General features: G+C 37.9%; 52 protein-coding genes and 3 pseudogenes (1 of these 55 cut by a window edge). 30 read left to right on the forward strand and 25 right to left on the reverse strand.

What is annotated here, in order from left to right:
- Positions 1-364: 364 nt before the first annotated feature.
- Positions 365-1,504 (reverse strand): IS110 family RNA-guided transposase, encoded by a 1,140-nt coding sequence (locus AAG747_RS18880; protein ID WP_346822775.1) that lies wholly within the window; start codon positions 1,502-1,504, stop codon positions 365-367.
- Between the two features lie 444 nt (positions 1,505-1,948).
- On the opposite strand from AAG747_RS18880, the gene AAG747_RS18885 reads away from it, so the two are divergent.
- The 3 genes from AAG747_RS18885 to AAG747_RS18895 all read left to right on the forward strand — a co-directional run bounded on the left by AAG747_RS18885 (position 1,949) and on the right by AAG747_RS18895 (position 4,363).
- The gene (locus tag AAG747_RS18885) at positions 1,949-3,046 is read left to right on the forward strand and encodes an RHS repeat domain-containing protein (protein WP_346822776.1); all 1,098 of its coding nucleotides are present in this window, start codon (positions 1,949-1,951) and stop codon (positions 3,044-3,046) included.
- 8 nt (positions 3,047-3,054) lie between these two features.
- On the forward strand, positions 3,055-3,546 hold the full coding sequence (locus tag AAG747_RS18890) for a hypothetical protein (RefSeq protein ID WP_346822777.1): 492 nt from the start codon (positions 3,055-3,057) through the stop codon (positions 3,544-3,546).
- 277 nt (positions 3,547-3,823) lie between these two features.
- Complete coding sequence (locus AAG747_RS18895) at positions 3,824-4,363, forward strand: hypothetical protein (RefSeq protein ID WP_346822778.1); 540 nt, start codon at positions 3,824-3,826, stop codon at positions 4,361-4,363.
- A 352-nt stretch (positions 4,364-4,715) separates the two neighbouring features.
- Here the strand turns inward: AAG747_RS18895 and AAG747_RS18900 are convergent.
- From AAG747_RS18900 to AAG747_RS18960, 13 genes and pseudogenes are all read right to left on the reverse strand, one after another.
- Positions 4,716-4,982: pseudogene (locus tag AAG747_RS18900) on the reverse strand (transposase); the annotation flags it as partial.
- A gap of 216 nt (positions 4,983-5,198) precedes the next feature.
- Positions 5,199-6,233: an OmpA family protein gene (locus AAG747_RS18905; RefSeq protein ID WP_346822780.1), complete on the reverse strand. Its 1,035-nt coding sequence runs from the start codon at positions 6,231-6,233 to the stop codon at positions 5,199-5,201.
- A gap of 895 nt (positions 6,234-7,128) precedes the next feature.
- Positions 7,129-7,695, reverse strand: coding sequence for a cysteine hydrolase family protein (locus AAG747_RS18910; protein ID WP_346822781.1), 567 nt, complete (start codon positions 7,693-7,695; stop codon positions 7,129-7,131).
- Positions 7,696-8,153: 458 nt separating this feature from the next.
- Positions 8,154-8,354: a winged helix-turn-helix transcriptional regulator gene (locus tag AAG747_RS18915; RefSeq protein WP_346822782.1), complete on the reverse strand. Its 201-nt coding sequence runs from the start codon at positions 8,352-8,354 to the stop codon at positions 8,154-8,156.
- Positions 8,355-8,502: 148 nt separating this feature from the next.
- Positions 8,503-9,264, reverse strand: coding sequence for an MBL fold metallo-hydrolase (locus AAG747_RS18920; protein ID WP_346822783.1), 762 nt, complete (start codon positions 9,262-9,264; stop codon positions 8,503-8,505).
- Between the two features lie 184 nt (positions 9,265-9,448).
- Positions 9,449-9,991: an Imm19 family immunity protein gene (locus tag AAG747_RS18925; protein WP_346822784.1), complete on the reverse strand. Its 543-nt coding sequence runs from the start codon at positions 9,989-9,991 to the stop codon at positions 9,449-9,451.
- 79 nt (positions 9,992-10,070) lie between these two features.
- Positions 10,071-10,253: a hypothetical protein gene (locus AAG747_RS18930; protein ID WP_346822785.1), complete on the reverse strand. Its 183-nt coding sequence runs from the start codon at positions 10,251-10,253 to the stop codon at positions 10,071-10,073.
- Between the two features lie 70 nt (positions 10,254-10,323).
- On the reverse strand, positions 10,324-10,968 hold the full coding sequence (locus tag AAG747_RS18935; protein ID WP_346822786.1) for a class I SAM-dependent methyltransferase: 645 nt from the start codon (positions 10,966-10,968) through the stop codon (positions 10,324-10,326).
- A gap of 217 nt (positions 10,969-11,185) precedes the next feature.
- Positions 11,186-12,586, reverse strand: coding sequence for an AraC family transcriptional regulator (locus AAG747_RS18940; RefSeq protein WP_346822787.1), 1,401 nt, complete (start codon positions 12,584-12,586; stop codon positions 11,186-11,188).
- Positions 12,587-12,749: 163 nt separating this feature from the next.
- Positions 12,750-13,202 carry an NAD(+)--rifampin ADP-ribosyltransferase gene (gene arr, locus AAG747_RS18945; protein ID WP_346822788.1) on the reverse strand — a complete coding sequence of 151 codons (453 nt, stop codon included), beginning with the start codon at positions 13,200-13,202 and terminating at the stop codon, positions 12,750-12,752.
- Between the two features lie 581 nt (positions 13,203-13,783).
- Complete coding sequence (locus AAG747_RS18950; RefSeq protein WP_346822855.1) at positions 13,784-14,227, reverse strand: zinc-binding dehydrogenase; 444 nt, start codon at positions 14,225-14,227, stop codon at positions 13,784-13,786.
- Between the two features lie 87 nt (positions 14,228-14,314).
- Positions 14,315-14,530: pseudogene (locus tag AAG747_RS18955) on the reverse strand (alcohol dehydrogenase catalytic domain-containing protein); the annotation flags it as partial.
- Between the two features lie 150 nt (positions 14,531-14,680).
- The gene (locus tag AAG747_RS18960) at positions 14,681-14,986 is read right to left on the reverse strand and encodes an ArsR/SmtB family transcription factor (protein WP_346822789.1); all 306 of its coding nucleotides are present in this window, start codon (positions 14,984-14,986) and stop codon (positions 14,681-14,683) included.
- A 373-nt stretch (positions 14,987-15,359) separates the two neighbouring features.
- On the opposite strand from AAG747_RS18960, the gene AAG747_RS18965 reads away from it, so the two are divergent.
- From AAG747_RS18965 to AAG747_RS18975, 3 genes are all read left to right on the forward strand, one after another.
- Positions 15,360-15,992: a hypothetical protein gene (locus tag AAG747_RS18965; protein WP_346822790.1), complete on the forward strand. Its 633-nt coding sequence runs from the start codon at positions 15,360-15,362 to the stop codon at positions 15,990-15,992.
- 95 nt (positions 15,993-16,087) lie between these two features.
- Positions 16,088-16,567 carry a VOC family protein gene (locus AAG747_RS18970; protein WP_346822791.1) on the forward strand — a complete coding sequence of 160 codons (480 nt, stop codon included), beginning with the start codon at positions 16,088-16,090 and terminating at the stop codon, positions 16,565-16,567.
- A 253-nt stretch (positions 16,568-16,820) separates the two neighbouring features.
- Complete coding sequence (locus tag AAG747_RS18975) at positions 16,821-19,628, forward strand: bifunctional aconitate hydratase 2/2-methylisocitrate dehydratase (protein WP_346822792.1); 2,808 nt, start codon at positions 16,821-16,823, stop codon at positions 19,626-19,628.
- A gap of 197 nt (positions 19,629-19,825) precedes the next feature.
- Here the strand turns inward: AAG747_RS18975 and AAG747_RS18980 are convergent, their stop codons facing one another.
- From AAG747_RS18980 to AAG747_RS19015, 8 genes are all read right to left on the reverse strand, one after another.
- Positions 19,826-20,158: a DUF2149 domain-containing protein gene (locus AAG747_RS18980; RefSeq protein ID WP_346822793.1), complete on the reverse strand. Its 333-nt coding sequence runs from the start codon at positions 20,156-20,158 to the stop codon at positions 19,826-19,828.
- Positions 20,139-20,738, reverse strand: coding sequence for a MotA/TolQ/ExbB proton channel family protein (locus AAG747_RS18985; protein WP_346822794.1), 600 nt, complete (start codon positions 20,736-20,738; stop codon positions 20,139-20,141). Before AAG747_RS18985 ends, AAG747_RS18980 begins: the two co-directional genes overlap by 20 nt.
- Positions 20,726-21,421, reverse strand: coding sequence for a hypothetical protein (locus AAG747_RS18990; RefSeq protein ID WP_346822795.1), 696 nt, complete (start codon positions 21,419-21,421; stop codon positions 20,726-20,728). The genes AAG747_RS18985 and AAG747_RS18990 overlap by 13 nt, the downstream gene beginning before the upstream one ends.
- Before the next feature lies 1 nt (position 21,422).
- Positions 21,423-26,144: a cobaltochelatase subunit CobN gene (locus AAG747_RS18995; protein WP_346822796.1), complete on the reverse strand. Its 4,722-nt coding sequence runs from the start codon at positions 26,142-26,144 to the stop codon at positions 21,423-21,425.
- Positions 26,145-26,207: 63 nt separating this feature from the next.
- A complete protein-coding gene (locus AAG747_RS19000; protein WP_346822797.1) occupies positions 26,208-27,278 on the reverse strand; it encodes an HmuY family protein in 1,071 nt (356 codons plus the stop codon).
- A gap of 10 nt (positions 27,279-27,288) precedes the next feature.
- Positions 27,289-29,628 carry a TonB-dependent receptor gene (locus AAG747_RS19005; RefSeq protein WP_346822798.1) on the reverse strand — a complete coding sequence of 780 codons (2,340 nt, stop codon included), beginning with the start codon at positions 29,626-29,628 and terminating at the stop codon, positions 27,289-27,291.
- Positions 29,629-30,080: 452 nt separating this feature from the next.
- On the reverse strand, positions 30,081-30,890 hold the full coding sequence (locus tag AAG747_RS19010; protein ID WP_346822799.1) for a hypothetical protein: 810 nt from the start codon (positions 30,888-30,890) through the stop codon (positions 30,081-30,083).
- Between the two features lie 335 nt (positions 30,891-31,225).
- Positions 31,226-31,465: a hypothetical protein gene (locus AAG747_RS19015; protein WP_346822800.1), complete on the reverse strand. Its 240-nt coding sequence runs from the start codon at positions 31,463-31,465 to the stop codon at positions 31,226-31,228.
- Positions 31,466-31,700: 235 nt separating this feature from the next.
- Here AAG747_RS19015 and AAG747_RS19020 point away from each other — a divergent pair, with 235 nt between their 5' ends.
- Entirely contained in the window at positions 31,701-32,747 is a 1,047-nt protein-coding gene (locus AAG747_RS19020) for a serine hydrolase domain-containing protein (RefSeq protein ID WP_346822801.1), read from the forward strand.
- A 337-nt stretch (positions 32,748-33,084) separates the two neighbouring features.
- Here the strand turns inward: AAG747_RS19020 and AAG747_RS19025 are convergent, their stop codons facing one another.
- Entirely contained in the window at positions 33,085-33,762 is a 678-nt protein-coding gene (locus tag AAG747_RS19025; protein ID WP_346822802.1) for a hypothetical protein, read from the reverse strand.
- 611 nt (positions 33,763-34,373) lie between these two features.
- On the opposite strand from AAG747_RS19025, the gene AAG747_RS19030 reads away from it, so the two are divergent.
- Positions 34,374-35,273: an NmrA family NAD(P)-binding protein gene (locus tag AAG747_RS19030; protein ID WP_346822803.1), complete on the forward strand. Its 900-nt coding sequence runs from the start codon at positions 34,374-34,376 to the stop codon at positions 35,271-35,273.
- A gap of 163 nt (positions 35,274-35,436) precedes the next feature.
- A complete protein-coding gene (locus AAG747_RS19035) occupies positions 35,437-36,357 on the forward strand; it encodes a helix-turn-helix domain-containing protein (protein ID WP_346822804.1) in 921 nt (306 codons plus the stop codon).
- A 951-nt stretch (positions 36,358-37,308) separates the two neighbouring features.
- Here the strand turns inward: AAG747_RS19035 and AAG747_RS19040 are convergent.
- Both AAG747_RS19040 and AAG747_RS19045 read right to left on the reverse strand, forming a co-directional pair.
- The gene (locus tag AAG747_RS19040) at positions 37,309-38,676 is read right to left on the reverse strand and encodes a S41 family peptidase (protein WP_346822805.1); all 1,368 of its coding nucleotides are present in this window, start codon (positions 38,674-38,676) and stop codon (positions 37,309-37,311) included.
- Positions 38,677-39,016: 340 nt separating this feature from the next.
- Positions 39,017-39,244, reverse strand: a pseudogene (locus AAG747_RS19045) (hypothetical protein); the annotation flags it as partial.
- A 708-nt stretch (positions 39,245-39,952) separates the two neighbouring features.
- Between AAG747_RS19045 and AAG747_RS19050 the strand changes: the two are divergent.
- From AAG747_RS19050 to AAG747_RS29280, 21 genes are all read left to right on the forward strand, one after another.
- Entirely contained in the window at positions 39,953-40,636 is a 684-nt protein-coding gene (locus AAG747_RS19050) for a hypothetical protein (protein ID WP_346822806.1), read from the forward strand.
- Positions 40,637-40,889: 253 nt separating this feature from the next.
- Positions 40,890-41,588, forward strand: coding sequence for a helix-turn-helix transcriptional regulator (locus AAG747_RS19055; protein WP_346822807.1), 699 nt, complete (start codon positions 40,890-40,892; stop codon positions 41,586-41,588).
- Positions 41,589-41,655: 67 nt separating this feature from the next.
- Positions 41,656-42,120: a GyrI-like domain-containing protein gene (locus tag AAG747_RS19060; protein ID WP_346822808.1), complete on the forward strand. Its 465-nt coding sequence runs from the start codon at positions 41,656-41,658 to the stop codon at positions 42,118-42,120.
- Entirely contained in the window at positions 42,121-42,549 is a 429-nt protein-coding gene (locus AAG747_RS19065) for a DUF1801 domain-containing protein (RefSeq protein WP_346822809.1), read from the forward strand. It begins immediately after the preceding gene.
- 172 nt (positions 42,550-42,721) lie between these two features.
- Complete coding sequence (locus AAG747_RS19070) at positions 42,722-43,507, forward strand: hypothetical protein (protein WP_346822810.1); 786 nt, start codon at positions 42,722-42,724, stop codon at positions 43,505-43,507.
- A gap of 162 nt (positions 43,508-43,669) precedes the next feature.
- On the forward strand, positions 43,670-44,275 hold the full coding sequence (locus AAG747_RS19075) for a hypothetical protein (RefSeq protein WP_346822811.1): 606 nt from the start codon (positions 43,670-43,672) through the stop codon (positions 44,273-44,275).
- A 341-nt stretch (positions 44,276-44,616) separates the two neighbouring features.
- Entirely contained in the window at positions 44,617-45,159 is a 543-nt protein-coding gene (locus tag AAG747_RS19080) for a sigma-70 family RNA polymerase sigma factor (protein WP_346822812.1), read from the forward strand.
- A gap of 77 nt (positions 45,160-45,236) precedes the next feature.
- Complete coding sequence (locus AAG747_RS19085; protein ID WP_346822813.1) at positions 45,237-45,704, forward strand: DUF2703 domain-containing protein; 468 nt, start codon at positions 45,237-45,239, stop codon at positions 45,702-45,704.
- 158 nt (positions 45,705-45,862) lie between these two features.
- Positions 45,863-46,609, forward strand: a complete 747-nt coding sequence (locus AAG747_RS19090) for a hypothetical protein (protein WP_346822814.1) — start codon at positions 45,863-45,865, stop codon at positions 46,607-46,609.
- Positions 46,610-46,897: 288 nt separating this feature from the next.
- Positions 46,898-47,389: a helix-turn-helix transcriptional regulator gene (locus tag AAG747_RS19095; RefSeq protein ID WP_346822856.1), complete on the forward strand. Its 492-nt coding sequence runs from the start codon at positions 46,898-46,900 to the stop codon at positions 47,387-47,389.
- Between the two features lie 82 nt (positions 47,390-47,471).
- Positions 47,472-47,885, forward strand: coding sequence for a DUF1761 domain-containing protein (locus AAG747_RS19100; protein ID WP_346822815.1), 414 nt, complete (start codon positions 47,472-47,474; stop codon positions 47,883-47,885).
- 356 nt (positions 47,886-48,241) lie between these two features.
- Complete coding sequence (locus AAG747_RS19105) at positions 48,242-48,931, forward strand: helix-turn-helix transcriptional regulator (RefSeq protein WP_346822816.1); 690 nt, start codon at positions 48,242-48,244, stop codon at positions 48,929-48,931.
- A 134-nt stretch (positions 48,932-49,065) separates the two neighbouring features.
- Positions 49,066-49,965, forward strand: a complete 900-nt coding sequence (locus AAG747_RS19110) for an alpha/beta fold hydrolase (RefSeq protein ID WP_346822857.1) — start codon at positions 49,066-49,068, stop codon at positions 49,963-49,965.
- 1 nt (position 49,966) lies between these two features.
- Positions 49,967-50,548: a YdeI/OmpD-associated family protein gene (locus AAG747_RS19115; RefSeq protein WP_346822817.1), complete on the forward strand. Its 582-nt coding sequence runs from the start codon at positions 49,967-49,969 to the stop codon at positions 50,546-50,548.
- Between the two features lie 377 nt (positions 50,549-50,925).
- The gene (locus AAG747_RS19120; RefSeq protein WP_346822818.1) at positions 50,926-51,357 is read left to right on the forward strand and encodes a MarR family winged helix-turn-helix transcriptional regulator; all 432 of its coding nucleotides are present in this window, start codon (positions 50,926-50,928) and stop codon (positions 51,355-51,357) included.
- 61 nt (positions 51,358-51,418) lie between these two features.
- Positions 51,419-52,729: a TolC family protein gene (locus AAG747_RS19125; protein WP_346822819.1), complete on the forward strand. Its 1,311-nt coding sequence runs from the start codon at positions 51,419-51,421 to the stop codon at positions 52,727-52,729.
- A gap of 17 nt (positions 52,730-52,746) precedes the next feature.
- Positions 52,747-53,778, forward strand: a complete 1,032-nt coding sequence (locus AAG747_RS19130; protein WP_346822820.1) for an HlyD family secretion protein — start codon at positions 52,747-52,749, stop codon at positions 53,776-53,778.
- 11 nt (positions 53,779-53,789) lie between these two features.
- Complete coding sequence (locus tag AAG747_RS19135; protein WP_346822821.1) at positions 53,790-55,403, forward strand: DHA2 family efflux MFS transporter permease subunit; 1,614 nt, start codon at positions 53,790-53,792, stop codon at positions 55,401-55,403.
- Positions 55,400-55,588, forward strand: a complete 189-nt coding sequence (locus AAG747_RS19140; RefSeq protein WP_346822822.1) for a hypothetical protein — start codon at positions 55,400-55,402, stop codon at positions 55,586-55,588. The genes AAG747_RS19135 and AAG747_RS19140 overlap by 4 nt, the downstream gene beginning before the upstream one ends.
- A complete protein-coding gene (locus AAG747_RS19145; RefSeq protein ID WP_346822858.1) occupies positions 55,588-56,658 on the forward strand; it encodes an adenylate/guanylate cyclase domain-containing protein in 1,071 nt (356 codons plus the stop codon). Before AAG747_RS19140 ends, AAG747_RS19145 begins: the two co-directional genes overlap by 1 nt.
- Before the next feature lie 882 nt (positions 56,659-57,540).
- Positions 57,541-57,671: the 5' portion of a hypothetical protein gene (locus tag AAG747_RS29280; RefSeq protein WP_488168893.1), read on the forward strand. Its footprint extends 94 nt past the window's final position; 131 of the gene's 225 nt are visible here — the first part of the coding sequence; the start codon lies at positions 57,541-57,543; the stop codon falls past the right edge of the window.

The following is a 57,671-nucleotide window of genomic DNA, read 5'->3' on the forward strand; positions in this document are numbered from 1 at the left end:
CTATAAGTAGCGGATAATCTATACTTCTTTTCATACCTTTACAACATACTTTTTGCTTGTAAAGAAAAAGGGGGGCGAATAATTTCATCCCCCTTTGTGATGAAGCTCATCATGTGGGTTTTTTTTCTGAAATAGAGTCAGGGTTTTAGGCGGCTTTTTTCAGGGAGTCGCATAGGATTTTTCTCAGTAAGGCTACTACTGTTGTTTTAGAGTTCCACGAAGTAAGAGAGTCTGCGGTAAGTTTACCTTATAATTTTTTCTACGTGCTCTTTGGGCAACATTCCTTTGTGCATACCGCATAGATCAGTTTTTATGTCAGCTTCTTTCGGTCAGTAAAACGATCGACCATTCCTCTCTTGTAGGCTTATATTTGCATAGGCTGATAGGGTTTACCGGTTTGCAAAACTTTATAGGCGACTATCAACAGTTTATGGGCTATGGCAAAAAGTGCTTTTTTGGCACCCATCCGAGGGCTCATCTTGTAATACTTTGTTCTGAACCAAGAGTCTTTGGTAGCCGTGGCTGCCCAGGCCGCTTCCATCAGAGTGGTTTTGAGGGCTTTGTTGCCCGGTCGAGCCCGACTGTGGTAATTTTTACCGGCACTCATATGGTTGCCGGGGCATACCCCCGCCCAGGAGGACAGGTGGTGCTGATCGGGAAAGACCGACATGTCCGGGCCGATTTCGGCAAGCAGGGCTTTGGCTGTGGGGTGGGAGATCCCGGGAATCGATTCCAAGAGTTGGCATTCCGGCTGATAGTCTTGCAACAAATCCTCCATCCGTTGGTCGATTTTTTCCAACAGGCGCTCGTAGTCACGGATATTTTCCAGGTGGACAGTGAGCATGAAGCGGTGGTGTTCTTCGATACAGCCATCAAGGGCCTCGATGAGTTCCTGCCGGCTGGCTCTCAGGCGTTTGCTGGCGTAGGCGGCCAGTGTTTGCGGACAGGTTTCCCCCCGGACCATGGCCTCAAGGATCTTGAGTCCACTGGCCCCAAACAAGTCGCTGATCACACTGGAAAGTTTGATGTTGGCATCCTGTAGTTGCTTGTGGATACGGTTCTTCTCGGAAGACTGCTGGCCCTTGATTTTCTTACGGTACCGGCTCAGGTCCCGCAGGTTGCGAATCAGGCGGGGTGGCACAAAACTGTTCTCCAGCAATCCACTTACCAGCAGTTGGGCTATCCACTCGCTGTCTTTCTTGTCGGTCTTCTTGCCGGGCACGTTCTTGATGTAACGGGCATTGACCAACAAGACTTCAAAATAGGCTTCCAGAATATTGAAGACCGGTTTCCAGTACACCCCGGTACTCTCCATGGCCACATGGGTTATTTCCAGCGAGAGGAGCCAGTCCCGTAGTTCAATCAGGTCCTTGGTGAAACAGGAAAAGCTGCGGGTTTGCAGAGGAATCCCTATCCCGATGACGGTCGCCACAATGGTCGATTTGTGAACATCCAGTCCACATCCGCGTTCTATAAGTAGCGGATAATCTATACTTCTTTTCATACCTTTACAACATACTTTTTGCTTGTAAAGAAAAAGGGGGGCGAATAATTTCATCCCCCTTTGTGATGAAGCTCATCATGTGGGTTTTTATATGGATTCATAGTGCTGTTCCTTTAGAATTAAAGTCTAAATTGTGGTTTGGTTGTATCATCCTAATAGTTTACAACATTAGTATAATGATTAGTTTTTTATTTTATAGTAAAAAATGTATCAAAATGTTGCAAACATCACTAAAGTTGCAAAGCAATTAGAGTCTGTTTAAAGTTCGTTGTGAAGGGCTCCTTTGGTAGTGAAATTTTTTAGTTTAGGCAAAGTGGCCTAGGGGGTGAAAGTAGGCACTACCACCAAAATGACCCACTATGTACGGGATGCTTCGGATGAACCTCGGGTGAAAGCTCGGGTGAAAGCTCGGGTGAAAGCTCGGGTGAAAGCTCGGGCAATGTAATGGCGACTATCACCGACCTGGTGAAATGCAAAGACAACCGCCGGGCCTCCGAAGTGTTAAGTGCTTCGGACTATTTCGACAAGCTGTCCGCGACTGTCCATCCGCCCTTTGGCAAACAAATGGCCGGTCGGAACTACTCGGATGAGAACTACCGCTATGGGTTCAACGGGAAGGAAAACGACAAGGACTTCGGCAACCAGCACCTGATTCAGGATTACGGTTTCCGCCTGTACAACCCGGAGATTGGGAAGTTTTTGTCCGTGGATCCGTTGGCTGCTGGCTATCCATTTTATACTCCGTATCAATTTACTGGAAATAATCCAATTGCATTTATTGATTTAGATGGGTTGGAGCCTGTAAAACCACAACTATTCTGGAATAATAATCCAAAGATAGAGCTTGCACTTTATGGAAAGGACATAGAAAAAACAGTGATTTATCAAACTGTAGGTATTCATAGTAACGATAAATTCTTTCAAAATGCTCATAAAATGTATGTTGCTCAGAAGTATGGTAAGTCTTCAGAAAATTTTTACTATTATGATAATGGGCTCAAAAGTTGGGTAGAGTTTAATCCAAATAGTATTGGGCTAAATGCTGAAGAAGCAACTAATTTTGCAGTGTATTCTATTGGGTCTGCAGGGGTTGTTGTTGGAGGGTTGGTACTACTTGAGAGTGGCGCAGTAGTAAAAGCTTCTGAACAGTTGTTTATTACCAAAGGTAAAGATATTGCGGCAAAAATGTCAATGGATGCTTTGAACCAATATATAATGAAAGGAGGAGACTATGAAAAGATTGATTGGGCAAACGTTGCAGCTTCTGGCTTGATAAAGGAGAAACACCTGAAAAATTTAATAGTATCAGCTCTTGATCTTACAATAGAAAAAGGTTATCACACCAAAAATATTAAAGGAACAACAGTAGAGTTTGTGATTAGAACGGCTGCTGATGCATTGTTTGATAAATATAAACGGCCAAATTCAGAAGCCTGGAATGAGAAGATGGGTACTGATTTATTGAAAAAAGCTATACGAAAGATGGTAAAAGATATTTTAGAAGAGCATTTGGGGAAATCTGAAACAACTCCGGAGAATTGAGAGCTAAAATGAAAATAATTAATAAAAATAGCACTGTAATAGGTTTACTACTAATATCCTTGATAAGTTGTTTGTATGGATATTATATAAAAAATCCTCTTGAGAAAAATGAGTTAAAAACAATAATAGGTACTCTCCGGGAAAAGCCATTTCTTGGAGAGTCCGGCGGTGATATGCCGAGCCAGTTTATTAGGGTTAGGATTCAAGAAGATGATAAGAATTATGATCTTATAGACTGCTCATTTGATGCATGCAAGGCCGCGGAAGTTTTAAAATTGAATCCGGGAAAACAGATAATTATTAGCATAAAACATAGTGATGTTCATAGAAGAACCGTTGATGTTTTTGCCTTGTCCACAAATCACAATTTCTTATTAAAATTAGAAGATTATAATAAATGTAATGCCAATAGATGGAGAATGTTTGTTCCATTTATTATTATAACAGCATTGATATTATTGTATCGAATACTTAGGCCTTGGATTAAGGGGCTTAGGTAAAATAGATGTAGATAAACAAATGATTGAAGCAATAGTACTCGAGGAAAAAGTAAAAGAGTATTTGTTTCTGGGTGTCTTCCTAATTTAGTTTTTAGTGAAGGAAAAGGAAATACAGATGGAGAACTATACATTTTAGGTGAAAATGAAATAGTATTCCCAGGAGAAGTATGCAAAGTTAGATTTAAGTTACTCCGCCCTAATGCTGTATCTGAGTTTTTACGTATTGGCAATGAATTTATAGGAAGAGAAGGTAGTAAAGTAATATTAAAAGGCAGGGTTGATAGAGTTATCTTATGAAGATCAAGTTGTGTATAGTACTGTTTATAGGATGAATGATACTTTTAAAGAGGTTTTGTTGTATAGGTTTGGTTATGAAGGGAGTAGGTTAATGATAGTATTGATTCCTGTAAGTTTTATTACTTATGGTCTTTTATATGAGACTCTTGACTTGTCAATGCCTATTAGTATAGTAATTGGTTTGGTATTAATCTATATAGCACTTTGCTTTACTTATTCTAATATTTATTTGTACCCGGATAAGATAGAAGAAATCTATTTATTCAGACCCTATAACCGGAAAATAGTCCATGAGAATATCGAATATATTTCAGTACGTTATTCTCCGGCAAAATCTAAAAGTTCTCCATATCTTGTAGTGCGTTATAATTATATGAGTAAACATAAGACAAAGTATTGTTATTTCTCTTTGGAGGTTTTAGAAGAAGAGATTTTTCAAGTTTTAAGAAAATTTAAGGCTATAGGAATTTCTGTAAAAGACGGTCGGTATGTAGGTGCTCCTGAATGGGAGGATGACTAATAATGTAATTGTTGAATGACTATTGAATATAAGGAGTAAAGCATGAGTTTACCCGAATTTTAGGGTACTTCTTTCCAGAGGAAATGGAAGATATTTTGGGTTTGTTAAAGTGGTATGGAGACCTCTCTGTACTGCTTTTTCGTTCTGTTAGAGCATTTAGCTGGCCAAAAAAGCCCCAGATCCCCTTTGAGAGCTGGCTTTGGGTCACCGCTAGTACGAACGTAAAAACTCTTCAAGGTTTCTTAATGAAGTGCTGTTTAGTTTTAACACAGGCTTGGTTCTCTAAACCTTGAAGAGTTGAAATAGGCAATGTGCCGTCCGCCCTTCGGAAAACAAATGGCCGGGCGGAGCTACTTGGCTCAAAACTGCCGTCCCTGTCTCTGGGAACTTTGATATATGACTCCCCAAAGGTGTTCTTTATCTTTTTGGTAGTGTGCCCGTTGCGTGAATTGGGGTTTTCCGACTGTTCATTTTTACGGTAACCCATATGGGCGTCCAGCTCGCCTTCGAGCATTTTTTCTACAGCCCGTTTTTGGAGTTCGTTTAAAAAGCGGCTCAGCTCATCGCCGTTCTTGAACTGCTTGAAGAAATCGTCGTTGAAAAGATCTTCTTTTTTCATTATCTATCAATATGTGTCTAAAGTTAAGTAATTATTCACACACTGACCGGTTTAGCGCCTGCCGCGGGCTCCTCAAAATATCAGTGCGATTCTAACTAATCACACTGATATTTTCGAGGTTTATCCTTTCCCGTTATGCGGACTTACACAGTTTATGAGATACTCCCAAACACCCCTTAATCAATCATTCGTAATAAGGTTTATTATATGGTGCATTTAAATTTTTACTAATTCAACCCTTCTGTTCTTCGCTTTTCCATCTTCGGAGGTATTGTCGGCAATCGGGTTGTTTGGTCCAAAGCCGTCGGCCGTTAATCGCTCTGTATCAACTCCTGCTTTTACAATTTCGTTTTTTACGGTTTCGGCTCTTTGTTGGGATAGTTGTAGGTTATGCGCTTCATTCCCCGTGTTATCCGTGTAGCCGTTGATGGCAATTTTCAAGCTATTGTCCGTTTGTAAAACTTTGATGATTTCAGCCACAGCTTTAGTGCCCTCCGGTTTTAAAGTAGCTTTATCCGTATCGAAAGTAATATACAAAACGGCTTTCCCTTTTTCTGTTAAGTCCTTTTGAATCTGATCGGCTTCCAAATAAGTAATGGTTTGTATAAATTGTTCTTGTTGCAAAATATTGATTTTTCCCCCGGTACTTTCGCTGCTAAGTTGAATATAAACGTTGCTATTATCTGCCTTTCGAATTATATACACCTTTATATTTTCTCCGATATAACCAATCGACCCGCTTTCACCCATGTAGGTTGCTTGTTCTTTGAAATGTTCGTACTCATCATAGTATGCCATTTTTCCATCAAACACTTTAACACCGCCTAGTGCCTTTATGGCTTCATCGTAGCTTTTCTCAAAATAAGCCAATGACCAATCTTCATAATTGCCCGATTTGGCCCTTAGGTCAGCCTTCCATACCCTTCCCTCTAAGGGTGTCATAACTCCATCAATCAGAAAGTATAATTTGTCAAATTTTCTTTCAATAGGTTTGTCCAATATTGCTATATCTTCCGGAAGCGAGAAGAATGGAAACTGACCTAATTCTCGATCTGATACGGGAAGGGTGCCGATGTCAAAGGATGTGGCTTTCTTTTCGTGTTGTTCCTCTTTAGGATTAACTTGAGAGGGTGTTTCGCTTACTTCCTCTTGTTTTTCCTCTTGTTGTTCTTGTTGCTTTCCGCTGTTGCAGGAGAACAAAAGGGTAATGTTGATGAGTATCAACAGTAATTTTAAGGATGTTTTTTTCATAATTGTTATGATTTAGACTAATGGATTGGTGATATGCCATGTATGGCTCTTTGGAGACGTGTACGGGTAGCCTGGTAAAGTGTCAAATCCCTTCGTTTGTCCAAATAGGTTCTTAACTGTTTTCTTAATTAACTTCAAAAAATATATTCTTTTCTTGATGGTATTTGTATAAGTTGTTGCCTTCGTTGTTTTTGGGGACTTATGTATCTGTTCAAAGATATGCTTGAAATATTAAATATATTATCATTTTTACAAAACATATCAGCATAATTCATTGAGTGGGTATAAGTTATATTGAAAATAACAAAGTGGGGGAATTCGGATAGGACTTCCGGAATGAAAAACACACTATTCTTCTCCAGTAATCTAAACAATTCGATGGAAGCAGGGTATTTGTTACCACAAGGGTATTTTTCATTTAGGCTTGGAATGTTCATGTATATTGCTAGTGTATTGGTGTATTATAGGAATGGTTCATGTTATATACGCCTAATCCGCAATGGCTGTTTCCACAATAGCAATTATTTTTTCATCCGTTATACGGCTTTAAATATAGATAACCGGATCGGTAAATTATCCAAAAGACTACTTGTTTTTTATAGTGACCCTCTCCCTGTATTATCAATTTTACCGAAGAAGCGGTGATTGTGGTAGGAATTCTGGTTGACCTACTGATGCTGCCATAATGCCTCGAGGTATGGAAAATTTATGTGGTATAGAGTCTATGAAAAAAGATAACGGTGTAGTCTCGTATGTATCGGTAAATCTGGCTAGATAGGTGAGGGGGGAGTGTCTGGGCTTTTGGTTCGGATATCGGGCTACAATAAGCCCATCACGATTGAATCTCTAACCGGAGTTTTCGTAATGGGCTGTGCGTAGTATCGTGTCGCGTTACTTATATTTCAGTCATTAATTTTTCATGAGTCCATACGGTCGCAAATTCCTCATTTAAATTAGCAAGCGTGGTAAGGTGTATTGTTTCAGAATCGTATTTTTCTCCGTTAATTCCTATTCGATCGAATGCTGCGGTTGCGTCAGCAATTAAATAAGTTTCGTAGCCAAGGTTACCTGCCATTCGAGTGGTTGTAGACACACAATGATTCGTAGTAATCCCAACGATGACCAAGGTTTCAATTTTTAACTCATCTAACTGTCTTTTTAAATCGGTGCCAATAAAAGCACTGTTTACGTTTTTTGTAATGATTGGCTCATTTTCAATTGGATTGACGTGTTTATTAAACGCAAACCCTTGGTTAGTTTGATGTAATTTGGAATTCACATTATCCGAACTATGTCTGATATGAAAAATAGGAAGGTTTAATTCTCTCCATTGATTCAAAATTTTACCACAAATTATTTCCGCATTTTTGTTATTTCTGTTGCCTCCCCAATACTCCTCATCTAAAAATGCTTTTTGTACATCAATTAACAATAAAGCTGGATTTTTTTCTCGTAATTTCATGTAGCAGTGTTGTGTTTTTCAATTTACCAATCAATATTAGATCTTTTATATGATAATTCGAACGATATTGACACTTAATGCCAAAATCTGTTCCTTAAGAAGCGTTGAGGAAGAATGGAGTTATCATATTGAAGTGAATTAACCTTTTTCTTTTTCCTGAAAAAGGTTTCAAACATGCCTCCTCTGTGTTCCTTTTTTCAACAATAGCTTTGGCTATTCTCTTCAAAAAGTGCCTTGATGAGCCGGTTTTGATTCCATCTTCGGTCAAAAACTATACGTGTAAACCTCTTCATTGCTAAAAATAGAGCAGGCGGTATTGTGAATAATTTTTCGGTGAAGAATTCATTCAGGAAGTCGTCTTGAAAAATTAGAATGGTAAAATTTAATTCACCCGTTTCTTTCTCTGTTGTTAGCCACTGTTTTTTTTTGTGATGATGCCAACACACGAATTTGATCATTCATCTCTGCAGTTTCTTTTCCCCATTGGGCAATGCTTTTAGTAATGGGATAAGTGTTTTTCCGAATTCTGTCAATTCATAATCTACTTTTAAAGGAGGTTTGTCAGTATACACCGTTCTCGAAATCAAACCATCCTCTTCTAATTGTTTTAGTTGCAGGCTCAAGGTTCGCTCAGTTACTACCGGGAGCTCTTTTCGCAATTCGTTATACCTTTTTTTTTCGATTAAATGAATTAAAATTACCGCCTTCCATTTTTCTTATATGTATTTCATTGTCAGGCTAGTAGGCTTATGAAGCCTATGCTTTTATCACTTTCGCCTGCATTACACTTATAGATCGCATGCCCTTTTAGTTTTTGTAAAATTTAAATTCTTCGATGTCGTGGTATCCGAAAATTTCAATTTCCGGGTGGTCCTTCACAAACTTGCGAATTTTGCCAATGGTGGCCACTCTTAAATTGTTGTCGTCTGCACGCATTTTAGCCAACTCGTTTACAGGATGCTGTTCATCTGCAAGTTCTATTTTCATATAATAGGCGTCTGCAACATAAAACAACCATTTGTTAGCTGCTTTTAATGCGACTCCGCAATGTCCGAAAGTATGTCCAAAAAGTGGAACAAGAAAAATCTCGGTTTCAATATCGACAATAACTTTCCTTGCTTCAAAGCCAAACCACTCTAAATCCGACTTTGCGTAAGTTTTAATGGTAGGATTATGTGCCAAAGGAAGTTTCAAATATCTTGGATTGTCCGAATTAAAGTTATCAAGCTCTTCAATGCCTAGGTGAACTGTGGCTTGCGGAAAATCTGGGAGTCCGCCAATATGGTCGTTGTCCAAATGTGAAATGATGCAATCAGTTACCTTTTTAGGGTCAAGTCCCAAATTTTCAATTTGTCGCACAGCGGTTTGATTTTCGTCAAAGCGGTAACCGACAATTTCAATAAGTTGCTGTCCTATTCTTTCCGTTGGGTTTAGAGTGTCCAAAAGCCCAATTCCCGTATCTATTAGGATAAGTCTGTCGTTTTCTTTTAGCAACAAGCAATGTCCGCAAACATTGTCGTTAACTGGCGAAACAATTTTAACACAGTTCAAATGATGTATTTCGGGCATAATTTTTCTTTTATTTAGAATGGTTGTTACCCTATTCAAAATAGGCTTTTAGTCTCCGGCAAAAGTTGCAAGTGCTTTATTGAGTTCAATGACATCCTCTTTATATCGGGGATATTTGATAATATTTCTCACACTATGATTGGTATCACTAACAACCCCAATGTTTTGAATTATATAGAAAGGTCTATCTACCATTAAGCCATTCACAATACATATTGGCAATATAATCGGATTGTTTGGCAAACATAGATATTGATTTCAACTTTTTACTTACCAGGGATTCGGCTAGTTCTCTTTTATTTTCCTCAACTCCAGTCATTGGAAGTAATAACAAAAATAACTTTTCATACTTATCAAAAGAGATCAGTTCTTTAAGGGTTAAAAACCATGCTTCGAAATGTCCGCCCTGATTTCCGATATATTTAGAATTAAGAAAAAAAGTTGTTTCTGAAGAATGAAATTCTATTGCAAAACTGATATCTTCCGTCAATTTTCCAGCAATGACTTTAGGGTTTTCCACTGTTCCTACCTCATCAGAGCAAAACTCATCATACCAATCTTTAAAAAAAGGAATATGTTTTTCAATGTCCACTACTTCGCGGATAGCCTCATCAATATTTAGTTCTTTTTGCTCATCAAATCCCCTAAAACAGTAAGAAATGTAAAAGTGCCAAAAATTCAGATTATCAAACTCAATGTCCTTTTTTGTCAAAAGTTGGTTGTTCATATATTCTATTTTCTAATTCCTTGTCAAAATAATTTATACTTTGTTTCATTTTCGGTTGTCCTGCGGTACTGTCGCTAGCTTAAAGATAGCGGTTTCGGGTAGAAACCGTAGGGCATTTCACAGCTGTGTACTTGTCCACCGAGACAAATAGCAATGACATTCCACCGAATCCGGACGAACTGGGGTTATGGTCGAGGTTAAATGCATCAAACATACTTACCGCAAATCCTGGCATTACGATAAACATGATTATAAATGTCATTGCGAAGTGGTCCACCAACATTGAAGTTAGTCTTAGTCGGAATAAAAGCTCCGGCCTTCCGGTCATTCTTTCAGCCTGCATTGCGTATAGTTGTGGGTAGTTTTTTCTTACAAACTACCATCCAATGCTTTTCATTAGGATTTTCTTCAGGTTCATTAATTTCTTTTGCTTCGATAATGTTATAATCTCCAAACTCTTCTATTATGGACTTTTCATCATAAAAGTACAGGTTAAGTCCGTGAGGCGAATGGAAGGTGTTCTTTTCTAACTCTTCTCCCACACCAAATCGCTTATCGTTTATGGATAATGCTACAAAAACCATAATTCCTGTATGCTTTAATTGTGTATAACAATCATCAATTAATTTTTTTCTGTCCGCTTTATTCAATAAATGAATAAGTGAGTAGCAGTAGATTGATTGATATTGGTTTTTATCAAAAGGCATCTCGGTAACAGAACCATAGTGTATTATTACCTCGCTTCCAAAATGCTTTCTAGCTCTTTTTATGGCTGTTTTCGATATTTCAATTCCAGTTACATCAAATCCTTTATCATAAAACACTTTTGCATTTCTTCCATATCCGAACCCAGGAATTAATATACTTTTAATGTTGTTTTTCTGCATCAATTCAAGCACTGTATGTGCATTGTCAGTGGGTTTCTCACCCCACATTCTATCATTACTATTAAAAGCGGATTCCCAAAATTCTGACATAGCTAGGTATTTGTTTTTTTTTCGAAGGTGTTTAACGTGTTATGTACTTGGATTTCCGTTGTTTTTTAATTGTCCGCAACGGTATCGACTATGAGCAGTTGGGGGGGATGCCTTAACTTTTCAGCATAGCACCGACCTTTGTTTTTATGTTTGTACTTTCGTTTTTATCACTTTCACCCCAATTGCTTATCACCATTGTTGTGTGGTTGTTTTTTTATTATTCGAGTATGTCCTTAATCTCGTTTATGAATTTTAATGAATTCTTTTCAATCTGCTCAGTTAGTTTTCCTTTATTATTAAAATCAGGTTTTTCTACTATGGTTTGGTCAATAATTGATAAACTGTCATTAATTGACTCTGCCAAATGATATTTGTTCCAATCACTACCTTTAAAGATGTTCCAGTACTTCTTACGAGTATCTTTGTTTTGACCCGATAAACATATGGAAAAATACAAATTTTTATGGTTTAGAATGATAACAAATTTGAGTTTTTGTTTTTTCAACTCTTCCGTTGTTAGCGAAAAATAGGAAAAATCAGGGTTGCCTTGGTAAACGCTTCCAAGTTTAAATTGTGAGTCATATTCTTTATGAAAAAACATCCTCAATTCTTTCATATACTGTATCAATTGATGATAATCTAAGCTCTTTTCACATCGGTTGTTTTGTTCCTTTTCATTTGAAAAATTCACCGTGCTTATTTTCCCAAGTTTCATCTTATCTGTTTTTTCAAGCGGAATACAAATGTCTAAAATGAATTTTTGCTCGGGATGAGTTTTATGGTCATTATGATACATTTCAAAATAGTCTCCATCTCTAAATTCATACCCATTCTCTACAACCCAGACACACATACTTTTCCAGGCTTTTGAAATTTCTTCTGCTTTGATTTCAAAATGTCCAATGGCATAAATGCTTTTCTTTAGAATATGTTCTCTGATTTCTCCATCAGAATTGATTCTCTCTGTAATTGTCACACAGGTGCTGAATCTCACTTTTGAGGTTTGAGTAACATTCGGGTTGTCGTGATAAATAGTAAAAGCTTTGAAATTTGAAGTATCCAATACGTTTCTTTGGTGTCCCCATTCCATCAATCTTTGAAACATATTACCTGCTTTATCAAATTCTCCAATGTGCGATATACAGGCAAGCTTCAGTTCTGAAATTTCTTGTATCGTTATTTGTGCATTCATTTTAATCCATTGTTTTAAATTATCAATGGAACAAATGTATTTTTCAGATGAAAAAGGTTCTATACCAATCTTGCTAAGTATTTTTTTTCCTTCCGATTTAAATACACTTGGGCTAACACCGTAGTACTTTTTAAAGGCTCTCGAAAACGAGTTGTCACTATTGAAACCATACTGGTACGCTAAATCTTTTAAAGCGGAATTTGGTTCTACTAACAGAATTGAAGCAATTCGTTCAATCCTTTTTCTAGAGATGAATTCGTTTAACCTTTCGTTAACTACTGTTGAAAATACTCTATGGAAGTGGTAAGGCGAATAATGGACTTTCTCGGATAAATATTCGAGTGATAGGTCGGCATCAAGATTTTTCTCAATAAAATCCAAGACGAAATAGATTCGTTTGAGATACTCTCGTTTTGTTTTGTTCATTACATTTCGTTTTTCTATATGCCATATAACGGTCCAGTGTAAGTGTAGTGCGGGATTTCGGAGCAATTCCCTGTCCGCCCACCCCAAAATTACTTAGGAGCAAAAATGTTCAATTTTAACCTTTTAGCCTGCCTTACGCTTATACAATGTTGGGGGTTCGTTTTTACTCTTCGTCATTTAATGAATTGATTCCTTGTTCTTTAAGTTTTCTAAGGTGTTCTTTCATTGTTTTAACCTGTTCTGTTGGGTGTCCCTGCCAGTTGGAAACTTCTCCAACAACTCGAAATGGTTCAGTAGAACGATAAGATTTTGAGGGGTTACCGGGAAACTTTTTGTCTGTCAAATCAGGATCGTCTTCAATCTGCCCAGTAGGCTCTACTAAGTAAATTCTTTCTTGTCCTTCGCCAAAGGCAAGTTCTGCGCCCCAAACTGCAGCGTCCAATGTCGCAGATAAGAAAATGTATTTTGCATTTTTTCTCTGACCGTAGTTTGAGTTGAAACCAGGTTCAATTAGGTCTCCAATTTTCAAGTCGGCTTTAGTCCCGTGAAAATAAGTTTGAGCAAAGGGAGTTGCTCCTTGTGCATTTGAGTTCTTCTTTTCTTTGCTTTTATCCATTGTCGTTTTGTTGTCTGTTCATATTGGGTTTTGCTATAATGACACTAACAATCGAATAAACACCACTACTGACGTTTATCCGGACTATATTCTACCTCTAATCTAGTATTTTTCTTAATTTTTTTAAGAAAACTTGTTGCAGAATATTTCCACTTTCTTACCAACTGTGGATCATTGGCGGCAGCCGCTGCTGCGACTGCCGCTACTTTTAGGAGGGTAGCCGTAATATTTACAGGCTGGTGTTGGGCATGCGCTCAATAAGTTTCCGGGCTAGCTTAACGGTAGTCAGCCACCGACTTATTTGTAAAAGTCTTGGGCCTCATCCCAAATTTCACCTGTCCATTATGCTAAGCCTTCCCGGTGCATTGGAAAGAGACGTTTCATTTCTGAACCAAAACCAGGGATTGAGCCCGTTTTAAACGATGGACTCAACCGTGTTAAGGAGCTTTTTATATTTCTTTTTCAATCTCTATTCCTATTTTGCCATAAAAATTTTCATCACCTGTTTTGTGTTCCAATAAGCGATGAGCTTTACCGATCTCTGACAATGAAAAGACCTTGTTTAAAATCGGTTTTAGCTTTTAGCTTTCTACCAATTGGGTCAGTTCATCCAATTTTTTTCTATTCTGTCGATTAAAGACAAAATGGTAGGTGGCATTTTTCCCCCAGGCCTCAATAAGGTTCTGAGGTTTCTCAATATCAACCAATGTAACTACCTGCCCCATCTGACTGAGTATTTTCCCACTATCAGCAAGGGTAGTGCCTCCTATGGTGTCAATTATTACATCCACTCCTTTATTGCCTGTCATTTGTTGAATCGCATTGATGTAATTTTCATTTTCGTAGTCAATCACATAATCGGCACCTAATTCCATAAGAAAGTCATGATGGGCTTTTCTTGCTGTAGTAAACACAATTCCTCCCATAGCCTTGGCAATTTGAATGGTTGGTATGCCTACACCACCGGCACCCCCGTGAATCAAAATAGTCTGGTTGATTTTGAGTTGTGCCCTGGTAACTAGCATCTCCCAAGCGGTACCTGCTGCTAAGGGAAGCGTTGCGGCTTCCAGATGGCTAAGACTTTTTGGCTTCAGGCCAATGATAGACTCGTGGGCACAGTGATATTGCGCATAACTTCCTTGCCCCTTAAAAATCTCAGGGGTGTAGTACACTTCATCACCGACTTTAAAGTTTTCTACTCCCGGGCCAAGTTCTACGATCTCACCGGAGACATCATGACCCGTAATGACAGGCAAGTCCAATTCATTTTTATAATCCCCCCGGCGCACTTGGTAGTCCAAAGGATTCACAGAAGTGGCAAAGACCTTGACTAAAACTTCCCTGAACTTAGGTTACGGCATTGGTATGTCTACCATTTCGAAATTTTCAACAGGGCCGAACTCTTTTAACATTACTGCTTTCATGATTAATATATTTAGTAAATTAGGTAAATACCTAAATAGTAAATTAAAAAATTTTTAAAGTCTCTCTTTTATATATATTGCTAACTCTTGGATAGATTTTTCATTTCTTTTATAATATGTCCATTGTCCCTTTCTTGTGGCAATCAAAATATTCGCGGCCGACATAGTTTTTAAATAATCAGAAACGGTAGGCACGGACATGCCGGCCTTTTTGGCAATATCGGATACACATACACCTAATGCTGGCGTGTATTCGCTCAGTTCCTCCTCAGGAAAATGAGCAAAGGGGTCTTTTAACCATTTAAGAATATTTAAACGTGTTTCGTTTGATAAAGACTTAATGATTGCCAATAATTCCATAGCTACAAATTTAGGAAATTCCCTAAATACCTACAAGCTTTCATTGAAAATTCTGTAAAGTCCATTCCTCTGCATTCCGTCTCTCTACACTTCGGGAAAAGGGCTTCACTACAATGTATTAGACGAAACAGCCAAATAAGTCTTAACAGGCTCAATGAAAAGCTTTAAGCATGCTCTTACGCAACTACTCATAGCCAAAGCCGTTATGAGTAATAAAAGTCGACAAATTATTTAGCCTGAAGAGTAACTGAAAATCTTTAGGCGTTAGAAGAATAAAGAATGAACTACGAAAATTTGACCTCTGAATTAACGAATAAATTTCGCAACAAACTCAAAAGAGATGTTTAAACCCGAATTTATCCGAACCACAAACTTGGAAAATGAAATCATAAATAATTATGGTTTTAATGGAGTTAAGCTTGTTTTTGAATCGAGAAATAGCACGAATTATTATCAACTTGGTGAGTTTCCAAAAGGGTGTCCTTGGGTAAGCTTAAATGATAACCCTATATCAAAGTTTATTGCCGGTAAAATTCCGAACCTGATTTCGGCCTTAAAAGGCCGGTGTGAATTTATCTACACAGAGAAGAAAGAAAGCACCTGGTATTTACACGATCTACTCGATATGAAACTTTACGATGATCGAGATTATTTCAAGGTATATACAGGAGGAGTGCCACTTTTAAACCCCGAGCCGAATAAAAATTTGAAAACTTTTAATTGGGATATTCCGACCGATTTAAAGACTTTCTATACAATCCACAATGGCTTTGGAGAAATTTATGATGCAAATTTTGTAAGGGCAAATGAAGATATAAAATTGATGGCTGAAATGATGAACCCGATTTTGATTCCACCTTCGGTCAAAAACTATACGTGTAAACCATTTCATAAAGGCAATAGTAACACTACTGTTGACCGGGACCACGAAGTTTGGGAAATATCCGGAGAGATTGCATCTTTTGAATTCACCTATGAAAGAATGAGTGAAATCGATGAAGAATAAAAAACGTTTGACAACCATGGCTCATCGCTGTTGGCTTAACAAAGGTTTCCAGAAGTGTTAATCAGCATTTAAAAAACGAACTTTCCAAATAGTAAATGAAGATTTCAGGAACCCTATTTTTCTTAAAAATTCTTTTGATAACAACAATTTTTTCTTGCCAAACCAATAAGGCTGATAAGGTTATGAACGAATCAAATATAACATCCTATAACCCAGTGGTATATTTTGAAATACCTGTTAATGACATTGATCGAGCAATAGATTTCTATACAGCAGTATTCGACTTTCACTTTGAAAAGCAGGTTATAGACCATAATGAAATGGCGTTATTTCCGTTCACGGATGGCCAAACAGGAGTTTCGGGCTCCTTGGCGAAAGGGGAAATTTATAAGCCGACAAAAGGTGGAGTTGTTATTTACTTCAAAACTTTAGATATCGACAGTACTTTACAACGTGTTGTTGAAAATGGTGGGCAACTTCTGTATCCGAAGACACCAATCGGCAACCTTGGATTAGTAGCGGAATTTGAAGACTGCGAAGGAAACCGAATCGCCTTGCACCAATCGGCAGAATGAAAAACAATCGCTAACATTGTATAAGAGCATGTTTGAAATCCTAAACGGAGGCGGCCCTTTTGGCAGCGAAAACTCTCCGTTTAGGATTCTTAAAATGCCATGTCGAGATCCCTGAAATGGGAGTTTTTGACCTGAAGGATCAATTTCAGATATGCTCTTAAACTCGAATTGATTAAGCATAAATACATATAGTATTCTAAATTGAGGAGAATTGCTTACTTTTGTCTCAAATTGAGCTAATCGTAAAAAGTATATGAGTAAATACAGTGAATATCTAAAAGAAATTGAAGAAAGGAAAGCACAAAGTCTTCACCCTAAGCCCATTGATAGTGCTGAATTGTTAGCTGAAATCATTGAGCAAATTAAAGATTTAAACAATGAACACAGAAAAGACTCTCTCAATTTCTTTATTTATAATGTATTACCAGGAACTACAAGTGCAGCTGGTGTAAAAGCTGATTTTTTAAAAGAAATTATTCTTGGAGATTCTGTAGTAGAAGAAATTTCACCTGCCTTTGCTTTTGAGCAATTATCACATATGAAAGGAGGGCCATCAATTGATGTATTATTGGATTTAGCCCTAGGTGATAATAAATCAATTGCAACAGAGGCGGCAGAGGTCTTAAAGACACAAGTTTTCCTTTATGAGGCCGATATGGAGCGTTTGGAGGTCGCCTTTAAAAGCGGGAACGAAGTCGCTAAAGAAATCCTTGAAAGCTATGCCCAAGCTGAGTTTTTCACGAAACTACCGGAAGTAGAAGAACAAATTGAGGTAGTTACCTATATTGCCGGAGTGGGAGACATCTCTACCGATTTACTTTCGCCTGGTAGTGATGCTCATTCAAGGTCAGACCGTGAACTGCACGGTAAATCTATGTTTGAACATGACACCAAACGACAAAACGAGCTTTTAGCATTACAAGAAAAGCATCCGGACAAAAGAGTCATGCTAATAGCAGAGAAAGGAACAATGGGGGTGGGGTCATCAAGAATGTCTGGTGTTAACAATGTTGCGTTATGGATAGGTAAGCAAGCAAGCCCATATGTGCCGTTTATTAATATTGCTCCGATTGTAGCCGGTACAAACGGAATTTCACCAATTTTCCTTACCACGGTAGGTGTCACTGGAGGAATAGGTCTCGACCTGCAAAATTGGGTGAAGAAAAAAGACGCTAACGGAAATACAGTGGTCGATGAAGACGGAGAGCCGGTATTAGAACAAACGTATTCGATTGATACCGGGACTGTACTTACAATAAATACCAAAGAAAAAAAGCTTTACCAAGGCGATAAAGTATTAAAAGATATTTCTGCGGCATTTACTCCTCAAAAAATGGAGTTTATGAGAGCCGGTGGATCATATGCAGTTGTGTTTGGTAAAAAACTACAAACATTTGCCGCCAAAACTTTAGGCATTAACCTTCCTCCCGTATTTGCCCCAAATAAAGAAATCTCTCATGAAGGACAAGGGCTCACCGCAGTAGAGAAAATATTTAATAAAAACGCAGTAGGAACCACTCCCGGAAAAGTATTACATGCAGGCTCTGATGTTCGTGTAGAGGTAAATATCGTAGGTTCTCAAGATACTACCGGTTTAATGACTTCGCAAGAGTTAGAAGCAATGGCGGCTACTGTGATTTCTCCGATAGTGGATGGCGGCTATCAATCGGGATGCCATACGGCTTCGGTTTGGGACTTAAAAGCACAAGAAAATATTCCAAAGTTAATGAGATTTATGAACGACTTTGGTCTTATCACTGCACGCGACCCTAAAGGGGTGTATCACTCCATGACCGATGTAATTCATAAAGTACTTAATGACATTACAGTTGATGATTGGGCTATAATTATTGGCGGAGACTCGCATACAAGAATGTCAAAAGGAGTTGCTTTTGGGGCCGATTCGGGAACGGTTGCTCTTGCTTTAGCAACAGGAGAAGCCTCTATGCCAATCCCTGAATCTGTGAAAGTAACTTTTAAAGGAGAAATGAACGATTACATGGACTTTAGAGATGTAGTTCATGCAACACAAGCTCAAATGCTTAAAAAGTTCGGTGGGGAAAATGTTTTTCAAGGGAGAATTATTGAAGTACATATAGGAACCTTACCTTCTGACCAAGCTTTTACCTTTACAGACTGGACAGCAGAGATGAAAGCGAAAGCATCAATTTGTATTTCTCAAGATGATACGCTGATAGAATCTTTAGAGATTGCCAAAGGTAGAATTCAGATTATGATTGATAAGGGGATGGATAATGAAAAACAAGTCCTTCAAGGCCTTATTGATAAAGCGAATAAAAGAATAGATGAGATTAGGTCCGGAGAAAAACCTCCATTAGCCCCAGATGAAAATGCTAAATATTATGCGGAATTTGTGGTTGATTTAGATATTATTGACGAACCAATGATTGCGGACCCGGATGTGCATAATGAAGATGTATCAAAACGCTACACACACGATACCATTAGAGAGCTTTCTTACTATGAAGGGGAAAAGCACGTTGATCTTGGTTTTGTCGGCTCTTGTATGGTGCACAAAGGCGATATCAAAATAGTTTCTAAGATGTTGAGAAACCTTGAGGAGCAACAGGGCAAGGTTGAGTTTAAAGCTCCTTTGGTAGTCACTGCTCCAACCTACAATATCATTGACGAACTGAAATCAGAAGGAGACTGGGAAATACTACAAAAGTATTCTGGGTTTGAATTTGATGATGCTGCTCCTAAAAGTTCCGCCCGTACAGAATACGATAACATCTTGTATCTTGAAAGACCTGGCTGTAATCTTTGTATGGGAAATCAAGAAAAGGCAGAAAAAGGAGATACCGTTATGGCTACTTCTACCCGTTTGTTTCAAGGGCGTGTTGTAAAAGATTCAGACCGTAAAAAGGGAGAGTCATTACTAGCCTCTACACCGGTTGTGGTGCTGTCGGCTATTCTTGGTAGAACTCCTACCATCGAAGAATATAAAACGGCGGTAAAAGGCATTAAACTGACACAATTTGCACCACCTCTTAAGAAAATGACTGCCAGTCCGATGTCTGGCCATCAAATTTCTTATTAGTTTTAAAATGACAATTATCTTGAGGTATGCCTCAAGATAAAATAGGTTTTGCTTGTTTAGAGTCCGATGTTGAAAACGACATAACTGGCTGCTATATATAAATGGCATTGACTTCAAAAGCGGTTTAAGAGAGTAGCTCTTAAACCGCTTTTTCATAAAGTAGAATCCTGCGGTTTCAAGGGCATTAACCTTCTCAATTACTCCGGCACATAGATAATTTCTCCATTATCTAACTCATAAGCAGTGCCTACTCTTTTTCCTTTTTTGCCATCTCCTTTTGCATTGTTATTGGATTTATACCGGATAATCTCTTCGCCTTTCTTCGTGATGATTTCCATATTTTCCTTACCCGGGTTTTTTACAATTGTAAAATCTTCTTGGGTAAACATTTCCGCGATATTGAAACGGGTAACCAGCGCGATCATAAGTGCTACCGCAAATACCATAGCTACATCAAAAAGGTTGGCCACAGCGGAAACCGGATCGTTATCCACAGCCGGGTTGAGAAATTTATTTTTCCTTCTTCGCATGTTCTTCTGAAATTAAGTCTGAGATATAATAGAGTAATGAAAGGTCTTTGGCAAACCATCTTTGTTTTACTTCGGTAAGGGTAAAACCAATAGCACCCACAATGAGCCCGACTACGGTGGTAGAAAAGGCCACTTGCATATTTTCAGCCATAGAGGTTATATCTCCGGAAGCCAAACCCACTAAAGCCGGTCCCATAGGAATAAGCGTTCCCATTAAACCCAGCACAGGGCCTAATTTCGACATATTCTTCGTAGTAGAAAGTTGTTTGCTCATGGCTAGTTCAAAATCGCTGAGTATCTTTTCGCGATTTACCGGGGAATGAACCGCTTGTAATAAGTGTTCCAGTGATGCAAAAATACGGTCTTTCCCCGTAGGAGCTTGTTGGCCTGTGAGGCCACTACTAGCTACTTCTCCCAGAAATGGCGTGACCTTTTTTGCTGCTTTTAATCGGTTGACATACAAACCATAAAAACTACCCAAGGCGGCCAATGCCCTGAGAAATAAAAACAGCAACCCCACCACAACAGGCAACATCAAGCCTGTGGAAATCCAATACAAAATTTTATTCAATACTTCCATTTAAACTTCATTTTTCTTTTAATAATTGACACCACCCAACCCAGCAAAAACATGATAATAAGCAAACCAGACAAATAGGCTAAAGAATTGATATCCAAATGGTTTTGCTGCTGATGGTAAGGGAGTTTCTGGCAAAAAACCGTAATGACCACGCAAGCGAGAATTTGACCAAAACCCAGCATATAGCGCAATTCCATTCTGAGATACCCTTCCGGAATGAGCCGTTTAATGAGCTGAGGAATCAGTAAAAATAACATTCCAATCCCTAATGAAAAGCCAATACCTAGGAGGTTAAAATCAATCAGATGGGATAGCACATAAAAGCAGCGCATCTGAAAATACAGCACGGCAACCAATACCATTATTCCCGGGAAATAACTTGCATACCGAAATCCTTTTTTTGCTGACTGTCCAAAAAATTGCTTCAGGTTGGATAGATCAATCCCGGTAAATACCACTGCTTCTATGATTTGAACGGTGGCCAAATGCTGCATTTTGATGGGGTTAGCCAACCATTGTTTCAATTGATCATTGCTTTGCTCAATTACCCATGGGTAAAACCAATAACTAACAGTTACCAACACAATCACCAAAACCAGCCGAGGAATAAAATTCCACTGGCTTATTTGAAAAAATGTGCTAAGCAAAGCGAAAACCAACAACAATTGAACTACTAACTCCATCTTAATCTTGCCTTCTTCTTTTTATGAAAAGGAATACAAAAAGTGATGCCACCACTCCAACTAAAACATACAGTATTACCGACATATCATCCTCATAATCAACCTTTTGATGTTTTTCTTTTATGGTTTCTTTTTCTAAAACAACCGCTTCATCGGTGCTTTGCGATTCTTGTACAGCTCTAAGGGCAGCTTCATAATCAGCGCGTGTTTGCTCTGTTAAATTTTCGGCAATAAAGGCTTCCAGCTTTTCATTATTGCAAACAAATTCGCTACAACCCGCTTTGTGATCTTTTATCAAGTTGGTATGTAAATTGGCAAGCTCCTGTATTTGCGCTGCTGATGCCTTCCAATAGCCTTTGCGTATTGTCTCCAACATCACAGCCGTCATCTCTTCCAAAGCATAGGGATTTTCTCTTTCAAAAAAATCGTACAATTTGAGGTTGAGCTTATCTTTTATATAAACCTCGTGAAGGTTATTCCACAGCTCATTGTCTATCTCATTGGGTTTCATTACATTCCAGCCATAAGTATTGCGGAAAGTTTCGGCAAATGTCTCTGCCGAAGTGGCCCCACCTTTCATATATTCACTGATGTATTTAGGGTTAAGCAAAGTAGAACGTGCTTCTATCCAAAGGGCTTCTTTTAAACCTTGGACCTTGGCATTATTCGGGTTTCTAAAATCATTGAAATACGCATCGGGGTCCTTACCAGTCACCGACCTTACCGCCATGCTCAATCCGCCCATAAACTCATACACATGGTCTAAGCTCAAACCACCCCAAGTATTACTTTCCCGAGGTTGAACCACCACTTCAGTATTTTGCAAGGCTGCCTCAAAAACCCCTTTTTGAAATGCTCCCCAATACTCTCCTTCGTCATAAATCGCTCCCATATTATTGATGTAGGTATTGGCCACTTCCCGTTCATCTTCCCAGGTATTTCCTTTCTCTACCATGCCCATAATATTGGTTCCGTAGGTACCATTCACCCCGCCAAATACCCGTTGGGTTGCCCATTCTTTGGCTTGTTTTGGAGATAAACCTTTTTCCTTCATAAAAACTTCCGCTGCCATAACGCCTGCTTTTACAAAATTATCCTGAGCATCTTCTGCCAATGCTGCCATTCTCACTGCTTTATTGATCAAAAACATTCTGGAAGCAGCCAGGTCACGAAACTGCCCAGCGGTTTGAACTACCACATCTATTCTTGGCCTAGCCAATTCTTGCTGTGGAATCAATTTGATGTCTACCACTCTGTTAAAAGGATCGCGAACGGGTTCCACTCCCAACAGGTAAAAAATTTGGGCAATCATGGCTCCTTCTGTTCCGATAAAATCGCCCGGCCAAAGGGTAAAGCTTATTTTTTGAGGATACGCTCCATGCTTTTTCTGATGCGTGCTAAGGAGGTTTTTGGCTAAATTTACACCTACAGTCCAAGCTTCGGGTGAAGGTGTTTTTTCCGCATCAATAGCATACAGGTTTCTACCGGTAGGGATCGTTGCCGGATTCGTAATCGGGTCACCACCTGAGGAGGGTGCAATATAACCACCTTCTAAACCGGTAAGTATGGCTTGCACTTCCGATTCAGTACTGGTTTTTAAGTCCTCACGATATTGATTGACCAGACTTACTGCCTTTTCAATGGCCAACACAGATTCGGCAAACTCCTTCTCTATGCTTTCTTTTGCCAAAAGGGTCAGTTCAATGTTTTCTATTGAAGTTTTGAGTGCCATTTCCAAGTCATCATTGGCCAGAAAAGAAGAAAGCTCATCCGGCTTTTTTTCCTTGAGTAATCCTATATTTGCTACAAATGCATTTAAATGCGGAAGGTGCTGTTGAAGTTGCTCCTTTGTCATACGGGTCAGCGCAGTACTTTTTTCAATCAAGTGAATAGATTCCAGATATTCAGGATTGGTTAATGTGGCCATGGTTTGCTGTTCTGCCCGTTTTCTTTCATCCGCTACCTGTGCCGCCAGACTTTTATCTTCTAGCAATTCAAAAGTCAATTGCCTTAAAGATTCTTTTTGCATCATTTTGAGTAGGGCAAATACATCCGGCTGTTGTCCTATTTCCAGTGCTTTGGCCATTGCCGGAATCGCTTTAGCCACCGTTTTTGCCTTTTCTAATGTTTGTGGATCAAGAATACCAGCGCTTTGCTTAAACTGTTTATCAGATTTTAACTTTTCGATAAACGCTACTTTTTCGGGATATGGAGAAATGGCAATCACTAAGCTTTTCAACTCAACAAGCTCTTCTTCTGTTGGCTCTGAGGCATTTCTTGTTTTCTTGTGGCCAGTGCCTTTATCCTTTGGCTGAGCGCTTCCCATACTGATAAACCCCTTAATGATATCTGCATCTGATAAACCTTTGCTTTTCTTTGCCCAGTCATACGCTGCTTCAAGATCTTTTTTGTCAATTAAACTGGTGAGTACCGCTTCCGTTGAGGTTCCTTTTTGTGTGATTTCCTTAATGGCTTTTTTCGACTTGGCCCTGTAATTTTTGTCGAAATATACCTGGTTATCTAATTGCTTTTGCGTCACCTTTCCTTTCAACTTATCGAGTGAAGCCAGGCTGTAAGCGATCGGGTCCATAGCCATGATTTCAGCCGTATGGTCTATTTGTTCCTGGTTATAAAAATTTCCCATGGTGTATAAACCACCTGTCACTTTTGAGTTTCTGACTTCTTCAATATGGTTAGAAATATGCATGATAGTTTCATCATCGTAAATGCCAGTGCTGTCCAAGCCCAAATCCGTATCCAAATTTAGTTTCATCACCAGCTCGCCAATATTTTTGCGATATTGCTCACGAACCGCACCACTTGTGCCTATAAAGGCGGTAAGTTTATCGCTGAGTTGTTTCAGGTCACCTGATACATCAGCCTCCATAAAAGGAGGGGTCAAATAGGTTAAAGTCGTTGCATAACTTCTGCGTTTGGCAATAATCCCTTCACCAACATTGCTGATGGTATAAACATAGAAATGCGGTGTAATGCCAATCAGCGCATCGGCCCAATCGTAGCCAGAAAGGGCAACTTGTTTGCCGAGCGTAAACTCCAAACTTCCATGTGTACCCCAATGGATGATGGCATCAGCCTGGAATTCATGCCTTGTCCATAAATAGGAAGCGATGTAGGGATGTGGTGGGGCTGCTTTTGTACCATGCACAATCTGAAAAGTGTTTTCACCAAGTCCGGCAAGGGGCTGAGGCAGCAAAACAACATTTCCGAATTGTAACCTGGCCACAGCCAAATAATCCTTTCCTTCTTTTACAGTGCTTAAATATTCGCCCGGAGCTTCCCCGAATTCTTTCTTTACAGCTTCATAGCTTTCTTGCGCTAAATCTTTGGCCACCCAGTTTTCATACACTGATTTTTCAACCAGTGCCGGATGGCCATTTTCTAAAAACTCATCAAAAGCACCCTGGGCATAGGGTCCTAACACCGCACCTTGTGCTTTAATCATCTCCCACAGTTCATCAGCCGAAGCAGGTAAGTTTTCCACTTTATACCCTTCATTTTTTAACCTGACCAATGTGTTGTAAATAGAAGGCACTACTTCCATATTGGCTGCCACCATGGCATTGAGTCCGGGGCCTTTAAAATAGTAGATGGCAATTTTTTTGTCTTTGTTGGATTTTGATTTAAGCAATAGCCATTTTTCAACCATATCGCCAAATTTTTGCAAGCGATCGGGAATAGTTTGAAAAGACAAGTAGCCTGTTTCATCTTTATATTGCGCCACCACTGCATAGGGGTTAATCCCGCCATCAATTTCGGGGAGCACCACACTCATCGATAATAAAGCTCCTGCAAAACCTTGCGGATCATCCACCCAATCTTCGTAGGGTTGGAATACGCTAAGTGGCGTGAGAAGTGGAATATTTTTTTCTTTGAGCCAAGAAACCGCTTCTTTTTCCTGGCCCAAGGTAAGCCTGCCATGCGGCATTAAAATAGCCAAGTCGGGGTTGACTTGTTTGAGAAAATCCAGCCGTTTGGTGGCGGCACTGATAGTGTACACATTCAGGTTTCGGCTCTCCAACATACTAATCAAAGAATCTATATGCTCTCTATTCGCATTGAAAGGTCCGGGAACACTAGTAAGCAGCGCTATTTTAGGTTGGTTTGGCTTGTAAAATCCATGTTCTTCCATGTACTTTTGGCAGGCCTCAAAATCTTCAAAAACAGCTTTTTCATCCAGATGAATAAACACATCATTTGGTACTGAAATCGGCTCTTCGGGCTTATTTGCAAACCAAGTTTTTCCTTCTAAATCGTGGCGGACATAAGCGAGCAGATTGCCGTAGTTGGCCGTGCCTCCGAAACGGAAATAATCGGTCACTTTATCCAAGGTTTCACCTTTTAAATTAGTGACATCTACATTGGGGTTAGTGGCGGATTCTACAAAAAGATTTATCCCTGCATACCCTGCATTTTGGAGCGCTGTCATTTGTTCCGGAGACATTTGGAAACCCCGGCCAAAAATGAATACCGCTGAATATTGACGCAGGTTTTCCAGGTCATTTAAATCCAATATTTCCATTTCAATCCAGGTATTGGCATTGGACTTACTGATTCTGGAAAGCTTAAATTCAGAATAATTGATAAAAGCTATTTTGGTGGTGCTTATTTCCTTTTGGTAATACCGGTATCCGGATACGGCCAGAAGGAGAACCAAAAGCATAAGGCCCATGCGTGTAAAGAGGGCTTTTCTGGGTATTTTCATAAAAGACAATGTCAATTTAATCCCTATCTCATCAGACAGGGATTCATTGTAAACTCAATATTCTTATTCTGCTAACAACTCGTATTCAAAAGTAGGGTATCCATTTTCCGCGTTATCTCCGCCCTTATAAGCGAGAAACCTCAGCTTGTAATAATTACCATCCGTATCTTTTACAATGTAGGTGATGAAATCATAGACTTTATATACGCCACTGCTATGAGGTTCCAAAATTTGTAGCCATGTTCTACCGATGGCATCAGCAGAAGAAGAAGCCCCTAATGTATTAAAATCGGAAATACCCAAGTCGTCAAAATTGCTGCTTTCAATGGTCTGTTGGTTTTTTTCAGCTTCCGGATCATCGTCTTTTTTTAGTTCTTCAAAAGGATCGTCTACCGCTACCTGTACCCCTTGGTAGGTGTTGGTCATGGCTGAAGCGCCCAACCGGTAAATATCACAATTTACGCCAGGTTTTGCGCCAGCACCCATTGAAGCACAAGGAGCGCCTGTACGCAGGCTCACTGCTGTGAGTACCAAATCCCAACGGGCAGGTTCAACCACTACTTTTTGAGCATTTATGAGGGAATAGAAAGTAAAATTTCCTTCGTCAAAGTCGATATTAACATTTTGAGATTGGCTTCCGTCTAGCTCAGCAAACTGAATTGCAATGCTTGTGCTGTTTTTAGCCGTGATCCTAAATTTTTTAGTGCCCAGGTTGTTGCCATTTTCATCAATCCCCAGATTGATCACATAAGGTTGATTGGTTTCCCAGCCATTAAGTGCGGTAGTACCTAAATCCCCATCGGAGGAATCATAAGCATAATCCAGACCTTCATCATCTGTTACTTCATCAAAATTAGTAGTTGCTGGAATAGCGATGGCTACTTTTTTCGCTGAGTTTGTTCTGATGGCATTACCCTCCTTTTCGAAAGCTAACTCCCAGGTATTTACGGCAATCGAGGTCATTTTTCCTTCACTGAGATCGATATAAACCTGACGGGCAAGGTCATCTCCCATGGCGGCTGTGAGGGTTGTTCCTGTTTCAAAATTATCTGAAGGGTCTACCTCTTTGTCTTTGCAACCATAGAGAAAAAGCGTACTAAGTAAATAAAGAAATAATGTAATAGGAGTTTTCATTTTAAACAGGTTAGTGTATTGTGTAATTAAATTTGATAAAGAATGTGCGGCCCCAACTTATAGGGTAATAGGATTCCCTGCCGGTTTGTGAGACCAGTCCTTTACTTCCATCGCCAATCAGAGAAATATCAGTGACATCAAAGAGATTTTTGGCGCCAATAGAAGTGAATACTCTTCCTTTCCATAAAGATTTGGAGAGCGTAAAATCCAGTGTGTTGTATGCTTCCAAGGTGAGTACACCGATTGCTCCCTCTTCATTTTTAGCAAATTCAGTTATGCGGCCATTGTACTTGTAGAAGATATTAAATTTAACATCAAAGGGTTTTAGAAAATAGCTTGCATTCAGATTCATTTCGTAGCTGGTGTAAAACGCATAGTCTGATTCGCTTCCTGATCGCGACAACAGGCCAAAGCCGGGGCTTAGCTGAATTCCCCCAGAGGATACAAGCTTCGCATTGAGGTTAAATCCAAAAGATTTAAAATTTTTAATATTGGCATAAGTACGGGCTACGGGTACATTTTTGGGTACATCCTTTGGCAGGCTTGTTCTGTCTGTAATTCGAACCAGTTCAATCTTGTTATCGATAGATGTAAGAAAAACCGAAGGAGTTACCACCACAGAAATACCACTTCCAAAAGTGCTTCTCCAAGAACCGGAAAAGTTAATATTATGGCCAATTTCAGCTTGCAGCTTGGCATTGCCAACGATATAATGGTTTGCATTTATAAACTCATAATATAATTCACGCACGGAGGGGGTTCTATAACCTTGCCCATAGGAAAAACGAAAATCTAAGTGTGGATCAATATGATATTTTAGGTTAAAAGAAGGTAGTAAGGGTAAATGGGTATTTAGAAAATTAATTTCTTTGCTGTCGTACTTGTTGCTATAAGTATACCTGAGTGCCGGCTGGATTTTTAGTTTGTTCCCTACAGGTATTTCCAGAGCGGTAAAAACACCGTAATCGTTTACATTTACACCTGTCCCTGAGCGGATTTTACCACCTTGAGCCGAATTACGGGAAAGTTCGTAGCCAACCGTGAGATACAGCCCTTTTTTCTTTTTTGAATTTCCATAGACATAAGTTCCGCGAGAGGTCCATGTGATAAAACTGCTTGTATCATGGTCTGCTTCCTCAGTACTTATCCATTTGATATCAGCTACTATATCTTGTAAATATTTTTGTTTGGCCTGCGTATACCTCGATACCCCATTGACAATATTGATATACTGTTTGTCTGATAAATGACCATTTACTATAAGTGCACTATTTAGTCGGTAAGTCTTAAAATAATGATCATCCGCTATGAGTGATAACTTCCCCGTTTTGCTATTGAATGCACCGGAAGCATCTCCATGGCTGATAGCCTTTTGCCACATATGATCAAAAGAACCTGTAACATGCAGCGATTTGAAATGGTAGTTTACTTTGGCATTGGCCAGGTACTGCGTTCGGGGTATCCAATCTTGATTTCGTTCGCCAGAAGAAGAAAATCCATCAAAACGATTTCTGCCTCCACCTGCGCTTACTGACAAATTTTTCCAACCTTTTGCTAATGCTACATCTACATTATATTGGCCAACAGATTCGTAATAAGTACTCGAGCTTACTAAACTTTCGTTTTCCTGGTAGCTCTTGGTTATGATATTGATGGTTCCTGCCAACGCATTGGTTCCATATTGTACAGATAATGGCCCTTCTACGATCTCTACCCGCTCTACATTGTTCATGTTCAACTGGCTGAGGTCAAAATTTCCTCCCGAACCGTTTACTACAGGCACGCCATCAATGAGAATTTTTACATTTGGGCCGGAGATTCCTTGCATCACCACTCTAGAACCCAGTACATCGTCCTGAATAATTTTAAGATTGAGTTGGGTTTGAAGTACATCTGCCAAATTCACCGCCCCCTTCGCTTCTATCGTGGCGGCACCAATCTTTTTAACAGAATGAAGCGCTTGGGAACTGGTGGTAGGGGTAAAAGAGCCTGTAACCACTACTTCATCCAAACCAAGGATATCTTCTTCCAACTGGATGACTACGGAAGATCCCGGGACGATTTGCCTTTCAATGGTTAAATAACCGAGGTATGAAATTTTTACATTTACGGGTTCGGAAATATTCAAATAAGCTTTTCCTTGTGTATCAGTAAGCCAGCCGGATTTTTTTGCCGGAGCCAATGCATGTAATGTTACTCCGGCCAAAGGTGATGCACTGTTTTCTGCTACAATTTGTACCACTGTCTTTACCTGAGCATATAAAGGCAACCCATTCATCCACCATAAAACCAAAGATGTCAACAATACTTTACTTGAAAGCCAATAGGGTAACCGATCCTTTTTTGTCATTAGTTGTATTGATTAATGATGAGCCCCTGTGTTAGGGCGTTAGATAGTATTATATGCAATAATGTTGCAAATATATTAATCTAACCGAAAAATGCAATACTGTTGCATTTTGTGATTGGTGCCAGATCTGAAACTGACGGACTCATACGTGAAGACTTTGTAAAAAGACCGGAATAAGCGAATGGTATAGGTTCATTGGCCGTTTGAAGAGGAGGAGACCAACATCAAACTAAGAGGTTTTGGCCGGAGTTTTAGTATTTAAAGCTAGGTATTTCAGGGTGCATTGGAGGGGGAGTGGCAATTTCGTTGGCACCGGTGTTTTCTAGAGCATGTCTAAATTGTACCCGTTGAGTCAAAAGCTTCCATACTGAGAATTTTTTACTGCCAAGGGGGGAGGCCTCTCTCGAAAGAGGCCCACCTACAACGCATTTTAAAATGCTCTTAGCCGTTATTTAATAATCGTAAAAATTCCGTATAACGAAATTATGTTCTCTCTGTTGGGTAGCTAAAAGAGCGTGTAGATAGTACCTGTGAAAATAGTCATTTAAAACTACGATTCTCTTTCCTTTGTACTTCTTTATGAAGGATAAAATATTATTCGCCATTGTTTTATTTCTTAGGTGCCAAAATTCACCTGCCCGTTTATATCCTTCAGCATAACTAATGCTATCTCCATCATTTTTAACGAGGAACATAGATGAAAAAATGGGATTATTACGGAGAATAGTTAACAGCTTTTCGTATTGGTAGTGTTGCCTGATTTCAGCGATGCTGTCCGTTTGTACATTATTAAATGCATTTGCTCCTAAATAAGTAAATGCCATAAGAGTGTCAGTTAGAATACTATATTCTTCATAAGTTTTTCGCTCCGAACTGTTCAGCAAATTCTCGTTGTAGAGGCTGTCTAATAACTTGATAGCTTTACTGTCCGTTGGCCGGGCGCCTATTTTTACCCGGTATTCATTTCTTCCTGTAAAATCGTAGGGTCTGATATCTACATCATAATCATTCATATATCTTACGGTAGATAGGTTTTCATTGCTGTTCCAATTTTTTTTAAATTGAAAATCAGAAGTAAAAAAGGAAGAGTCCACTTCAAACAAAATTAGCTCGGGAGCAATAGTTTGAAGGATATTATAAAGGCTGTCCGGAGTGAAATTATCGATCGGTTGGTGAACAGTTCCAAGAAGGACGAGCTCCGTTTTCTTTGTATGGCATGAGGTGATAAGTATCCATAGGATTAAAATTAAAAGGTTCTTCATATCGCTTTTTAATAGAATCGAAGTGATTAAATCTTTATTTTGGAAAGAAACGATAGTGTATTTTTGCCATTCAAAACCCTACTGCCTTTTCCGGACAAAGATACTATAGAATCGGAAATTGTGCCCCATTCCCCAAGTCCCGGTAAGCTTTCAACTGGACTTTATAATTTTATGCTCGGGAACTATATTTTCCCTTGTGACTTTCAATCGAGCTTAAAAAAGCTATCCATCGGGCCAATTCGGAAAGTCTATGTGCAAAAGGTAAAGGGCCGGATAATTTCTGCCTTTTTTCCGGGTATAACGGAGAAGGGCAGTAGGAGCAAATAAAAAATGACTTATGGCTTCATAACATCTAATGTTCCATCTTTACTGCTAATTTTTCCTTGTGCATCCACCATTAAAGTACCTTTTATACTAAGGGCATCTTTAAAATTGAGCATAACGCTATCTGCACGAAAAAAAGCTTTTACGCTCAGGTTTCCATAAATTTTTTCTAAAAAGGAAACTTCTGCTTCATTAATTTGCCAGCGCTTTTTTGTGTTTTCGATACTGTAGGCAGCAATCAAATGCTTCATTTCCTTTACATAAAGGGATTGGAAGCAAATTGGCCAGATTGTTTGTATGAATGATGGAATACATAAGAACTAGAAAGTATAGTGTATTATGGAAGTACAACAAACTTATTTCAGGGCCAAGGGCAGGAGGAATAGGGAATTGTTTTATCGAAATAGTCCCTTTAAAAGGGAATTACTTGTATTTTTTAGCTGCATTTGTCAACTTTTGACTAAAAGCAAACAGCCCTGAAATAGCATGAAGAAGAAACCCACAAAACGAATACTCAGAATAGTATTGTTCATCGGAACGATAACCTCTTTGTTCTTTGTTCCATGGATTTTGGTATGGGCTTGGGTATTGCCACTACCGGATACGGTTCAAGAACAAGTAAACGAAGCCATTGATTACGGATTTGACGGAGTCATTGTCTATGTGGATCAGTCTGGTAAGCCTCCGGCATTGTATACAGCTGGTTGGCATGACCGGAAAAATAAAATACCTGCCAAACCGAATGCATTATTCAAAATTGCCAGTATCAGCAAGCTATATGATGCCGTTGCAGTCACCAAATTGGTAAATGACGGGCGTCTGTCTTTGGATAAAACGTTGGCTGAGTATTTTCCGGAGCTTGTGGGAAGAATTGAAAATGCTGAGAAAATCACCTTGAGATTGATGGTACAACATCGGAGCGGAATTCCCAATTATACCGACACTCATAATTATTGGGTAAACCCACCAGAAAGCAATGACGAAAAGCTTGAATTGGTTCTTGATTTGCCGGCTAACTTTGAAGCGGGCGAAGGCTATGAATATTGTAATACGAATTATTTGTTGATTCGAGAACTCATTGATAAGGTGTTGGGATATAGCCATCAGCAATTTATCAGGGAGGAAATTTTGAGACCACTCCGGTTGAGCCATACTTTCAGCTCGCTAAGTGAAGTGAATATAGAGGATGTGATGAGTGGCTACCATGTTGGTTATGAGTTCGATTTAAAGAAAGACAAGCAGGGGATGCTAGCCTCGGCAGAGGATGTGGGTACCTTCTTAAGGGCATTAAACGATGGCTCATTGTTTGATGAAAGTGAACAAGTTATTTATTCCTCAATTTACGTGTATGAACATACGGGATTGGTTCCTGGCTATCAGAGTATTGCAAAATACCACAAAGATATTGATGCAGTTGTAATTCAATTTATGAATACAACTGATTTTGAAGGATACAATTGGAATTTATCGGAAATTGTATATAGCCGTATTGTAAAAATACTTAGGAATCAAAAAGCTTATCATCATCTATAAAGGGTATTGATACTCCTTGTTGTAGCCGGCTTCAATTCTTGTAAAACTTGACAGCACAATCAGTTACTATTTTTTTATACTCACCATTATCTTTTTCTTAAAAGCGTTAAGTTTCTCTCATTCTTAGAAAGATGTTGGTAGAGGAATAACGGTTTTAGATAGGACTTCAACGTGTTTTTCTTTGGCTACCTTCTGTTGTATTTAGTTGAATGATATCTGGATATAGGCCTTAGGACATATCTAAATTTCATTCCTTTGAATTGAAAATTCTCATTTCAGGCATGCTCTAATGGAGTGCTCTTATGAAGGATTCTTTCCATAGACCTCCTTAAATTGCCTAGGACTCCGCGACAATTTTATCCGCAGCGGCAAATACGGTGATTTTTTCCGCTAACTCCGAAACCAAATCATAGCCCGCTTCGAACAGGGTGTCTTCGTCCATTTCATCGGCATCTTCAATCCCCAACAAAGGGGCTTTTTCCCTGAAAAACTTCTCGTCTCCATTCTCCCATTCGATTTCCGAAATAAAATCAGGAAACTGGGTTTTGATCAAATCGTCACTCTTAAAATCCAACTCGGCTTGGTTGACACATTTGATATAGTCGTCAATCACTTCGGCCGTCAGTTTTGCACCGTCCAGCGTCAGGCAACCCATCGAGTTGCCACTCAGTACATACTTGGCCTTGCTGTCGGCATAACAAACCGCCACGGCATCACTTTGAGCCACATGCAGGAGCTTCTCCAACTCAAAGCGATCTAAGAACAAAGAGCAAGCCTGCCCTGTCAGCAGGTTGGTCGCCTTTAAAGCCCCGCATACGATAAAAAAGCATTCATTTGATAAGCGGATGGTGCCCTTTACGCTTACCTTCCCAAGAACGAGGGTATGCTTTTGGATTTCAAGGTCCGAGTCACTTTTTAATTCTTCCAAAATTGTAAAACCTTCTGCGGACAAGGACCATTTGCTTACCTCTTCACTAATCCGAGGATGCGTAATGTAATTTTGTATGGATTTCATTCTGTTATTTTACAGTTTTGCACGGAAGATAAATACAAACAGCAAAACGCCCAATAAATCCGTAAAAAAATAATAAATTCAAGCTGCCCGAATACGGCACAGTGCTATTGGCACCTGTCAGGAGCTTTCGCAAAAACGCCCGGAGGCTACTATCAAATCATTTCGGTCCGATTTGTCGTAAGGTAAAAAACATTCGCTAGCCAGCGAAGAAAAATCCCCGAATTTGATTTTCGCAAGTTCCTTAAAAAGCAGTGGCACTTCATTCAAAACCGATAACTTACCCGTGTCAATGAATATTGAGCAAATCTCCCGAGACAATATCGAAACGCTCAGCCGACTGATGCTTGCCCTATGGCCGGACTGTTCTTTTGATGAAGAATACACCAATTGCTACAGGCGAAAAATGAAACCTGTTTTTTGCTCAAGTTTCGGGGCTCTTACATTGGCTTTATACAGGTAGCACTCCGCACTGATTATGTAGAGGAATCTACATAAACAAGTTAGTCACAAGAGAAAAAAACATGTTTCAGCTAACACAACCATAGATTCGGATAAACGCATACCATAGTAACTACGGATATTTGTATTGTAAATTTTAAACAATACAAAATATGAAAATCGTAGCAACAGGTTCGCTCGGAAATATCAGTAAATCACTTGCACAAGATTTAATGGAAAAAGGACACGAAATAACAATCATCAGTAGTAGTTCCGAAAGAAAAAAGACAATAGAAGAAATTGGAGCTAAAGCTGCGATTGGAAGGATGGAAGACATTGGTTTTCTGACAAAAACTTTCAAGGATGCCGAAGTAGTATATCTGATGGAAGCCGTCGAACAAAGTAAGATGTTCGACCCGAATTTTGACATTATTGAAGCATACTCAAACATTGCCAAAAACTACAAGCAGGCCATAATACAATCAGGTGTAAAAAAAGTAGTACACCTGAGCAGTATTGGAGCACATACCACAGAAGGAAATGGCGTGCTTTCTATGCATTATTATGCAGAGCAAATTTTAACTGAATTGCCAAGCAATGTTTCTATCAAGTTTATGCGACCTGTAGGTTTTTATACCAATATATTCAGGTTTATGCAAAGTATAAAAGCAAATGGAACCATCGTAATGAACTATGGTGGTGATAAAAAAGAGCCTTGGGTTTCGCCATTGGATATTGCGTCCACTATTTCCGAAGAAATAGAAAAACCATTTGTCGGCAGAAGCATTCGCTACATAGCCAGTGAAGAAATTTCACCCAATGAAATTGCTTATCAATTAGGTAAAGCCATTGGAAAGCCTGATTTAAAATGGGTAGTGGTAAACGGCGATGAGTTATTGGATGGAATGGTCAAAATGGGAATGAATCAACAAATCGCCAAAGGATTTATTGATATGCAATCCGCACAAGGCGATGGCTCTTTGTATGAAGACTATTACAAAAATGAACCTGCCATGGGTAAAACTAAATTTGAAGACTTTGCCAAAAAGTTTGCAGAAACCTATAAATCTTAAGCAGGTTTAACATTCGTTACGGGAGATGCTCCTTTGAGAGGCCGCCTCTTTGGTAGTAAAAACTTTCAGTTTAGGGCTCTCAAAAACACCGCACTGAGGTTGCTGAAATGAGAATTTTTGACCCAAAGTGTGAAATTTAAACATGCCCTTAATTCATAATAGGATGTCTAAAAATCAAATCAAAAAAATAAATACCATTTCTGAGTTTCACAGATTTAAAGGTTTGCAACCGCCCAAGCACCCCCTAATCAGTATTATTGATTATGGTACTATGGAGTGCAGCACGGAAGTTAATTCGACAAATCTCGTTTTTGATTTTTATAATATTTCTATCAAAAGAGGAATCAATGCAAAACTGAAATACGGTCAGCAGCAGTATGATTTTGATGAGGGTGTTATGTTTTTCCTTGCTCCCAATCAGGTATTTGGTATAGAGCCAATATCACATACAGAAGAAAAACGGTCTGGATGGATGCTACTTATCCATCCGGATTTTTTATGGAATTCCTCATTGGCCAACAGCATAAAACAATATGGCTTTTTTGATTATTCTCTAAGTGAGGCGCTGTTTCTGTCGGACACAGAAGAAGGTATATTAAATGGAATTATCGAAAATATTATCCGGGAAACAAACGAAAATATAGACCAATTCAGTCAGAAGATTGTTCTTTCGCAGATTGAAACCTTGCTCAACTATTCAGATAGATTTTATAAACGACAATTTATTACCCGGGAAAAAAGCAATCATCAAGTTCTATCTCAGTTAGAGACACTCCTAAACGAATATTTCAGTAGTGAAGATTTGATAGATAAAGGTTTACCGACTGTTCAGTTTGTAGCCCGGTCGTTGAATGTTACACCCAATTATTTAAGCGGACTACTAAAGTCATTAACAGGATTAAATACTCGTCAACACATACAGTTAAAATTGATTGAAAAAGCAAAAGAAAAACTATCGACCACTAATTTATCTGTAAGTGAAATTGCCTACGGATTAGGCTTTGAACACGTCCAATCGTTTAGCAAACTTTTCAAGACCAAAACAAATCAATCGCCTTTAGAATTTAGAGCACGTTTTGATTAGGCTTTAGAGCAACGAAAGAAATATGAGTGGCTACGGCAGCGATTGAAAAGGGACAAGAGTAATGGCTCCCCAAAGATTGGCCCGATCTGTAATCTTAGACGGCTGTTCCATTTCAGCACAGCGAAGTCAAAAGTGCTCTCGGGATGTTCAAACCCCTATTTATGTCAACGTTAGCGCTAATAAGGCCAAAATGATTCCTAAATCTATTCTTTCGATGAAACGATGGTTTTCTCATCGTATAAGTGAAATATTTACTTGATTTAAACATCTAAAAACACTTAATTTTATAACTTGTGCAGTTACGTGTTTTTATGAGTATGTGTTAAACGTATACAGCGCGTTGAAAAAATAAAATCCGGAATTATAAAGAATAGAAAAAGTAATATTATATACCGGAATAAGTATATTTTTATTATATTTGCATAAGTCTTTACACCCAAGGTGTTATAAAGGACATAGACCCTACTACTAGGGGAATTGTTTTTTATGAAACGCACTAATTTCCAGCAACTTGGCCTTAAAAACTGGTGTATGAAAAGGCTCGGCTAAGTTGTTGATATTTCTTTGTCCTACATAGCAGGCGAAGCTATTGGGCTCATAATTCAAAATTATTTGGTTGAATGAAAGCCCCGGATCCCTCCGGGGCTTTTCTATGAATAAATACAAAATTCAACAATAAGCTATTTTTACCATGGAAAAGGGGACGGTTTACCGGTCCCCCTTCTTTTTTCCATTTATTAAGCGAGTTTTACCCGCTTTCGAATGTCCGATCAAAAATAAGCTCTTATAGTGTCTACTTTTTATAACTTCTCTCATTTAAGAAATGTTCTCTTAATGTATCGTTTGAGCTTTACGTATTGGTCAAAGCTATTGTTGAAAAAAGCAACACAGAGGAGGCGTTTTTGAAACATTTTTTAGGAAAAAAGAAAAAGTTTAATTCATTTCCATTTATTATTGCCTCAATAATTCTTCAATTGTATATTCCAATATATAATCTTTATTAGACAAAATATTTTGCATAGAGTTTGAAAGCTGGAAATCCGGAACAACGCTTCTTCGTTTCACTTCGGGGTTTATATTGTATTCGGTGTGTAATAATGGTAAATGAATAGCCACTTCAGTGCTATCTCCACGAATCGAAATATGACGAATGCCATTGCTGATTCCAGCATATCCAAAAGTTTCTTCTCCAACAAGGACAGCATTTGTATATTCTTTTAATAATCCTGCAGCAATAGCTCCTGCAGAGGTCGTACCTCCATTGATTAGAACAATCAATTTTCCTGAATACGCATGTTCGGTAATAGGAGTGTATGTCATCAAATCCCGCAGTACTTCTGTTTTTGTTACCTTAAACGTTTTTTGATTGGTAGAAACCAAGTCAAAAGCTTCATCAAGACTCAGGGTATCACCTGTTAATTCCAGAAAATATGAATCATCGCCCAAGGTGGTTATTTCTTTGGCGGGAATAAAAGGCTTTTGAATGAAGTATTGCATTAGGTAAGCGGCATTACTTGCTTTACCGCCTCCATTGTCCCTCAGGTCGATAATTAAATTTTGAATGTTTTGACTTGCGATTTTTTCAAAACACTGTTTATAGAAATCGGGGTAGATATTCTCCGGTTCATTAAATCCTTCTTTGACAAAACGGTTTATTTGCATATAAGCATAGCCCTCCTTCTCGTGTGTTGTAAAGTTAAAGGCCTTTTCATTTATTTTTTCGGGCGGGTACTTGACGGCATCCCTCTTTTCGTAGCTAGCTTTCGGTATTGCGTCAATTTTCATGGTGACAATATCCTTAGTTTTGTAGTCTCGATATACAAGGCTGTAAGTTGGTTGTTCACCAAATATTTCCGGATAAAGCCTATTAAAAGGTCTATAAGGACCTCCCAGCCAATGGTACATGCCGTTAAAGCTTTTTCCATCGGAAGTATAATGTTGACGCATTTCAATCAAGATTTCATTGCTTAACTTGTTATCAATGGATAGTATTTCAGATCCTTCAGGTAGTTCCTTGGTACTTAGATTTTTAATGATAAAAATCCGTTCACTATGAATGCTTACTTGAAAAGGAAGTCTTTTCTGGTGGTATATTAGTTTGCCAAGTTCTCCAAAAGCATAGGCTTGGGTATGCCCATCATGAATACCGGCAATTAATTTAAGGACAATCGTGTAAAATTTTGTAGCTGCCATGGGTTTGGATACCTCTGAGAGGAGCTTATCCACAAACCGTTCAAATTCTTCTGGTTTTTGGTGGGTATAAGTACCCGGGTGAATATTGATAAGTGCCATTTTGAATTTTTCCAGGTCTGCTTGCATTTGCCTGGGTTGATAAACAGAGGTAACCTGAGTCCACCCGAAGGATGTATACAGGCAAAATATGCCAATGAAAAGAGATTTGTATAATTTCTTCATTTTATACCTTCAATCAGAATTTTAACAGTGAAGTGGTTTAAACGTATGATTTTGACCGAAAGTGGAATCAAAATCGGCTCATCAAGGCACTTTTTGAAGAGAATGGCCAAAGCTATTGTTGAAAAAAGTAACACAGAGGAGGCGTTTTTGAAACATTTTTCAGGAAAAAGAAAAAGTTTAATTCATTTCAGTACTTGAAAATAACAAATAATTATCAATGGTACACGGTTTTCTACCAAGTGGGTCAATTCAATAATTTAGCCTGTTGTACTAGGTAAGTATTAGCGACTTTCAACTTGTTGACGGATCTGTCAAAATCAAATTTGTTAATATACCGTACTAATGTAAGTGCCGTGATCTTGGCAGGGATTCTGGTTTTGAACCCTTGGAATGTTTTGGCATAATTTCATCGAATCATGAACTGGTCGCAATGCTGGGAGAACAGTGTTTCCGGTCTTTTTCTGATTTTCCGAAACAGCCAATTCTGCTTAACATACCGCTCCTCATGGGTGTTGATATGGAGGAAGGTATGGGAATAACCGGAGTTGATTTTATGGAAAAGCCGGTTTTCACTGTCCAGGGACATGTATTCACAGGTTAGCGATAAGACAATAACTTGTAAACCAGGGAAGCAAGTACAGGGTCCGCAACTTGGAATGTTTCCTGGTGAGTCGAATAGGAAAAGTTTATCAGATCGTGCATCGGCTTGGTTTAGTGAATTTTTGGTCATATTATAATTTACTAAATTTCAAGTAGGGGCATTTTTATTTTGAATCTGTATTCACTAACACAAGGGGTTAATTTTAAACCTTTCACAACAGTAAAGCTTAAGAGTTCATGTTATCTGCTTCTGATAAGAGTAAGACACTTTTTTTGGGTATAAACCATAAAGTGAAACTACTTATGAAGTTCTGTTTTATTTACCAAATCCGAACCCTTCTTGAAATATTGCTGTGCCATTTTTACGACAGAATTTAGCTTTCAATAGTATTTTTTACGTCTACTATTTTCACAAAACCGGGAATACTCATAATATGCCGATTTGGTATTTTTTTCTCTTAAAGTACTATATTAGTGTTATTATTCTATGGGTATAAGGAGCATTCCGTTTATCCAGTAGTTGTACAGCATTGACTGCATCATGAAAATACTTGTAACTCTTTTTCTTAACTTTCTAACAATGAGCTTATTTGCTCAGAACCAACTGACAGGAACGTGGCAACTTAGTAGTTACATCGATTCTGTTTTAATTCATAAGGAACTATGTGAATTTTCGGGCAATCCAGCTAGCTATTGTTATCAAATAACGATTGAACCCAAAAAGACCGAAATTGACCTGATTGGGTATCATGAAGGAGGTTCTATTCCTATTATCGATCAAGGAGATAATTGGATGAAAGTCGGATATAGTTCGGAGCAGTTTTTCACCCTTGAATTAGTGGACGAACAAACCTTAAAATTTGAAGAAGGGAAGTTGGAATCCACAACCAATATCTACATCGATTCGACAATTCACATCTTTAAGCGGAAACCGCCAGTTTCTGATTTGACGGCAGTGTTTAATCAACTAGTTGAAGGAAAGTATAAACTGAAACGATCCGAAATTGTTTTTCATCCTAACGGACAGTTGACAGGGCTCGCTAACTTCTCAAGATTCAAGCTAACAATCAACTTTTGGGAGCATCTTCCAAAAGGCTTTGACTCCATTTTACTAATTCGTCCGGATGGAACCTCCGAATATCGTAAATGGGAAATCAAAAGTGAATATCTTATCCTGACTGAACTTGAGCGAACGGTGGATGAGGAAAGTGGGATGTATGAGTATCAAGTCGGAACCGAATCACTAGAATTGATGAAAATATAACACCGAACAACAAGCGATATGGCGAATGGCCAACGGAGAACTATTTGATACCTTAGTGCTATTTGCTTGTGAACCTGCCTATTCTGATGCATCTGAGCCTCTATCGATTTTCTCCTTTCTGGATTTTGGCTTTCGGAACGCATTTCTTCGTGGATACCGTTGCGGAGGTTGGGCAGTTTCACTACTTTAGTGTTGTTTAGCGAGGTATGGCCATTTGCCATATCTGACCATTAGCCATAAGCTAAAAAAACGAATGGACAAAGAAAAACCAAGACTTGCAAGGTTGACAGCAATCCTGACTCAATTACAATCAAAACGGATTGTCACCGCAAAGGACATTGCCGAAAAACACCATGTGAGTATCAGAACGGTTTATCGGGACATCCGGACACTTGAAAAATCAGGAATTCCAATCGTAACGGAAGAAGGAAAAGGCTATTCCGTTATGGACGGTTATAAGATTCCACCGGTAATGTTTACCGAAGAAGAGGCGAATGCTTTAATCACAGCGGAACAGTTAATTAAAAAGAATAAAGACCAATCATTGACCGAATTTTATGAAAATGCAATTACAAAAATCAAATCGGTCTTAAAATACACCCAAAAAGAAAAAGCGGAATTGCTGACCAATAGAATACAGGTGCGGAATAACCGTGAAAATGAAAAAACAAGCAATTATCTTATCCAATTGCAATCTGCCATTTCAAATTACCAAACGGTAAAAATTGCTTATCTGTCCTTGGAAAGCAAACAAAGCCAAAGAGAAATAGAACCGTTTGCACTTTACACCACGCAAGACAATTGGGTACTTGTTGCATTTTGCAAATTAAGAAATGATTTTAGAGCATTCCGGCTTGATTGTGTCCAAAAAATGCAACTTCTGGAAAACCGTTTTGAACCTCATAAAATCACCTTGCAACAATATCTCGAAAAGTGCAGCGAAAACTATTAAAATACCCCTGACATACCTTTGGCACAAGATCAAACTAGCTTTGCATTAAATCATAAAATTTAAAAAAATGCAAACAGTAAACATTGAACCTTTTAACATTATCGGAATCTCGATAAGAACGACAAACGAGAATGGACAGGCAAATAAAGATATTGCTGAACTTTGGCAAAAATTTATGTCCGGGGAGATACTGACAAAAATTCCGAACAAAGTAGATAATGAAATTTACTCGCTTTATACGGACTATGATAGCGACCATACAAAACCTTACACGGCAATACTTGGTTGTAAAGTTGAAAGTTTAGACAATATTCCGAACGGAATGGTAGGGAAATCATTGACAGGTGGAGGCTATATCAAGACATCTGCAAAAGGGGATTTGACGCAAGGCTTGATCGTTCATCATTGGTCAAAAATCTTTGAAATGGATTGGGACAGGACGTATATTGCCGATTTTGAGATCTTCGGGGAAAAGGCGCAAAATCCGTCAGAGGCGGAAGTAGATTTTTATGTAGGAGTAAAAAACAATTGAATGGGTAAGCTGAAATTGAAAACAGATCCAACAGTAGAAGCCGTTTTTGCGAATTATCCCGACTTTGTTCGGGATAAAATGCAGCGTCTGCGGGAATTGGTCATAGAAACAGCAGAAGAAACGGAAGGCGTAACGGCTTTGGAAGAAACGTTGAAATGGGGAGAGCCCAGTTTTGTAACCAAAAACGGTAGTACATTGCGTATGGATTGGAAAGAAAAAACACCAGGCCAGTATGCAATGTATTTCCAATGTACGAGTAGGTTGGTCGATACTTTTAGATGGGTTTTTGACCGGAAATTCCAATTTGAAGGAAAACGGGCAATCGTTTTTCAATTGAATCAGGAAATTCCTGAATTGGAATTAAAAGAATGTATCAAAGCGTCTTTAAGGTATCATAAAGTGAAAGATCAAATAACGTTGGGAATTTAAAAAAACAACAGGCAATCGAGCGAGTAGCCCGGTCTGTATTTTGATGATCCGGATAGCCGTCCGTTACACACCACCCAGCATATGGTTTCACCATTCAAGGCACATACAAAAGCTAAAACCAATTAAAACTGGTTTTATCCGGACCGTTGTACTACATTTGAGAAAAAAAAAAATGAATAGAATTTTAACAGTAATCATCTCCGTTTTTTTTATCATTAGTTGCTCTGATAACAAAATTGAAAAGAAAGGATTTCAAGTGAGTGAAATTACAGAAGATGAAAGTGGGCAAAGAATTGTCGGACTTCAAATTGACTCTTTGGCACTAGAAACAAGGCCGAGGAATGTTCTCTTGACTTTCAACGATGAACATAGATTAACACCAATCTATAAAGTGAATTACAACAAGAAAACTAAAAAACCTTTTACAGGCTCAAATACTTATCATACTAACTGGAATGGGGCGTATGAAAACTGGAACAATTGGAATGGTAACTTTATGCCTGGTTTTGAGGCAATTTATGGATATAACTTTGTAAATGTTTCCCATTACAACAACACAACCAAAATCGAAAACAAACTTTTTGATAAACCTGTTTTAATTAAAACACTTTACTATCCGGCTTTCTCAAAAGATACTTTGAATTATGAACCAGTAAAGAGAGATTTTTATATGGTTTCAGTTTATGATGAGGATTCAAACAAGGATGGATTTATAAATGTAAAAGATTTAAGAAGGTTTTATCATTTTGATATTAACGGTCAGAATAAAAAAGCACTTATTCCTAAAGAATACTCTGTTATGAGTTCCGAATATGATCCGGCAAATGATTTTATGTATGTGTTTGCCAAAAAGGACAAAAATGAAAACGGACAAATAGAACCGGATGAACCTATTGATATATTTTGGATTGATTTAAAAAAACCTGAAAATATTGGAGAACAATATAAAACTGAATAAAAAAATGAGGTACAACAATGGCTATAAGTAAATGCTTGTTCTTCTCGATTACTCTGGAAATTCCGCAGGAGTTTTCAGAGTAATGTGTATTTGCAAAGTTAAGTGCTAACCCATGTAACTGCTCATAGTCGTAAACGTTATCTGTAATTTAACGTGATTAATATGGAAGAATTAACAAATAAATACAAAGAAGTTTTTGGGAAATATCCGATTCCGGAGACGTTAAAAAAGTTGATGGATTTTGAAAAACAGTATGGAGGGGAAACTTATAGCGAGTGTTTTTATTTGTGTGTCGATTTAGACAAAACACCAGATATGGGGCAATATTCTTTGGATGGCGAATATTTTGAGAGGTTAATGGTGTTTGCAAACGCAGACGGGACCGGAGCAAAGTACGCCTTTTGGGCAAACGAAATGGGCATATCTCTAGAAGAAGCTCCAATAATTGTTATTGGCAGTGAAGGACATATACAGGTTATGGCAAAGAATCTCAAAGAGCTTTTAAGACTATTGAGTTTTGGCCCGGAAACGATGGACGGAGAGTTTTATAAGGATTTGGATGATTTTGAAGACCCGGAAAATGCGACCGAATTTAGAGAGTGGATGATAAGTGAGTTGAATGTACGGCCAATAGAGAAGCTTGCCATTGATGATAGTGAAGAAGTAAATACCATTGTGAAAGAGGCTGTTCAAACATATGGAGAGCCATTTAAAGAATGGATGATGTCTTTAACCCCTCAATATGCAAGTTTTGATGAATATGATTAAAAACATAAATACAGGTCAAAAGGTCTAAACTGTGTTTTTTAGCAAAAAACATTGCTGTAGAGTCGTAATGGATGGCACAGTTTCAGACCAATAACTTTACGAATGGCTGGATATTTCGTGCAATTTAGTGATCGCAAAACTTCCGAAAAAATTAAGGGGCGAACTGAACGCCGGATAACCAACGCACTACGATATGGTATATAAGAAATAACGGTAAGAGTGCTAAAGCGAAATAGAATTTTATAACTTTAAGTCAAGTTAAAACCGGAACATTAGTGCGTAAAAACCCACTATTACTCATGCACAGAGCCGTTGGTAATAATTAAAACCAAATAGAAAGTATGAAATGTGATATATATAAAATTTGGGAAAACTACCAAAGTAACTTAAAAAGCTATGTGAGAAAACGTGCGTTTAATGAGAGCGATGTGAATGATATTATGCAATCGGTTCTTATTAAAATCACGGATTATTGTGAAACAAAAAACAATGTGGAATACATAAAGGCTTGGATTTACAGAATAACCCAAAATACGATAATTGACTTTTATAAAAAGTCAAAACGGATCAGCCATGTTGACTTGGAGTATTTGCAATTACAAGACCCTCAAGACGGCTATGATGAGAATATTTACGTTTGGTTGCATAACTTTATAGATAATCTTCCAACTGAATATGCCGTACCATTAAAACTTTCAGATATAGAGGGCAAACCACAGAAAAAAATTGCCGAACAACTTGGATTAACATTAACGGCAACCAAATCAAGAATTCAAAGAGCCAGAAAGAAGTTAAGAGAAAAATTTGATGAATGTGGAATGGTGGAATTTTCTGAAAATCAATGGCTCTCTTATACCGTAACAAAAGCTTGTTGTCTGAGATAAAAAAAGCTGAAATTCTGCATCTTTTCAGTGTCTTCTCAGTCTTAGGATTAAATTTTAATCTTAAAACTATAAAGACAATGGAAGTACCAACAAAAAATGCGTTAAGAGTTGAGTTTTTTCAAGTAGAGATGACTACAAATGCCAACAACTCTTGTTCTGCTTGCGATACCGTCCAAAATAAATTAATTTCAGCAATTCAAGATGTTCAGAAGCTTTTTGATAAGCTGGGTTGTGAAATCTTTTTCACTTCAACAACCGTTAAAACTATTGAAGAAGCTGAAAAAGCTCAAATAACTGCCTCGCCGACAATAAGAGTTGGTAATCTTGACTTTTATCCTAAGCATCTGACCAATGGCTCTGAAAAAAGAGAGTGGACATGGAATGGATTAACTATGCCAGAGCCCAGTAAAGAAATTTTGATAGAGGTTTTGCTAAAAGGGTATTTTGAACCAAAAAAAGAGAACGGGAAGAAGGGGGTATCCTCATATGTCCTCAAATATTTAAGTGAAAGTGAATTGACAAAGTCTAACTGCGGATGTAGTTAAAAAACGGCTGTTAATATTGTGTATAAGTACTGGCGGGTGAAGTGGCAACTAAAAAGTTTCTGTTTTTAACTAACTTACCGAACCGTTAATACATTTAAAACCCGCTACTGCTCATGCACCGAGCCGTTGGCTGTATTTAAAAAAACACGATAAAATTTATGACTCGATTTATTTTAGTAGGTATTTGTATTGTTTTATTTATGAATCAAAGTTTTGCTCAAAAGGAGTACCAAGAGGTAGAGGGATTCTATAACTTATCAAGCTTCGAAACCGCCTCGGGAATCTATCTTTTAGAAAACAAAACCTTTTTTTATTATGCTTCATTTGGGAATGTTGACCTAAAAGTTTTTGGAAATTATACAATTCAAAATAATACCTTGACAATCCAACCGGATAAAGAGTTAATGAAAGAATTTTATGTGTATGGGACAACAAATAAAATTCAAAATGACAGTATTACTTTAATTTATAAAAGACCTTTTGAAAGAGAGTTTGAAAATTTAATTCTGAATCATAAAAAAATAAAATTCCCTGAATTTACCCCAGGAAAAGCGAAAGTCTCAATTACCTTACAAAGACCGAATTCAAAATTTTTAAAAATTATATATGGAGATGATAGACTTCCTGAAAGAGGAAAATACCTTACAATACAACTAACGGATAATATAAACGAGATAAGAATATTTCATAATTATTATGCCCATATGGTGAGGGGATTTTCCAATGGCTCCTTTGAGATTCAAGAAGGGTTTTTAAGTTACAATGATCAAGGTTTAAAGAAAAAACAGGAGATTGATAAAAAAACTATAAGCGAAGTAATTGCATTTGTGGAAGAAAAAAGAACCGACAATACTTATAATAGAGATGGGAAGACATATCAAAAGTTAAATTCCAAGACTAAATAGCCGTTCCTGAAAAAGACAGAAACGGGCTTATTCCCAATAGGGCCTTTGTAAATTGTTTGACAACTTTGAAATGGCAGACAAGCGATTGTAAGCAGAAAAAACCTTGCAAAAAAAGTGATTTCCAAAATTGGATCACTGACTGGAAATAAGGGTTTCAACTGCGCCAAAGTTATCACTGCATTGTCAATAAAAGATCAACAGTTTGGCTATTCTCCCAAAGGCAAGAAAAAGGCACGTAAAGCACTTAAAAAAACTATGAAAGATAGCCAACCGGTTGTTTGATTTGTGATGTCACCCGTAACGTTCCGAAACAGGATCGGTTGGTCTTCTGAGTTAGCGTTGTATAAGTGTGTTTTAGAACAAAAAAGGACGAGTAAAAACAAGGATACCTCATTTGTAAAGGATTATTCGGAAGCCATTGATAAAATAAAATCGATTCTAAGATATACCATCAAAAACAAAGCAAATTTGCTTGCTGATAGAACTCAATATGACCAAACCCTAAATCAAGAAAGAAATAGTGACAACTTATCAGACCTGCAAAATGCGCTTACCAATTACAAGCTTGTCAAAATACAGTATATTAACAGGGAGGGCACTACAACGAGCAGAATAATAAAGCCATTTGCACTATTGAGTACTGAAAACTGGTACTTGATTGCATGGTGTCGTTTGCGAAAGGAATTTCGATTGGACAGAATTCAACAAATGGAAATTCTATCAGAAAACGTTGAACCTCATCATATGACTTTAGAAGAGTATTTTGACCAATACCATTAATTTTTTTGTAACCCTTGACATAGGGCTGTCACCGACCCGGTTTACGTTTGCAGCATCAACTAATTTATTAAAGAATAATATTATGATTAGTCAATTTGCAAACTTGAATTGGATTGGCATCATTGCCGCATTTGTTCCGTACTTTCTACTTGGGGCGTTATGGTTTACTTTGATTTTTAGTAAACCGTACAAAATTTCATTAGGAAAAGAAAATGAAGAATTACCACAAAAGCCCATTTTTATAATCGGACCGGCTTTGTGTTGTTTGGTAATAACCCTCGCTTCTGCAATTTTGATTTATACTTTGAATATTTCAAGTTATGAAGCAGTGATAGAGTTTTCTTTGATTGCTGGCATAGGTTTTTTAGTCGCTAATACCGTCAATATAGCCATCAATCCAAATATTCCTCAACCTATTCTTTACGGCATAATTAGTGGAAGCTATCATTTAGTTGGGATTTTAATGGTGGGGATTATTTTAGTAGCAATGAAATAAGAATGTCTAAAAAGGAAATAGAGACATTTTGTTCTGAAAGCCGAACAGACTGGCGAAAATGGTTGGAAAAAAAAATCATCAGTCAAAACAGTCTGTTTGGCTTGTTTATTTCAATGCATCAACTTCTGTTAGTTGGAGTGAAAGGGAAGGTAAAGATGTTATCCGAAAAACCTTTGTTGATTAAAAGGACTGTTGCTAACAGCACCTATGCCCCATTACTGAATCTCACTTCGAACAATAAATCGTTCTAGCTCATTCATCCCTTCGCTAAATTTCATTTATCTTTAGGAGTAGCAGCGTTGCATAGCTGCAGAACATTGTAAGCCATTAACAAATAAAAATTCAACAAATCCTGAATGGAAGGAGATGATATCAAGAGGATTTCAAGATTAACTGCAATTTTGACTCAATTGCAAACTAAAAGACGATTGACAGCAACAAGCCTCTCTGAAAAATTTCAAGTTAGTAAAAGAACAATCTACCGAGATATAAGAACCTTGGAGAAAGCCGGAGTCCCTATTTTAACCGAAGAAGGGAAGGGGTATACGTTAATGGAAGGTTATAAAATTCCACCTGTAATGTTTACCGAAAGTCAAGCAAACGCCCTAATTCTTGCAGAGCAGTTAGTATTGAAAAACAAGGATGCCTCATTTGTAAAAGATTATTCGGAAGCCATTGATAAAATAAAATCAATTTTAGGATATACCATCAAAGACAAAGCAAATTTGCTGGCTAATAGAACTCAATATAACCAAGTTATAAACCAAGAAAGAAGCAGTAACTATTTGTCAGATTTGCAAAATGCACTTACCAATTACAAGCTCGTCAAGATGCATTATATTAATAAGGAGGGAATTGCAACAAACAGATTGATAGAGCCATTTGCTATATTGTCTGCCGAAAATTGGTATTTGGTCGCATGGTGTCGTTTGCGTACGGAATTCCGGTTTTTCCGATTGGACAGAATTCAACAAATGGAAATTCTATCAGAAAACTTTGAACCTCACAATTTGACTTTACAAGAGTATTTTGACAAATACCATTAATTTTTTGCTGACCTTTGACATAGGGCTGTCACCGACTCGGTTTACGTTTGCATCACATCAATTTTTAAACAATAAAAAGAATGACAAACGTAATTGACACAAGGCTTAGTCCAATCGAATTTCCAAAGCCGACTATGATTTCAGTCAATGATGTAGAGCTCGAAGTGTTTGAAGCAGGCCGACAAAATGCAGGTAAACCTATCGTACTCTGTCACGGCTTTCCGGAGCATGCGTTTTCTTGGCGCCATCAAATTCCCGTCCTTGTCAAAGCAGGCTACCATGTCATTGTCCCAAATCAGCGAGGTTATGGTAACTCTTCTCGTCCGACTGAAGTAACTGATTATGATATTGAACACTTGACAGGGGACCTCGTAGCACTTCTCGATCACTACGGCTACGAAGATGCTACCTTTGTCGGTCATGATTGGGGTGCAAATGTCGTTTGGAATTTGACACTATTGCATCCGGAGCGGGTAAATAAAGTGATAAACTTGGCTTTGCCTTATCAAGAGCGTGGAGAAAGGCCTTGGATTGAGTTTATGGAAGAAATATTTGGCGGAGACTTCTATTTTGTTCACTTCAATCGACAACCTGGAGTCGCAGATGCTATATTGGATGAAAATGCCTCCCAGTTCCTTCACAATATGTTCCGGAAGAACGTACCTCCCGCACCGCCTGAGCCTGGAATGTGGATGATTAATCTTGCCAGAGCAGAAGAGCCATTCGGTGAGCCTGTAATGGCCGATGACGAATTGGCTGTTTTCGTCTCCGCTTTCGAAGCATCAGGGTTCACCGGGAGTATCAATTGGTACAGGAATCTTGACCGCAACTGGCACTTATTAGCGGACGTGAACCCAATCATCCAACAGCCCGCACTCATGATCTATGGCGAACAGGATATGATCCCGAAGTTTGAAAGACTACCCGCCTTCGTGCCCAATGTGGAAGTGGTCAGTCTGGATTGCGGTCATTGGATCCAACAAGAAATGCCGGAAGAAACCAATCAAGTGATATTAAAATGGCTGGAACAATAGAATGCCTAAAAACGAAATAGAAACATATTGCCCTGAAAGCCGGACAGCCTGGCGAAAATGGTTGGAAAAAAATCATCAGTCGAAACAGGCTGTTTGGCTTGTTTATTTTAGGTCATCAACCAAAGTTGCTTCTATGAGTTGGAGTGAAGCGGTTGATGAGGCACTTTGCTTTGGGTGGATAGATAGCACTAAAAAGACCATTGACAAAGAAAGGTATATGCAATATTTCAGTAAAAGAAAACCCAATAGCACATGGTCAAAAATAAACAAAGAAAAAGTTGCCAAACTCATTCAAAACAACCTAATGACCAAAGCAGGTTTTGACAGCATCGACACTGCCAAACAAAATGGTTCTTGGTCAATTTTGAATGAAGTGGAAGCACTTGTAGTCCCGGAAGATTTAAAAGAAGAATTGGCAAATTACAAAGGTTCAAAGGAATACTTTGATAGTTTAAGTAAGTCCATTAAAAAGATTTTGTTGTACTGGGTGATTTCTGCTAAAAGACCAGAGACAAGGCAAAAGAGAATACTAGAAATCGCAGAAAATGCGAGTAAAAATTTGAGGCCAAAACAATTTAGATAAAAAACGGCTTAGAGCTTTCTGCTTTTAATAATACATCTGTGTTTTCTTCTTCTGGAACTTCCAAATCACCTTCGAGTATTTTTAAAATTTTAGAACAGGCACTGAAGTGATTTAAACTTATAGTTTTTGACCGAAAATAGAATCAAAACCGGTTCATCAAGGCACTTTTTGAAGAGAATAGCCAAAGCTCTTGTTGAAAAAAGTAACACAGAGGAGGCGTTTTTGAAACATTTTTTAGGAAAAAGAAAAAGTTTAATTCACTTCACTGTTAATCTTTTTCCTGATATTTTATAAAAAGAAAATCTTTATAAAAAATAGTACACTATGCTACTATTTTTTATATATTTGTCAGAACATTTCAAAAACTAGCAAAAATTATGAGTTCTAATTTGCATGAAACTACAGGTTACCAGATACGTACCGTTTCCTTATTACTTATCAATAAGATTAACCAGAACTTTTTAAAAGCAGGTTTTGATATAACAGCAGAGCAATTGAAAATGCTAGTTGTATTATGGAATGAAGATAACAGAACACAGAATGAACTAGGTGAGAGTGTGGGAAAATTTAAAACAAGTGTTACAAAACTGGTTGATGGTTTAGAAAAGCGTCATTTAATACAGAGAGTTCCTCATCCGACTGACCGCCGTTCTAATTTAATACAGCTCACCGCAATGGGAAAAAACATTGAAAAGCAGCTTACCCCTATAGTGAAAAAGACTTTGGACGAAGCTCATAAAAACATTCCTCAAGAGCATCTTATTATTTTTCAAGAGGTATTGCAACAAATAGAAAAAAACTTAACGTAATTTTTTTTACCCAAATAGTACACTGTGCTACTAAATACTATTGTACCAAAATATTATTGATATGAAAAGATGCCATCTGTTCTCTTTAATTGTATTTCTTTTTTCTGGTTGCCTTGGGGTATTGGCACAGAACGCTACAAAAACGTACAATCTACAGGACGTACTACAACAAATTATTGAAAACAACCCTACGTTAAAACAGGCTAAAGGTAAGCAGGATCTATATACCTCTAAAATAGATTTGGCTAAACAGCATAAATACCCTAAAATATTTTTGGAGGGGTCTTTTGCCTACGTTGATCCCATATCAGAAGTTAGCTTACCTTTAGGCAAAACACCTGTAACCCTGCCTCTGTTTCCTAATGATAATTGGGATGTACACGCTGGAATACAGTATACCTTATATGATTTTGGTAGAGCTAACACAATAATTAACATTGCAAAAATTGAGAAATTAATAGCTGACGAAGGTTTGATAGCGGCTCAAAAAAAACTAACCTATGCTGCCACAGAACTCTATCACTCAATACTATTTACTAAAAATGCCATTACGGTTCAAGATAAACTTATAGCGTCATTAAATAGAAATCTGTTGCGTACGGATGGGTTTATAGCTAATGGACTCGCTACTAGGTTTGATAGAATAAATACTAACGTTCAAATTACCGCTGCTAAAAACCGGAAGACTCATTTAGAAAATTCTTTACACAAGTTAAAGCAACATCTAAAAGGCCTTATGGGTATTGACACCAATGTTGTTTTAAAAATCACTGGCGAAATTCAGATTGAAAACCTTATGGTAAAATCCACTTCATTTGAAGAAGGCCAACAAAACGCTTTAGCTATTACCAAATACATAGACTCTATATTAGGACAATCTGAAAAACTAGCTAATAAAGGAAACCTGCCAATTGTTACTATTGGTGGAACTACAGGGTATCAGAACGGTTATATGCCTGATTTAGATGAATTTAGATTTAACAATGCTGTATTTGCAAAAGTTACCCTACCTATTTTTCAAGGCTTTAAGGTTAAACACGAAAAAGAGATTGCAGCTATTAAAAGAGCGAATAATAATTGGCATATAGAAGAAGTGAAAACTGAAATTGATACTAAATTATCAATAGCGAAAACTGCACTAGAGAACGCTATTAGCCAATATGAAAACTCTAAAATTTTGATTGTTCAAGCAGAGACCGCCGTAGAGCAAGCTAGAAAGCGGTACGAAAATCAATTAATAACGAATTTGGATTTATTAGATACTGAAGTTGCCTACTCCAAAGCACAATTAGTTCTATTAGAATCCGAATATAAATGCACGCTGGCACATTACAAATTACAACAAGCTAAAGGTATAAAAATCTGGGAATAAAATAAACGTAAAACATCATGGCACCAAAGAAGAAGACAAAAGCAACCAAGAAGATACTTTTAATATCTCTTATCATTACTACACTAGTATATTGCACCTATTTAATAGGCACTTTTCTTAAATATGAGACCACCGATAATGCACAAGTGGAAGGGCATATTTACCCGGTAAATCCAAAAGTAGGCGGACAAATACTGGAAGTGCTAGTTGATGATAATGAGTATGTAGAAAAGGAACAAGTATTAGCAAAAATAGACCCGGCTGATATTGAATTGACAGTAGCACAAGCGAGAGCTGGATTAGCTCAAATTGAAGCAGAAAAAGCTGCTGCGCTTTCGGTTATGCAGTCGTCTATGGCTGCTTCTAAAGCAGCGTATACCAACATCGCTGTGACAAAGGCTAAAAAAGAGCGGTTGAACACTGATTTGGTAAGGTTTACCAATCTTAAAGCGGATGACATTATACCACAATCCAAACTAGATGATTTAGAAACAAATGTTGAAGTAGTAAACTCCCAAGTTACCGCTGCACAACAACAATATTTGGCATCTAACAGTCAATATGAGGCAGCGCTAAAAAAAATAAGTAGTATTGATGCTGCAATACAAGCTGCTAAAGTAAATGTTAGAAATGCCGAATTAAAGCTATCGTATACAGAAATTAAAGCTCCCTCAAGTGGTAGGATTTCAAGAAAAATGATACAACCCGGTCAAGTTGTTAGACCTGGCCAACCCTTAATGGCGGTTACGAATTCAACAGACTTATGGGTGGTTGCAAATTTTAAAGAAGTACAAGTTTCTGAAATGACCATTGGTCAAAAAGTCACGATGACGATAGACGCTTTTCCGGGAAAAATATTTGATGGAAAAATAGAATCTATAGCAGCAGCTACTGGCGCAAAATTCTCACTCTTTCCTGCAGATAATGCTACGGGAAATTTCACAAAGGTTACACAACGCATACCCGTTAAAATTGTATTTGAACCTACTGAATTAAAAGACATTTCTTTGCGTGCTGGCATGAGCGTTATAGTTAAACTAATTAAATAAATAATATAAAGATGACAGCGATAGAAGGGCTTATAGAAAGTAAAAAAACGGCTAAAAGTATTCCTTTGAGTATTGGTAAAAAGTGGCTCATTTTAATAGGATTGACACTTTGTGCAGGATTAGATATTTTGGTTGCAACATCGTCTTCGGTTGCTATTGACGAAATTGCTGGTTTTTTAAATGCTACCTCTGATGAAATTGCTTGGATGAATATTGCCTATTTTATGGCTAAACTGATTTTTCTAATACTATCCATACACCTTACAAAACGCTATGGTGCCAAGCACATCGTTTTATACTCTCTTGCCATTTTTGTGTTAGGGGCTTTTATATGCGGTACTACAACCTCCATGAATTTATTTGTTACAGGACGCTTTTTCTTAGGTGCTGGTAGTGCCGCCTTTTATACGGTTTCGCAAACTATATTATTTACCATCTTTCCTATAAAAAAACAAGGAATGATACAGGCTATCTTTAGCCTTGCCATCGTATTAGGGCCTAATATTACCCCTGCATTTAGTGGTTGGTTAACGTATCATTATACCTGGCAATTGATATTTTTAGCTGCCGTTGTAATGGGGTTATGTGCCATTCCTTTCCTTCAAAACATTCCAAAAGATGTGCTCCCAAAAGCTTCTGTAAGGAAAATTAGCTGGATTAGTGTTCTTTTTCTAGCTATTGGACTTTGCTCGCTTCAGTTTATTCTTGAAGAAGGTTCTAGATATGATTGGTTTGAAGAAAAGAAGATTATTTTACTAACCATTGTGGGAATCGGTTCCGTTTTAGTTTTCTTTTTTAAAAATAACCGGGATAGAAAAAGAGAGAGACTTATTGATTTTTCTGTATTACAAAACCCTTCTTTTGCCTTTGCATTTTTAATAAGCTTTGTTTCTGGTTTTGCTTTGTTTGGTAGCGGTACCATTGTCCCTGCCTTTGTGCAAAATGTATTGCGTTATCAAAGTGCCGCGGTTGGTTATACCTTATTCCCTAGTGGTGTTGCTGTATTGGTGGGGCTTATTATGAGTGCTATTATTATTGATACAAAAAAGATTCCTCCCTTTATCAGTGTTGTTTCAGGTGTTGTTTGTGTGATCACATCTATGATTTTGGTTTCTTCTGTGACTATAGATTCTGGTTTTCCTGACATTAACCCGCCTATGATGTTACGTGGTTTAGGGTTGGGGTTATTATTTGTACCCATTACTTTTATCGCCTTTAATGAATTAAAGGGACACCAACTATTAACTGGTGTTGGCTTATTTAATTTTGGCCGACAATGTGGGGGTTCGTTTGCCATGGCATTTTTACCTACCTATCTTGCGCATCAAATAGCCTTTCATAAAAACAATTTATCTAGTCATCTAACCCCTTATAATCCTTTCTTGGATGAAAGGGTACAAGGTGTTACTCAAGCCTTAATTTCTAGAGGGCTAAATCCTATTGAGGCTGAAAAGGCTGCTTTAGGCACCGTAAATATTGCATTGAATGTACAATCTGCAGTATTGGCTTTTCAAAATACTTTTTTTGCCATATCTATGGTTTTTTTATGCGCTGCACCTATAATTATTGCTACTAAAATCTATCTATCCAAAAAAGATAATACATCAAAAAATGTGGCGGCATGACTATTTTATTAGTAGATAATTTTGAAAAAGAATCATTATCTAAAACTGATAATATTGAAGCCTTTTATGTAAGCTCCGGCAGTGTTGATTTTCATATTGAACGACTGAAGAAAAAAACCAGTGCAACATTAAGAAAAGTAGATTTCGAATTTCTAAAAACTGAATATAAGCTTCTATTATTTTGATGATTGGTAAGCGTTATATTCAGTTTTTATCTTTTACCATTACTACATGGTTGGTTTTCTTTGTATCTTTTCAGGTTACCTTATCACTTATACTGCAAGATTTTGATAATTTATCTGACGCCCTTCTCTTTTTACTTATTGTTAGCTTTCCTTCTGCCTTCTTATCAGGGTTTTTAATCGAAACTTTAGACTATATCATACTGGATTATAAATTGTTTAGAAATGCTTATTTCACAAAAATTTTCATTAAAAGCATTTTACACGTATCTATATTTTTATTTATTGTTTATAAAGTTGCTTATTTTTTTGTGGATATTGCCTTATACTATGGCATAAAACCGATTAATGCATTTACTTATGTATTTACCACTAATAGTGGGCTTATATTACTTATTGTTTATTCTTATTTAATAAGCTTTTTAATTAACTTTTTAAGGCAAATTAATGAGCAATTAGGGCATAAGACTTTATTATTTTTTTTAATTGGGAAATATAGAAAGCCAGTTGAAGACAATCGTATATTTTTATTTTTAGATTTAAATGATTCTACAACCTTAGCCGAAGAAATGGGGCATTATCAATATAGTTCTTTAATTCAAGATTGTTTTAAGGATTTAACTACATTAATTATCTCCCACAAAGCGGAAGTTTACCAGTATGTTGGAGATCAAGTAGTATTACATTGGAAAAACACCCCCGAAAACAAATCACATATGATTGCTTTATTTTTTGATTTCGAGGATGAATTAAAAAAAAGAAAAATGTACTATATGTCTAAATACAATATACAACCTTCTTTTAAAGCTGGTGCTGACATTGGTTTAGTGATGATAAGTGAGGTGGGTGAAATAAAGAAAATGATTGCTTATCATGGCGATGTCCTTAATGTAGCGGCACGTATTGAAGGTTTATGCAATAAAATGAAAAAATCATTTCTAGTATCTGAACATCTATTTGACTCCGGTTTTACGACAAGTGTAGATATCAACATAACTTATATTGCCCAGAAGTTACTAAAAGGAAAAAGAGAAAAATTAAATGTATATAGCATTGAGAGGTTTTTGCATTAGCAATCTTAAGTGATAACTAATCCATTGAGCACAAGATGTGCTTAAGTTTTTTTGGAAGGTAGACTTATCAGATAAGTTACTACCAGAGGAAATATAGGTGTGAAGGCACCGCATGAGTTGCAGGGCTATTTTTTATTGAATGGCCTTTTGATCTTCTCCCTAGATAGTCTCCAGTGCTTTGGTCTGTTTTTACGATACATGAAATTAGCAATCTGCTCCGAGACGCCAACGAAGGCATTGACCGGATCGAATGGACGGTGTGCGGCAAGGTGGCCAAGGTGGTGAGAGTAGGTACAACCACCAATATGTACGGGAGCTTTGGGAGAAGCCTCGGGTGAAACCAATGTCTTGGCGACTACCACCGACCTGGTGAAATACAAGGACAACAGCCGGTCCAGCGAAGTCCTCAGCGCCTTGGATTATTTCGACAAGCTGTGACCGGGACAAGTACATCAGTTACATTTAAAACCTGGGTCGGAAGGATTTTTGATTCAATTTGGCAATAACTTCTACAAGCTCACCGATTCATACACCCAAAAGGCATGCGGGAAAAGAACTTTTTTAAATTGAACCCGGACTCCTACAAAGCAGTATGAAGCTCTCATTTAACTTGAAGCTAAACGATACATTCTTGGCATTTCAAATCAAAGAAATAGCGTACCATTTAGGTTATGGTGATTTATCCGCTTTTTCAAAACCAATACGGGGAAATCACCTGAAGAGTACAGACGATCTAAAATATCTGCTATATAAACCCTCTTACTTTTAGCTTTTTTAGAAAAATCCTATTCAACTTTATTTTCCTCCTATCCCAACAGCCAACAGCCACCATATTTTTGTAGCGTAAGATTTTTGTTATCAACCCTTTAATTTCTCTTACCTATGAAAATAAAATTGATTGCTTCGCTCAAAATATGGGTTTTGATATATCCGTTGTTGACTCTTTTTCTTTATCTCTTTCAAGAAACCCTGAATGGCATACCCACTTATTTACGTACGTTGTTGATTACCCT

This window comes from Rapidithrix thailandica, from assembly GCF_039710355.1.
GTDB classification, from domain to species: Bacteria; Bacteroidota; Bacteroidia; order Cytophagales; family Flammeovirgaceae; genus Rapidithrix; species Rapidithrix thailandica.

Bases quoted from the DNA above. Each gene is read 5' to 3' on its own strand.
- AAG747_RS18975 (WP_346822792.1), top strand. From the start codon at position 16,821: ATGAGTAAATACAGTGAATATCTAAAAGAAATTGAAGAAAGGAAAGCA.
- arr (WP_346822788.1), bottom strand. From the start codon at position 13,202: ATGGATAAAAGCAAAGAAAAGAAGAACTCAAATGCACAAGGAGCAACT.
- AAG747_RS19040 (WP_346822805.1), bottom strand. From the start codon at position 38,676: ATGCAAGCAGACCTGGAAAAATTCAAAATGGCACTTATCAATATTCAC.
- AAG747_RS18935 (WP_346822786.1), bottom strand. From the start codon at position 10,968: ATGTCAGAATTTTGGGAATCCGCTTTTAATAGTAATGATAGAATGTGG.
- AAG747_RS18930 (WP_346822785.1), bottom strand. From the start codon at position 10,253: ATGACATTTATAATCATGTTTATCGTAATGCCAGGATTTGCGGTAAGT.
- AAG747_RS19030 (WP_346822803.1), top strand. From the start codon at position 34,374: ATGAAAATCGTAGCAACAGGTTCGCTCGGAAATATCAGTAAATCACTT.
- AAG747_RS18905 (WP_346822780.1), bottom strand. From the start codon at position 6,233: ATGAAAAAAACATCCTTAAAATTACTGTTGATACTCATCAACATTACC.
- AAG747_RS18885 (WP_346822776.1), top strand. From the start codon at position 1,949: ATGGCGACTATCACCGACCTGGTGAAATGCAAAGACAACCGCCGGGCC.
- AAG747_RS19135 (WP_346822821.1), top strand. From the start codon at position 53,790: ATGACAGCGATAGAAGGGCTTATAGAAAGTAAAAAAACGGCTAAAAGT.
- AAG747_RS18925 (WP_346822784.1), bottom strand. From the start codon at position 9,991: ATGAACAACCAACTTTTGACAAAAAAGGACATTGAGTTTGATAATCTG.
- AAG747_RS19020 (WP_346822801.1), top strand. From the start codon at position 31,701: ATGAAGAAGAAACCCACAAAACGAATACTCAGAATAGTATTGTTCATC.
- AAG747_RS19140 (WP_346822822.1), top strand. From the start codon at position 55,400: ATGACTATTTTATTAGTAGATAATTTTGAAAAAGAATCATTATCTAAA.
- AAG747_RS19080 (WP_346822812.1), top strand. From the start codon at position 44,617: ATGAAATGTGATATATATAAAATTTGGGAAAACTACCAAAGTAACTTA.
- AAG747_RS19110 (WP_346822857.1), top strand. From the start codon at position 49,066: ATGATTTCAGTCAATGATGTAGAGCTCGAAGTGTTTGAAGCAGGCCGA.
- AAG747_RS18985 (WP_346822794.1), bottom strand. From the start codon at position 20,738: ATGGAAGTATTGAATAAAATTTTGTATTGGATTTCCACAGGCTTGATG.
- AAG747_RS18970 (WP_346822791.1), top strand. From the start codon at position 16,088: ATGAAGATTTCAGGAACCCTATTTTTCTTAAAAATTCTTTTGATAACA.
- AAG747_RS19065 (WP_346822809.1), top strand. From the start codon at position 42,121: ATGGGTAAGCTGAAATTGAAAACAGATCCAACAGTAGAAGCCGTTTTT.
- AAG747_RS18880 (WP_346822775.1), bottom strand. From the start codon at position 1,504: ATGAAAAGAAGTATAGATTATCCGCTACTTATAGAACGCGGATGTGGA.
- AAG747_RS19100 (WP_346822815.1), top strand. From the start codon at position 47,472: ATGATTAGTCAATTTGCAAACTTGAATTGGATTGGCATCATTGCCGCA.
- AAG747_RS18940 (WP_346822787.1), bottom strand. From the start codon at position 12,586: ATGAACAAAACAAAACGAGAGTATCTCAAACGAATCTATTTCGTCTTG.
- AAG747_RS19085 (WP_346822813.1), top strand. From the start codon at position 45,237: ATGGAAGTACCAACAAAAAATGCGTTAAGAGTTGAGTTTTTTCAAGTA.
- AAG747_RS19050 (WP_346822806.1), top strand. From the start codon at position 39,953: ATGAGCTTATTTGCTCAGAACCAACTGACAGGAACGTGGCAACTTAGT.
- AAG747_RS19105 (WP_346822816.1), top strand. From the start codon at position 48,242: ATGGAAGGAGATGATATCAAGAGGATTTCAAGATTAACTGCAATTTTG.
- AAG747_RS19075 (WP_346822811.1), top strand. From the start codon at position 43,670: ATGGAAGAATTAACAAATAAATACAAAGAAGTTTTTGGGAAATATCCG.
- AAG747_RS19000 (WP_346822797.1), bottom strand. From the start codon at position 27,278: ATGAAAACTCCTATTACATTATTTCTTTATTTACTTAGTACGCTTTTT.
- AAG747_RS19145 (WP_346822858.1), top strand. From the start codon at position 55,588: ATGATTGGTAAGCGTTATATTCAGTTTTTATCTTTTACCATTACTACA.
- AAG747_RS19115 (WP_346822817.1), top strand. From the start codon at position 49,967: ATGCCTAAAAACGAAATAGAAACATATTGCCCTGAAAGCCGGACAGCC.
- AAG747_RS18990 (WP_346822795.1), bottom strand. From the start codon at position 21,421: ATGGAGTTAGTAGTTCAATTGTTGTTGGTTTTCGCTTTGCTTAGCACA.
- AAG747_RS18995 (WP_346822796.1), bottom strand. From the start codon at position 26,144: ATGAAAATACCCAGAAAAGCCCTCTTTACACGCATGGGCCTTATGCTT.
- AAG747_RS18920 (WP_346822783.1), bottom strand. From the start codon at position 9,264: ATGCCCGAAATACATCATTTGAACTGTGTTAAAATTGTTTCGCCAGTT.
- AAG747_RS19070 (WP_346822810.1), top strand. From the start codon at position 42,722: ATGAATAGAATTTTAACAGTAATCATCTCCGTTTTTTTTATCATTAGT.
- AAG747_RS19055 (WP_346822807.1), top strand. From the start codon at position 40,890: ATGGACAAAGAAAAACCAAGACTTGCAAGGTTGACAGCAATCCTGACT.
- AAG747_RS19130 (WP_346822820.1), top strand. From the start codon at position 52,747: ATGGCACCAAAGAAGAAGACAAAAGCAACCAAGAAGATACTTTTAATA.
- AAG747_RS19120 (WP_346822818.1), top strand. From the start codon at position 50,926: ATGAGTTCTAATTTGCATGAAACTACAGGTTACCAGATACGTACCGTT.
- AAG747_RS19015 (WP_346822800.1), bottom strand. From the start codon at position 31,465: ATGAAGCATTTGATTGCTGCCTACAGTATCGAAAACACAAAAAAGCGC.
- AAG747_RS18890 (WP_346822777.1), top strand. From the start codon at position 3,055: ATGAAAATAATTAATAAAAATAGCACTGTAATAGGTTTACTACTAATA.
- AAG747_RS19090 (WP_346822814.1), top strand. From the start codon at position 45,863: ATGACTCGATTTATTTTAGTAGGTATTTGTATTGTTTTATTTATGAAT.
- AAG747_RS18910 (WP_346822781.1), bottom strand. From the start codon at position 7,695: ATGAAATTACGAGAAAAAAATCCAGCTTTATTGTTAATTGATGTACAA.
- AAG747_RS18980 (WP_346822793.1), bottom strand. From the start codon at position 20,158: ATGCGAAGAAGGAAAAATAAATTTCTCAACCCGGCTGTGGATAACGAT.
- AAG747_RS18950 (WP_346822855.1), bottom strand. From the start codon at position 14,227: ATGCTAGTTACCAGGGCACAACTCAAAATCAACCAGACTATTTTGATT.
- AAG747_RS19095 (WP_346822856.1), top strand. From the start codon at position 46,898: ATGTCACCCGTAACGTTCCGAAACAGGATCGGTTGGTCTTCTGAGTTA.
- AAG747_RS19060 (WP_346822808.1), top strand. From the start codon at position 41,656: ATGCAAACAGTAAACATTGAACCTTTTAACATTATCGGAATCTCGATA.
- AAG747_RS19035 (WP_346822804.1), top strand. From the start codon at position 35,437: ATGTCTAAAAATCAAATCAAAAAAATAAATACCATTTCTGAGTTTCAC.
- AAG747_RS19025 (WP_346822802.1), bottom strand. From the start codon at position 33,762: ATGAAATCCATACAAAATTACATTACGCATCCTCGGATTAGTGAAGAG.
- AAG747_RS18960 (WP_346822789.1), bottom strand. From the start codon at position 14,986: ATGGAATTATTGGCAATCATTAAGTCTTTATCAAACGAAACACGTTTA.
- AAG747_RS19005 (WP_346822798.1), bottom strand. From the start codon at position 29,628: ATGACAAAAAAGGATCGGTTACCCTATTGGCTTTCAAGTAAAGTATTG.
- AAG747_RS19010 (WP_346822799.1), bottom strand. From the start codon at position 30,890: ATGAAGAACCTTTTAATTTTAATCCTATGGATACTTATCACCTCATGC.
- AAG747_RS19125 (WP_346822819.1), top strand. From the start codon at position 51,419: ATGAAAAGATGCCATCTGTTCTCTTTAATTGTATTTCTTTTTTCTGGT.